18 protein-coding genes (2 of these 18 cut by a window edge) are annotated in these 57,671 nt (G+C 75.4%); 12 read left to right on the top strand and 6 right to left on the bottom strand.

Annotated features, from left to right (window positions below):
* The 5 genes from OO52_RS02395 to OO52_RS02415 form a co-directional block, all read right to left on the bottom strand.
* Nucleotides 1-213, bottom strand: the 5' end (the start) of a protein-coding gene (locus OO52_RS02395) for an NHLP bacteriocin export ABC transporter permease/ATPase subunit (RefSeq protein ID WP_030639496.1). Its footprint begins 2,613 nt before the window's first position; the window shows 213 of its 2,826 coding nt (coding positions 1-213); its start codon is at nt 211-213; the stop codon falls past the left edge of the window.
* 1 nt (nt 214) lies between these two features.
* The gene (locus OO52_RS02400) at nt 215-2,437 is read right to left on the bottom strand and encodes an NHLP family bacteriocin export ABC transporter peptidase/permease/ATPase subunit (RefSeq protein WP_030639494.1); all 2,223 of its coding nucleotides are present in this window, start codon (nt 2,435-2,437) and stop codon (nt 215-217) included.
* A complete protein-coding gene (locus OO52_RS02405) occupies nt 2,434-3,240 on the bottom strand; it encodes an HlyD family efflux transporter periplasmic adaptor subunit (RefSeq protein WP_030639492.1) in 807 nt (268 codons plus the stop codon). The genes OO52_RS02400 and OO52_RS02405 overlap by 4 nt, the downstream gene beginning before the upstream one ends.
* Before the next feature lie 102 nt (nt 3,241-3,342).
* Nucleotides 3,343-3,561: a hypothetical protein gene (locus OO52_RS02410; RefSeq protein WP_014676668.1), complete on the bottom strand. Its 219-nt coding sequence runs from the start codon at nt 3,559-3,561 to the stop codon at nt 3,343-3,345.
* A gap of 659 nt (nt 3,562-4,220) precedes the next feature.
* On the bottom strand, nt 4,221-4,634 hold the full coding sequence (locus OO52_RS02415) for a PaaI family thioesterase (protein WP_030639490.1): 414 nt from the start codon (nt 4,632-4,634) through the stop codon (nt 4,221-4,223).
* Between the two features lie 204 nt (nt 4,635-4,838).
* Between OO52_RS02415 and OO52_RS02420 the strand changes: the two genes are divergently transcribed.
* Nucleotides 4,839-6,254 (top strand): S1 family peptidase, encoded by a 1,416-nt coding sequence (locus OO52_RS02420; protein WP_030639488.1) that lies wholly within the window; start codon nt 4,839-4,841, stop codon nt 6,252-6,254.
* A 524-nt stretch (nt 6,255-6,778) separates the two neighbouring features.
* Here the strand turns inward: OO52_RS02420 and OO52_RS02425 are convergent.
* The gene (locus OO52_RS02425) at nt 6,779-8,920 is read right to left on the bottom strand and encodes a SpoIIE family protein phosphatase (protein ID WP_030639486.1); all 2,142 of its coding nucleotides are present in this window, start codon (nt 8,918-8,920) and stop codon (nt 6,779-6,781) included.
* A gap of 1,310 nt (nt 8,921-10,230) precedes the next feature.
* Between OO52_RS02425 and OO52_RS02430 the strand changes: the two genes are divergently transcribed.
* From OO52_RS02430 to rfbB, 11 genes are all read left to right on the top strand, one after another.
* A complete protein-coding gene (locus tag OO52_RS02430) occupies nt 10,231-11,439 on the top strand; it encodes a cytochrome P450 (protein WP_030639484.1) in 1,209 nt (402 codons plus the stop codon).
* A gap of 102 nt (nt 11,440-11,541) precedes the next feature.
* A complete protein-coding gene (locus tag OO52_RS02435; protein WP_030639482.1) occupies nt 11,542-12,894 on the top strand; it encodes a serine hydrolase domain-containing protein in 1,353 nt (450 codons plus the stop codon).
* Nucleotides 12,895-13,347: 453 nt separating this feature from the next.
* Entirely contained in the window at nt 13,348-32,436 is a 19,089-nt protein-coding gene (locus OO52_RS52430) for a non-ribosomal peptide synthetase (protein ID WP_063738766.1), read from the top strand.
* A 13-nt stretch (nt 32,437-32,449) separates the two neighbouring features.
* A complete protein-coding gene (locus tag OO52_RS02445) occupies nt 32,450-52,372 on the top strand; it encodes a non-ribosomal peptide synthase/polyketide synthase (protein WP_030639478.1) in 19,923 nt (6,640 codons plus the stop codon).
* A gap of 128 nt (nt 52,373-52,500) precedes the next feature.
* Nucleotides 52,501-52,704, top strand: a complete 204-nt coding sequence (locus tag OO52_RS02450) for an MbtH family protein (RefSeq protein WP_030639476.1) — start codon at nt 52,501-52,503, stop codon at nt 52,702-52,704.
* Between the two features lie 119 nt (nt 52,705-52,823).
* On the top strand, nt 52,824-53,396 hold the full coding sequence (locus OO52_RS02455; protein WP_030639474.1) for a GNAT family N-acetyltransferase: 573 nt from the start codon (nt 52,824-52,826) through the stop codon (nt 53,394-53,396).
* 166 nt (nt 53,397-53,562) lie between these two features.
* Nucleotides 53,563-56,013 carry a SpoIIE family protein phosphatase gene (locus OO52_RS02460; RefSeq protein WP_420711431.1) on the top strand — a complete coding sequence of 817 codons (2,451 nt, stop codon included), beginning with the start codon at nt 53,563-53,565 and terminating at the stop codon, nt 56,011-56,013.
* Nucleotides 56,014-56,092: 79 nt separating this feature from the next.
* Entirely contained in the window at nt 56,093-56,365 is a 273-nt protein-coding gene (locus tag OO52_RS02465; protein ID WP_030639470.1) for a hypothetical protein, read from the top strand.
* Nucleotides 56,366-56,927: 562 nt separating this feature from the next.
* On the top strand, nt 56,928-57,296 hold the full coding sequence (locus OO52_RS02470; RefSeq protein ID WP_030639468.1) for a DUF6479 family protein: 369 nt from the start codon (nt 56,928-56,930) through the stop codon (nt 57,294-57,296).
* Nucleotides 57,297-57,419: 123 nt separating this feature from the next.
* Nucleotides 57,420-57,605 carry a hypothetical protein gene (locus OO52_RS02475; RefSeq protein WP_037628355.1) on the top strand — a complete coding sequence of 62 codons (186 nt, stop codon included), beginning with the start codon at nt 57,420-57,422 and terminating at the stop codon, nt 57,603-57,605.
* Nucleotides 57,606-57,657: 52 nt separating this feature from the next.
* Nucleotides 57,658-57,671 carry the 5' portion of a dTDP-glucose 4,6-dehydratase gene (gene rfbB / locus OO52_RS02480; protein WP_030639466.1) on the top strand. The gene runs 958 nt beyond the window's last position, so 14 of the gene's 972 nt are visible here — the first part of the coding sequence; the start codon lies at nt 57,658-57,660; its stop codon lies off the right edge, out of view.

Consider the following 57,671-nt stretch of genomic DNA (forward strand, 5'->3'; position numbering starts at 1 on the left):
CGTGCCCGCCTCCAGCCGGCCCAGGTGGTGCCAGTGGCCCTGCTGGGCGGCGTCCACCGCGTACAGGTCCAGGGCGCCGGCTGCGACCAGCCACAGCACCTGCGGACCCTCCAGGTCCAGGCGGCTCAGACCGGCGCAGTCGAACCGCGTGCCGAGCGAGCCGAGCGCCCCGAGGACGAGGTCGCCGTCGAACCCCTCCTGGACAGTCGTCATCTCATCGCTCCCTGACCAGTGCCGCGTACGCGCCGCCGCGTGCCACCAGCTCCTCGTGCCGCCCGCGCTCCACGACCGTGCCGTGCTGGAGGACGACGATCTCGTCGCTGTCGCGGACCGTGCTCAGCCGGTGCGCGATCACCACGCAGGCGCAGCCGCGCTGCCGCAGGTTGTCCATCACGACCTGCTCGGTCTCCGCGTCCAGCGCGCTGGTCACCTCGTCCAGCACGAGGATGCTCGGCCGGCGCACCAGCGCCCGCGCGATCTCCAGGCGCTGGCGCTGCCCGCCGGAGAAGTTGCGGCCGTCCTGCTCGACCCTGCTGTGGATGCCGCCGGGCCGGCGCATCACCACGTCGTACAGCGCCGCGTCCTTCAGCGCCTCCACCACCGCATCGTCCGGGATCGACGGGTCCCACAGGGCCACGTTGTTGCGGACCGAGCCCTCGAAGAGGAAGACGTCCTGGTCGACGAAGGAGACGGAGGCGGCGAGCGCGCCGCGCGGGATGTCCTCCAGCCGGCGGCCGTCGATGCGGATCACCCCGTCCCACGGCGTGTACAGGCCCGAGATCAGCCGGGACACCGTGGACTTGCCGCTGCCCGAGCCGCCCACCAGCGCCACCTGCTGCCCGGGTCCGACGGTCAGGTCGAAGCCGGTCAGCAGCGGCTGGTCCAGCGGGCTGTAGCCGAAGGTGATGTTCTCCAGCTCGACGTGCCCGTGCAGCCGCCGCGTCGAGTCTCCGCCGCCGGGGCGGGCGTAGAGCGGGTCGGCCTGGAAGTTCTCCACGTCCTTCAGCCGGGCCACGTCGGCGGCGAAGTCCTGGATGCGGCCCGCCACGCCGTTGAGCCGGGTCAGCGGCGCGGTGAAGCGGGTCACCAGCGCCTGGAAGGCGACCAGCAGACCGACCGAGATGTGCCCCTCCACCGCGCGCATCCCGCCGATCCACAGGATGAGCGCGCTGTTGAAGGTGGCGAGCGTCGGCGCGACCACGCCGAGCCAGGCGCTCGGCACGCCGAGCCGCTGCTGCTCCTCCAGCGTGCTGGCGTGCTGCCCGGCCCACTTGCGGAAGTAGCCGTCCTCGCCGCCGGTCGCCTTCAGCGTCTCGATCAACTGAAGGCCGGTGTACGAGGTGTTGGTCAGCCGCGCGGTGTCCGCGCGCAGCTTCGCCGTCCGCGTCGCGCGCATCCGTACGACGAGCCGCATGGCCACGACGTTCAGCAGGGCCACGGCGATGCCGACGAAGGTCAGCTGCGGGTCGTAGGTGTAGAGCAGGACCGCGTACAGCACGACCACGATCGCGTCGACGCCGGCCGCCGCGAGGTCACGGGCCAGGGTCTCGGCGACCTGGTCGTTGGACTGCAGGCGCTGCACCAGGTCGGCGGGGGAGCGCTGGGCGAAGAACGTCACCGGCAGCCGCAGCAGATGGCGCAGGAAGCGGGCGCTGGAGAGGGTGGAGGAGATGATCCGGCCGTGCAGCAGGTTGGCCTGCTGGAGCCAGGTCAGTACCAGGGTGAGCAGCACGCAGGCGGCCATCGAGGCGAACAGCACGCCCAGCAGCGAGGTCTGCCCGCCGATGAGGAACATGTCGATGTAGGTGCGGCTGAGCGCGGGGACGGCCGCGCCGACCGCCACCAGCAGCAGACTGGCCAGGACCGCGGCGGGCAGGGTGCCCGCGGTGCCGCGCAGCCGGGCCGGCATCGCGCCGAGCACACCGGGCTTGCGCCCGCCCCTGGTGAAGCCCTCGCAGGGTTCCAGCACCAGCACCACACCGGTGAAGCTGCCGTCGAACTCCTCCATGGGCACGAAACGGCGGCCCTTGGCGGGGTCGTTGACGTACACCCCGCGCCGGCCGAAGCGGCGGCCCATGCCGTCGTAGACGACGTAGTGGTTGAACTCCCAGAAGAGGATGGCCGGTGCCCGCACCTCGGCGAGGGCGGCCAGGTCCATCTGCATGCCCTTGGCCGTCAGGCCGTAACTACGGGCGGCCTTCAGCAGGTTGGAGGCGCGGGAGCCGTCGCGGGAGACACCGCAGGCGATGCGCAGCTCTTCCAGCGGGACGTGCCGGCCGTAGTGGCCGAGGACCATGGCGAGGGAGGCGGCGCCGCACTCGACGGCCTCCATCTGCAGCACGGTGGGCGTACGGACCGTGCCGGTACGGGACTTGGGGACCGGCCGCTTCGCGGGGGCGGCGCGTCTGCGGCCGCGGTTCTCCTGGGCGGTTGTCACGGGAGCAGCCAATCGACGGGATGCTGGTCGGCGAGCCGGACGGAGCCGGTGGCGAGTGTCATGGAGTCGAGCCGGAACGGCGGTCCGTCCGTGCTGGACCAGCGGTAACCGCTCTTCGTCGACGAGGACTTGGCGAGTTCCACCAGCACGGCCACCGGGCGGCCCTTGCGGGTGAACTGCTCGCCGAGCTGGCTGTCGCCGAGGAACGCGGAGATGGACTGGGCCGACTGCGCGGTGCGGTCCACCGACTTCACCTCGCCACGCAGCACGCCGTAGCGCTGCGTGGGTACGGAGGACACGGTCAGGTCGACCGAGGCGTGCGCCGGGATGGCGGCGGCGTTCTCGGCCGGGACGTACACGGTCGCGTACAGCGGGTCGGAGGCGTGGGCGACCTTCTCGACCGCGGCGACGTCGGCGCCGGTCTGGATGATCTGGCCGATGGTGGCGGCGAGCGTGGTGACGCGTCCGGCGGCGACCGTCCGGACCACGGCCTCGCCCTTGTCCGTACGGACCTTCAGCACGGGCGCGTTCGCGGGCAGCCGCTCGCCCTGACGGGCCAGGACGGCCGTCACCTGTCCGGCCACCGGGCTCTGCAGCAGGTAACTGCCCTGTCCGTGGGTGAGGATGGCCGGGGCGCTCACCGTGGACGCGACCGAGCCGGTCACCGCCCAGACCGAGGCGGCGGCCATGACGACGACGGTGACGCCGAGGGCGAGCCAGCCCTGCGGGCGCGCGAGACGCACCGGGAGGTCCAGCTCCTCCGGTGACTGGAGCTTGGCGAGGGCCTGTTGGCGGAACTGCACGGAACTTCCCTCACCTGTGGGAGAGACGCGGGTGTTTCAGGGCACCGATGAGTCCCGGAGCCGTGGGACGGCTCCGGGACGTCGGTCACACCGAGGGTGCGATCAGAGACCGGCGACCAGGCCGTTGACCGGGGCGACGTTCAGGCCGGAGACGCCCTCGACGGTGCCGACGACCGTGTTGACCAGGCCGGTCACGCCCGGGGCCACCGCGTTGACGGTGCCCAGGGTGCTGTTGAGGGTGTTCACGGACAGACCGCCGGAGACGTTGTCCAGCTCGGCGTCCGAGATCTCGACGGTCTCAACCTGGGGGGTGGAGTTCATGGTGGAACTTCCCTTCATATGGATATCTCACAAGGGGGGAGCGGCCCCCTCTGGGGACAGACGGACGGCCGCGGCCGCGGGCGCCGGGCCTCCGTCTCCGGAGGTCCGCCGGACCCCGCGGTGCGATGGATCAAAGCACGCACGCGGGGCGCGCTTCCAATCAACCAGGGCTCTCACCTGGGCACTTGGCGCGTGAGGGGGTGCAACGGTGCAGGTCTGCGCACGGCATGTCGGCGACTCCTTCACATGCCGCGCGGCATCGTCGCGCCGGGTGCCTTGCCCCTCGGATCGCGAATCCGGCACTCCTCGCCAAAGGCGTGGCAGGGGGCGTGCGAATGTGCAGATCTCCGGGCGGCCGTGTCGCGCCTGGGTATTCGATGTGCAGATTCCCTGAAGGGTGGATTCCGCTTCGTGTCGACGACTGAACGTTACTGATCGGTGGCTGAGCGTGTCAGCGCGGAATCGTGTCAGCCGGCATCGCGTCAGCCGAGGATCGGGCCAGTCGGCAAGCGTCAGTCGAGGCTCGGGCCGGCCGACATGTCGTCAGTCCGGAACCAGCGTCGGTCGAGAACCAGCGTCGGTCGAGAACCGGTGTCGGGTCGAGAACCGGGCCGGTCGAGAACCGGGCCGGTCGAGAACCGGGCCGGTCGAGAACCGCGTCAGCCCAGAATCGCGTAGACCGTGCTCGCCCGGGCCGCGAGCGCACCCGAGGCGGCGTCGCTCAACGTGACGTCCGCGAACGCCATCCGGCGGCCCAACTTCGTGAGCACCGCCTCGATCAGGACATCCGCGCCGGTCACCGCCCGCTGGAACGAGGTCGACTGCTGCACCGTCGTCATCGGCACGAACCCGCCCCGGGCCGCCGAGACCGCGATCACCGTCGCCGTGTCGGCCGCCGCCATCAGCGCCTGCCCCGAGAGCCCGCCACCCTCCCGGGCCAGCCGGTCCGACCAGGGCAGACGCAGCACCGCCCGGTCCTCGCCCACCGTTTCGACGGTCAAGCCCAGATCCAGCACCCAGGGGGCGAAGTTGGCGGAGAGGATCTTGTCGGCTTCGGCGGTGGTCATCGTCATGAGGGGGATTGTTCCCGGCGACCCGCCGCGACACGCGGAGCATGGCCGATTCGCCGCGCCGGTACGGCCGTACGGAACCGGAATTGAACACACCACACGGCCGGTGCGTACGTACGGCCATCCAGGCGCCCCGGTACGAACCCGATACGCACTGCCCGTGAGCGGCAGACCCCGTGGAGGTCGAGAAGTTTGAGTCACAAGCGAATGCCCAAGCGCAAGGCCGCGATAGCGGTGGGCGGTGTCGCGGCGCTCGGGGCGGCGGCCCTCCTGCTGCCCAACGCCAACGCCTCCCAGGACCAGGACAGCGCGACCGCGGGCGGCACGGCGGACGCGAAGACCCTGAAGGCCACGGACGCCTCGGATCTCGCCGGCCGGCTCCAGAAGATCCTCGGAGACGCCTTCGCCGGGTCCTACTACGACAGCGGCAGGCAACAGCTCGTCGTCAACGTGGTCAGCGGCGACGACAACGTCGTCGTGCAGGCGAAGAAGGCCGGTGCGGTGGTCCGCCAGGTCGAGAACAGCACCGCCGAACTCAAGGCCGCCGCCCAGACGCTGAAGGTCAAGGCGACCATCCCCGGTACCTCGTGGGCCGTCGACCCGCGCACCGACAAGGTCCTGGTCACCGCCGACTCCACCGTGACCGGCGCCGACTGGAACCGGCTGCAGTCGGCCGTGCGCGGCCTCGGGTCCGGCATGGCGACCCTGAAGAAGTCCTCCGGCACCTTCAAGACCTTCGTCTCCGGCGGCGACGCCATCTTCTCCCAGGTGCAGGGCGGCAACGTCCGCTGCTCGCTCGGCTTCAACGTCACCGCCTCCGACGGCAGCCCCGCCTTCCTGACGGCCGGTCACTGCGGGGTCGCCGCCAAGGAGTGGTCCGACTCCGCGACGGGCCAGCCGATCGCCACCGTCGACCAGGCCACCTTCCCCGGCGAGGGCGACTTCTCCCTCGTCAAGTACAACGACCCGAACACCCAGGCGCCCAGCGAGGTCGACACCGGCAACGGCCAGACCGTCCAGATCAACCAGGCCGCCGACGCCACCGTCGGCGAGACCGTCTTCCGGATGGGCTCCACCACGGGGCTGCACGACGGCCAGGTCACCGGCCTCGACGCCACCGTCAACTTCCAGAGCGAGACCGACCCGAACGGCGTCGACACCGTCACCGGCCTCATTCAGACGAACGTCTGCGCCGAGCCGGGCGACAGCGGCGGTTCCCTGTTCACCCAGGACGGCAGCGCACTCGGCCTCACCTCCGGCGGCAGCGGCGACTGCACCACCGGCGGCGAGACCTTCTTCCAGCCGGTCACCACCGCCCTCCAGGCCACGGGCGCGACGCTCGGCGTCGGCGGCGCGGGCGACCAGTCCGGTGCGGGTGCGGGTGCCGGTGACGAGGCCGGTGCGGGTGCCGGTGCCGGTGACGAGGCCGGTGCCGGTGCCGGTGCTGGTGACCAGGCGGGCGCGGGTGACCAGGCGGGTGCCGGTGACCAAACGGGTGCCGGTGAGCAGGCCGGTGCGGGTGACCAGGCCGGGGCCGGCGGTGACCAGATCGGGGGCAGCGCCGATCCCTCCGGTGCCGGCGCGCCGGACGACGGGTCGTCGTCCCTCACCGGCTCCCACTGACCGGCAGGCACTGAGCGGCCCGGCGCCCGGTGAGGGGCCCGGCTCCGACCGACCGGCCCGGCTGGTGCCAAGCGGTCGGCTCGCGTCGACCGGCCCGGCTGGTGCAAGGGGGCGCTAAGCGGATCGGCTCGCACTGACCGGTCCAGCTTGTGCCGGGTGAACCGGCTCGCGCTAAGTGGACCGGCTCAAGCCGGGCGGCCCGGCTGGTGCCGAGCGGATCGGCTCGCACTGACCGGACCAGCTCGCGCCAAGTGGCCCGGCTCGCGCCAAGTGGCCCGGCTCGCGCCAAGTGGCCCGGCTCGCGCCAAGTGGCCCGGCTGGTGCAAGGGGACGGCTCGCGTAAGCGAATCGCCTCGCACTGACCGGACCGGCTCGCGCCAAGTGGACCGGCCCGCGCCGAGCGGACCCGCTAGCGCGGAGCCGGCCCGCACTTCCCACAGGGCTCCCCGACCGGCCTCCCCCTCGGTCCCGGCCGGCGGGGAGTGGTCCGGCCCTCCGGCGGGAGGGTCGGATCCGGCCGCGTGTCAGCCGCAGTCGCGTGCCCGCAGCAGCAGCACCGCCACGTCGTCCACCCGCTCCCGCGCCCTCGCGCTGTGCTGGACCACCTCGTCCGCCAGGCTCTCCAGCGGCTGGTCGCCGACCTCCGCGAGCAGTCCGCCGAGGTCGACCAGCGCGTCCTCGATGTCGATGCCCGGGGACTCCACCAGGCCGTCGGTGTACAGGACGAGCACCGAGCCGGGGGCCAGGGACACCTCGGTCGTCGGATACCTGGCCGAGGAGTCGATCCCGAGGAGCGGGCCCCCGGCCAGGTCCAGCACCCGCACCCGCCCGTCCGGCCGGCGCAGCAGCGGCGGCGGATGTCCCGCCCGGGCCATGACGGCCCGCCCGCGCGCCGGATCCAGCCGCAGATACAGACAACTGGCGAACAGCTCGGCACCGAGATCGATCAGCAGCCGGTTGGTGCTGCTCATCACCTCGTGCGGTGCCTGCCCCACCGTGGTGTACGCGCGGACCCCGGTGCGGATCTGTCCCATCAGACCGGCCGCGGTCACGTTGTGCCCCTGGACGTCCCCGATCACCGCCGCCGCCAGCGGCCGGGTCGGTACCAGGTCGTAGAAGTCGCCGCCGATCTCCATGCCGTGGGTGGCGGGCAGATAGCGGGCCGCCGCCTCGATGCCGGGCGGGGGCGCCAGCGAGTGCGGCAGCAGCGCCTGTTGCAGGCCGTGCGCCAGGCGGTGCTTGGCGTCGTAGAGCACGGCCCGCTCCAGGGCCTGCGCGATCAGCCCGCCGAGCGAGGCGAGCACCGCGCGCTCGTCGGCGGCGAAGACGTGCGGCTCCGTGTAGGCCAGCACACAGGTGCCGACCGGCCGCCCGGACGCGATCAGCGGCAGGTACGCCCAGGCCGCGAAGCCGTCCGGGGTGTGGTGCCGGCTCGGATACAGCCGTTCCAGCTGCTCCTGGGAGTCGAAGAAGGCGGGCACCCCGCTGTTCAGGACGTGCGTGCCCGGGGTCCGCTCGGACAGCGGCAGCCCGTCGAACCGCTCCACGACGCGCGGGTCCGGATAGCCCCGGTGTCCCAGCACGTGCAGCCGCCCGCCCTGCGCCCGCAGCAGCGCCAGCGCCTGGCTGCCGACGGCCGGGACCACCTCGTCCCACACCAGTTCCACCACGTCCCGCACCCCGACCGCCTCGGTCAGCGCGCCCGCCAGGCTCAGCAACTGGGAGATCGTCACGAGCCGGGACGGGCCCGGACCCGACTGCGGGGTTGCGCCCGCCATCTCCGCCACCGCCCGGGCCCGGGTGACGCGCACGCTCAGTCCGGTCGTGCTGGGATACATCCGGAACGACAGCCACTCGCCCGGCGGGCGCAGCGCCACGAACGACGTCACCTGCTGGCTCATCAGCGCCGCCCGGTAACGGTCCTCGTACATCGGGTCGTTCAGCCAGGGCACCGACACCCAGGGCACCGTGCCCAGCAACTCCCCGGCGGGCCGGCCGAGCAGCTCGGCGGCGGCCGCGTTCACGAAGCCGATACGGCCGTGCAGGTCCAGCGACATCAGTCCGTACGGCAGCCGGGACACCATCCGCGCCGCCTCGACCGAGCCCAGCGTCTCGGCCACGAACGACACCGGCGCGGCGAGCACGTCCGGCTCGTGCCCGAGCGGGCGGTCCTCCCGCGCGGCCCGCTCCAGCCGCAGCGCCAGTCGCGCGCAGGCCGCCGTCAGATGCTCGCGCTCCCGGTCCGACAGCTCCGGCGGACGGGTGCCCGGCCAGGTCACGAACACCGCGCCGTACACCGTGTGCTCCGTCGCCACGGGCGCGGCGGCCAGTGCGAACGGGTACGGCAGTACCACCGAGATCCTGGGATAGTGGTGGGCCATCTCCGCCTCGCCGCCCACCCACACGAGCCGCCTCTCGCGCGCCGCGTCCGCGACCGGGATCGGCGCGCTCAGCCCGACCCGCTCCCACGGCGCCGCGAAGGCCCGGGGCATGCCCGCCATGACCGCCATCTCCAGGACCGGCTCGTCGGGCCTGAGCAGATACACCGCGCCGGAGTGCGCCTGCACCTCCTCCAGCAGGGTGGCCAGCGCCAGCGACAGCACCGGCTGTACGGCCGGCGCCGCGCCGGCCGCCGGCGCCCGTCCTGGCTCCGGCCCGTCGGACACGCCGACCACCTCCTCGTACGGCCGCGCGTCGCATCCCGGCCACAAGACTCCCTCGCGGCGGCGCCCCGCGCACGGCGAACGCCCCGCAGGCTCCGTTCGCGCCCGCGCGTGCCGGATGGCTCCGAATACCCCGCCCGGCCGTCTCCATGCGCCGGCGCGGGAGGGGAGGGTCGGCTGCGGAGGAGAACGCCGACCTCCAGGGCTGGGCCGCCGTACCGGGCGGCGCCCGGCGGTGGGCGAGAAGCACAGGTGGTGTACGGCCTCCTCGTGTGCGCCCCCGCCGCGCCCGGATGGCCGATTCCACGCGCATCGGCCGCGGTTCTCGGCCCCGCGCGGCGCCGAAGCGGTCGAGTGCGGGGCGGGGTGGGCGTGACCGCCGGGCGTGTCGGTGATGGGCCGCTGGGGCGCGCCGGGCGTGTCGTCACCGTTCCCGGTGGCGCGTCCGGCGTCTTCCCTGGCCGAATCAACACCCCTGATCAGGGGCAGTCCGGCCATCGGGTCGAACAGCGGGGCGGCGGACCGGCCCGCGGCGGACGCGGCGCGGGCGACCTGCCGCTCGGCGTCCGCCGACAGGTTTTTCCCCGCGTGCTCGGTTTGCGGGGCAGACACCGGGGCACACGCGGGGGCGACGATCCGGCTCGTGCGCGCGCGGGCCCGGCGAGTGGCCGGGTTGTGACGCAAAAGCACCGGCACAGTACTCTCCGTTCAACTTCAGGGGGTTGCTTGCGGGTGACTCGCCGTGAAGACTGTGGCCGAGTTCCATCGAAACGAAGGTGTCTCGGGGTACGCATCATGCCAATCGTGGGGCGGCACGCTCTGCGACTGCGTATTCTCACACCTCACGAGACGGGAGGGCCCCGCGTGAGCCTTGCGCGGGAGCCATCGCCGAGGGGGATGGTTATGTCGGGTTGGCGCGCCGCACCGCCGGGCTCGCTACGGGACCGTGGCCGGCCGCGCCGCGGCCACGTCCTTCGTCGCATGTGTTGAGACCCCGCCGCCCGGGCGGGGGCCGCGCCGCACGGGTGAGACCTCACCGCATGCGATGAGGCTTCACCGCACGGGCTGAACCCCGGGGCGGAGACCTCCACGCATCCGCGGAGGGTCTCCGGCCCACCCGGACACCAGTCCTACGGCGGCCGACGTCGCCGCGCCCGAGGAGGACACGGGGGTCACGCGCTCTTCCCGTCCGGATGTCCCGGCAGCGGGGGCGCAGCCGTGCCCGGAACCCGCCCGGGCTCCCGGCCGGCTCCGGTCCACGGCCTTCCCGCGCACGACTCCTCCATGCCCGCACGCGCCAGCAAGGAGACAAGGTGATCAGCAAGCAACCGACGGGCGAACGGCTCCTCCTGGAGGAGTTACCCGACCGCTGGCGTGGCTTACGCGAGGCCGGGCCGGTCCGGCACGACGAGACACAGGGCGTCTGGCAGGTCCTGGACCACGAGACCGTCGCCACCGTGCTCGCCGACCCGGCGACGTACTCCTCCGACATGTCCTCCCTCGCGCCCACCCAGTCCGACTTCGAGACCTTCCGGCAGGGCAACTTCGTCGGCATGGACCCGCCGGAGCACCGCAAGCTCCGCACCCTGGTGAGCCAGGCGTTCACGCCCCGGGTGGTCCAGGGGCTCGGTCCTCGCATCGAGGCCGTCTGCGCCCGGCTGCTGGACGCCGTCGCCGACCGCGACCGGTTCGACCTGGTCGACGCAGTGGCCTATCCGCTGCCGATCATCGTGATCGCCGAACTGCTCGGCATCCCGGCGGAGGAACACCGTCTCTTCCAGGAGTGGGCGAGCGTGCTGTTCGGCGGCGACCAGCTCGGCGAGGCGCCCGACATGGCCGACCTGGAACGGGCACTGGAGGCCATCGCGCCCACGGTGCGCGAGATGAACGGCTACATGCTCGACCACATCCGCGCCCGCCGCGCCGACCCCGGTGACGACCTCACCAGCAGACTCATCGCCGCCGAGGTGGACGGCGTCCGCCTCGCCGACCAGGAGATGGTCGGCTTCGTGGCCCTGCTGCTGGTCGCCGGGCACATCACCACCACCGCGCTGCTGGGCAACGCCGTCGTCACCTTCGACCGGCACCCCGGCACGAACGCCGCGCTGCGCGCCGACCCCGCACGGATCCCGGCCGCCGTCGAGGAGGTGCTGCGCTGGCTGCCCCCGTTCCCGGAGCTGGGCCGGCGGGTCACCCGGCCGGTGGTCCTCGGTGGCCATGACATTCCGGCGGACACCCTGCTCATGGCACATCTGGGGGTCGCCAACCGGGATCCCGCGCGCTTCGAGGCGCCCGACGTCTTCGACGTGACCCGGCACCCCAACCCGCATCTGACCTTCGGGCACGGCATCCACTTCTGTTTCGGCGCGCCCCTGGCCCGGCTGGAGGCGCGGATCGCCCTGCGGATGTTGCATGAACGATTCCGCATGCTGGTGATCCCCTCCTACGAGGACATCGCCTACCAGAATCCGGCCGTGATCATCGGCGTACGACGGCTGCCCGTCGAGGTCCGCAGACCGTAGCCCGAGCGCGCGCAGCGCACCGGCCGGCCCCCGACACCGCTCAGACCCGGGCCGGACCGGCACACCCGCACATGAGACCCACCCAACGGGAGTCCCCTTCTCATGCCGTACACCATCCCCACCGCTCCGGCCGCCTCCCGGGCGCCGTCCCTGTTACGCCGGGAGATACAGGACCGTCTCGACGCCCTCGCCCGGACCCACCGGGTGCCCGGCGCCCAACTGGCCCTGGACACCGGCACGGACGTCATCGCCGTGCACACCGGTACGGCCGACGTCACGACCGGCAGTCCCTTCACCGAGGACACCGCGGTCCCGCTGGGATCGCTCACCAAGCCCTACACCGCCGCGCTGGTCATGCTCCTGGCCGACGACGGCGACCTGGACCTGGACGAACCCGTCGCCGCACACCTCCCCGAGCTGAGCGGAGTCCCCCAGGTGACGATCGGTCACCTGCTCAGCCACACCGGCGGGTTGCCCACCGGCCCGGACTCGGACACCGCGGCCACGACCACCGCCGTCCGCTACCTCGCCGCCGTGTGCACCGCCCGCGACGCGCTGTTCCCGCCGGGGACCGACTTCTCCTACTCCAACGCCGGTTACGTCGCCGCCGGACGGCTGGTGGAGACGGTCACCGGCATGTCGTGGCACGAGGCGGTCGGGGCGCTGCTCCTCGAACCCCTGGGTGTCACGCCCGCGTTCACCGGCGACCCTGCGCCCGGTCGTCCCGTGGCCGCAGGACACGCCGTCAACTCCGCGACCGGGCAGGCCCGTCCGGCCCGGCAGAACCTGGCAGAGCTGGAGGCGCCGGCCGGGGCGCTCCTCGCGAGCGCCCGGGACCTCGCCGCGTTCGGCAACGCGCTGATCGGCCGCGCGGACCTGCTGCCGCCCGCCGTCGCCAAGCAGATGCGCCGCCCCGAGACCGCCGCCCGGCCGGGCACACTGGCCGACGGCTGGGGCCCCGGGCTCGCCCTCTACGAGCGGGACGACCGCGTGTGGTGCGGGCACGACGGCAACGCCCAGGGCACGTCCTGCCATCTGCGGGCCGACCCGGAGAGCGGGGTGGTGGTCGCCTTCACGGGCAACGCCGGCGGTGCGACCGCGCTCTGGCGCGACCTCGCCGAGGAACTGGACCGGCTGACCGGCATACGGGTGCCCGCCGCCGTGCCGGCCGTGGACCGGGGGCGCCCCGTCGCCCTGCCCGAGTGCCTGGGCACCTACCGCAACGGCGCCACGACCTATCGCATCGCTCCCGCACCGGACGGCTCGCCGGCCCTGTCGGTAGACGGCGACCTGCCCCTGCCGCTGGTCTGCTACGCCGACCTCTCGTGCGACCTGCGCGATCCGGACACCGGGCGCCTCGAACCCGGGGGCCGCTTCCACCGCGATCCGGCCACCGGGAGCATCGACCGGGTCCAGATCTCCGGCCGCACGGCCCGCCGCACCGACCCCGACTGAACACGGGTGCCCGCGCGTCCGGGCCCGTGGCGCCGATTCCGCGGGACACCGCTCGTGCCTTGGCGGACTCGGCCCTCGGGCCGTGGTTCGGCGGTGCCGGTCCGGCGACTGCTCCGGTGCCCGGCCCGGGCTCGTCTCCCCACGGCTCGGGTGGCCCCGGGGACGATCCTGTCCGGGCCCCTCGGGCCTGGCGCCGGTCTTGCTTCCGGTCGGTACCGCTGGTGGCGGGGTGCTCCCGGCCCCGGCGGCCACGGTCACCGGCCGGGTCGTCCCCGCATCGGCCAGGTCACCTCGCCGTCGCCTGCCCGGACCGGTGGCCGTCACCGGGCACGTGGCCCTTCCGCTCGCCGGTCGCCCCGGTGCCGGGCACCCGGTCGGCCCCCGCATGCCGCACCGCACCTTCCGCGCACACCCGGCGCGCCGCATCGTCCCGCTCTCCAAAGGACTTCACCCATGACGGACCTGCACGACAAGCCCGCACCGGCGTCCTCCCTGCCGCCGCAGGCCGGCCCCGCCGCCGGCGCGTCGGAGAGCGCGGCGGCTCCGGCGTGCCCGACGCTCGGCGAGCTGTTCACCGCGTGGGTGGCCCGCACCCCGGACGCGCCGGCGCTCACCGACGGCCGGCGGACCTGGAGCTACCGCGAACTGGCCGCTCGCGCCGACCGGTTGGCCGTACACCTGACCCGGCGAGGAGCCGGACCCGACCGGGTCGTGGCCCTGGTCCTGCCGCGCTCCATGGAGCTGATCGCGGCGGAGCTGGCCGTCACCCGGGCAGGCGCCGCCTTCCTGCCCGTGGACCCGGCCTATCCCGCCGAGCGCCGCGCGCTGATGCTCGCCGACGCCGCGCCCGCCGTCACCCTCGACGATCCGCGCCGGGTCCGCGAGTTGCTGGACACCGGGAACAGCCCAGGAGACGCGGCCGGTACGCAGGCCCAGGTCGACGCCGACCACGCCGCCTACGTCATCTACACGTCCGGTTCCACCGGTACCCCCAAGGGCGTGACCGTCACCCACCGAGGCATCGGCGGCTTCACCGCGGCCGCCGCCGAACGGTACGCGGTGGGCCCCGGCGACCGTGTCCTCCAGTTCTCCTCGCCGAGCTTCGACGCCTCCGTACTGGAGCTGTGCGCCTCCGTCCTGTCCGGCGCCACCCTCGTCGTACCGCCGCACGGCCCCTGGCTCGGCGACGAACTCGCCGCGGTCCTGGACGAGCACCGCATCACCCACGCCCTCATCCCGCCCGCCGCGCTGGCCACCCTGCCGGACCCCGGACAGGGCACCGCCCGCCGGCTGCGCACGCTGATCGTGGGCGCCGAAGCCTGCCCCGCCGAACTGGTCGACCGCTGGGCACCCGGTCGCCGCATGATCAACTCCTATGGCCCGACCGAGGCGACTATTGTCGCCACCTGGACCGGACCGCTCACCGCCGGCCAGGGTACGCCGACGATCGGCGGCGCCCTGCCGCACACGCGGGTGTACGTCCTCGACGCCGGGCTGCGCCCCGTACCGGCCGGTGCGGACGGCGAGTTGTTCATCGGTGGCGACGCGGTGGCCCGTGGCTACCTGGGCCGTCCGGGCCTGACCGCGGTCCGGTTCGTCGCCGACCCCTTCGGGCCGCCCGGCGCCCGTCTTTACCGCACCGGGGACCGGGCGCGCTGGACCGCCGACGGGGAACTGGAATTCCTGGGCCGGCTGGACCGGCAGGTGAAGATCCGGGGCTTCCGCGTCGAACCGGGCGAGATCGAGGCGGCGTTGCGGCGCGCCGGCGCCGGGAGCGTCGGGGAGGCGGTGGTCGTGGTCCGGGAGGACGAGCCGGGCCATCAACGCCTGGTCGGCTACGTGACTCCGGCCGGACAGCCGACGTCCACCGCCTCCGCCACCTCGCCGGTTCCGGCCGACTCGGGGGCCGCCGCCACTTCGCCGGTTCCGGCTGGCCCGGAGGACCCTGCGACCTCGTCCATCCCGGTGGCCTTGGAGGCCCCCGCCACGTCGCCGGTTCCTGCTGACTCGCAGGCCCCTCCCACCTCACCGGTCCCCGCTGACTCGGAGGCGCCCACCACCTCGACCGTCCACGCCGACTCGGACGCGCCCGCCACCTCGCCCGTCCCGGCGGACTCGGACGCCGTCGTCACCGCGGGCGCGCCCACAGCCCCCGCCGTCTCCCTCTCCGGCCCCTCTGACCCCTCCGCCCACCCGCACCCCCTCGACCCGGCGGCTCTCCGTTCGGCCGTGGCCGCCGTACTGCCCGCCCACATGGTGCCGTCGGCCATCGTGGTCCTCGACCGGATGCCGCTCACCCCGCAGCACAAGATCGACCGGCGGGCCCTGCCCGCGCCGGAGCGGACCGTCACGGAGGGGCATGTCGCGCCGCGTACGGCGGGCGAGCGGGCCCTCGCCCGGATCTGGGCGGAGGTGCTGGGTGTCGACGCCGTCGGTGTGACGGACGACTTCCTCGACCTCGGCGGCGAATCGATCCTCGCCGCCCGCGCACTGGCCCGGATCCGGGACGAACTGGGTGTCCGGCTGACCGTCCGGGACGTCTTCACCGCGCGGACGATCGCCGCCCTGGCCCCCCTGCTGGGCGACCCGTCGGCCGCCGCACCACCGGAGCCGATACCGCCGGCGCCCCTCGACGGCACCCTGCCGCTGTCCAGCGCGCAGCGGCGGCTCTGGTACCTGGACGACCTCACCGAGGGCGGCACCGAGTACAACACCGGCGTGTCCCTGCGGCTGCGCGGCCCCCTGGACCCCGACGCGCTGCGCCGCTCCCTGCGCCGCCTCGCCGCCCGCCACGCCTCCCTGCGCACCACCTTCACCACGGCCGACGGGCAGGGCGCCCAGCGTGTCGCGCCGGAGCCCCACCTGCCCCTGCGCACGGCCGACCTCACCGACGTACCCGAAGCGCGCCGCTCGGACGCGGCGGAGGCGCTGCTCACCGAGGAACTGGGCCGTCCCTTCGACCTGGCGGCCGGTCCGCTCACCCGCGCGCTGCTCGTCCGGCTCGCCCCCGAGGACCACCTGCTGCTCCTGGCCCAGCACCACATCGTCACCGACGGCTGGTCGGTGGGCATCCTCACCCGCGAGCTCGCCGCCCTCCACCACGCGGAGACCACCGGCGAGCCCGACGGCCTGCCCCAACCGGCCGTGCAGTACCCGGACTTCGCCGTGTGGGAGCACCGGCGGCGGGCCACGGAGGCCGATGCCGCCGACCTGGCCTACTGGAGACGGCACCTGACGGGGATGCAGCAACTTGAGCTGCCCACCGACCGGCCGCGTCCCGCCGTGCGCACCACCTCCGGAGCGGCCCACCGGCACCCGCTGCCCGCTGAGTTGGTGACCCGGCTGCGGCAGTTGGCGGCAGGGCGGGGCACCACGGTGTTCACCCTCTTCGCGGGGGCCGCCGCGCTGCTGTTCTCCCGCTACTCGGGGCAGCGGGACGTCGCGTTCGGCACCGTCACCACCGGGCGCGGCCGGCGCGACCTGGAGGACGTGCCGGGCTTCTTCGCCAACACGGTGGTGCTGCGGGGCGAGGTCGACGAACGGGCCACCGTGGACCGGTTCGTGGAGAGCATGCGGGCGACCGTGCTGGACGCCTTCGCCCACGACGGGGTGCCGTTCGACCGGGTGGTCGAGGAGCTGGCCCCGCCCCGCGACCCGAGCCGCACCCCGCTGGTGCAGGCCCTCGTCGTGCAGCAGACCGCCCTGCCCGTGCCCCCGCTGTCCGGCGGGCTGCGCCTCGCCGAGCACCCGCTGCCCCGCCCGGCGGCCCGCTTCGACCTGGTCCTGGAGTTCTCCGCGGACCCCGACGGCGGCTGCGTGCTGACCGCCGAGTTCAACACGGACCTGTTCGACGCCGCCACCGTGGCCCGGCTGACCGCCCATCTGCACCGCCTGCTGGAGGGCATGGCGGACGGACCGGGTCGCACACTGGCCGAGCTGCCCATGCTCTCGGCCGAGGAGCAGCGCACCCTGGTGGACACCTGGAACCCGCCCGCCCGCCGGTCCCGGGACACCCGTCACAGCACGCTGCCCGACCTGTTCCGCGCCCAGGCGGCCCGCACCCCGGACCGTACCGCCGTGATCTGCGGCCCGGTCCGGCTGGACTACGCCGAGGTCGCCCGGCGCGCCAACCGGCTGGCCCGGCAGCTCCTCGCGCGCGGCGCGGGCCCGGAGTCCCTGGTGGCGCTGTGCCTGCCGCGCACCGCCGACCTCGTGCCCGTGCTGTGGGCGGTGCTCGCCTCGGGCGCGGGCTATCTCCCCGTCGACCCCGGCTATCCGGCCGAGCGCGTCCGCCTCATGCTCGCCGACGCCCGGCCCGCCCTCGTCCTCGCCACCCGGGAGACCGCCTCCGCCCTGCCCGCCGACTGCGCCCCCCTGCTCCTGGAGGACTGCGCCGACCCGGCCGTGCCCGACACGGACCTCGCCGACGCCGACCGTCCCCGGCCGCTGCTGCCGGACCACCCCGCGTACGTCATCTACACCTCCGGTTCGACCGGCCGCCCCAAGGGGGTCGTCGTCACCCACCGCACGGTCGCCGCGCTGGCCGCGTGGACGAAGGAGCGGTTCGGGGCCGCCGGCCTGGACCACGTGATCGCCTCCACCTCCCTCAACTTCGACGTCTCCGTGTTCGAGCTGCTGTGCCCGCTGACGGCCGGCGGCACCGTCGAGGTGGTCCCCGATCTGCCGGCCCTCGCCGACGGCACCGGCCCCCGGCGCGCCGGGCTGCTCAGCGCGGTGCCGTCGGTCGTCTCCCGCCTGATCGCGAGCGGTACGGCACCCGTCACCGCGGACACCGTCGTCCTGGCCGGGGAGGCCCTGCCCGCACAGACGCTGCACGACCTGCGCGCCGCCCTGCCCGAATGCCGTGTCGCCAACATCTACGGGCCCACCGAGGCCACCGTGTACGCCACCGCCTGGTTCGCCGGTGACCGGCTGCCGGAGCAGGCCCCGCCCATCGGCGGACCCGTGGCGCTCACGAGGGCCTATGTCCTCGACGGCTCCCTGCGGCCCCAACCGGTCGGCGTCACCGGCGAGTTGTACCTCGGCGGCGGTGGACTGGCCCGCGGCTACCTGCATCGGCCCGGACTGACCGCCGCCCGGTTCGTCGCCGATCCGTTCGGCGCGCCGGGGGAGCGCATGTACCGCACCGGCGACCTGGTGCGCCGTCGCGCCGACGGCGCTCTGGAGTACGTCGGCCGGATCGACCAGCAGGTCAAGGTGCGCGGCTTCCGGATCGAACTGGGCGAGGTGGAGGAGGCGCTGCGCCGCTGCGCGGGCGTCGCCGAGGCGGCGGCCACCGTCACCGCCGGCGCCGACGGCCACCGGCGCCTGGCCGGCTACGTCGTCCCGGCCACCGGGCAGCGGGTCGAACCGGAGGCCGTACGCCGGGAACTCGGCCGTACGCTGCCCGCCTCCATGGTGCCGTCGGCCGTCGTCGTGCTCGACGCCCTGCCGCTCAACCCGAACGGCAAGCTCGACCGCGCCCGGCTCCCCGACCCGGGCCCCGCCGTGCGCGCGGTACGGCATGTCGCGCCCCGCACGCCCACCGAACGCGCGCTCGCCGCGATCTGGGCCGAGGTGCTGCGCGTGGAACGCGTCGGCGTCGACGACAACTTCTTCGAACTCGGCGGCGACTCCATCCTCAGCATCCAGGTGGTGGCCCGCGCCCGGCAGGAGGGGCTGTCCCTGACCTCCCGGGACGTCTACCGGCACCAGACGGTCGCCGCCCTCGCCCGCTGCGCGGACGCCGCCCGAGGCCCCCGCGAGGCCACTCCGGCCCCGGAGCCGGCCACCGGCCCGGCCCCCCTGACACCCATCCAGCACTGGCTGTTCGGCACCGCCGCCGAACGCGCCGGCCACTACGCCCAGGCGCTGTCCGTCCACGTGCCGGACGACCTGGAACCGGCCGCGCTGGAAGAGGCGCTGAACGACCTGGTCGGCCACCACGACGCCCTGCGCTCCCGCTTCGTCACCGACGACACCGGCCCGGGCGCCCGCTGGCACATCGAGGACCGGACGCCTCGCATCCGCCTGGCCCATCACACCGGCCCGGACACGGACACCCCCCACTTCGGCCCCTTCGACCTCGCCCGGGGTCCGCTGCTGCGGGCCGTGCTGCACGACCATGGCAGCGGACGGCGCGTGCTGCACCTCGCCGTCCACCACCTGGTGGTCGACGGGGTGTCCTGGCGGGTGCTGCTGGAGGACCTGGACCGGGCCTACCGGGCCCGCCGGGCCGGCGACGACGGCGCGGCGGCGCTGCCCGCGAAGTCCTCGCCCCTGCGGGAGTGGGCCCGCCGGCTGGCCGCGCACGCGGCGGAGGGCGGCTTCGACGACGAACGGGAGTACTGGGCCCGGGCCGTCCCGGAGACCGGACCCGCGGTGCCGCCGGGAGGCACCGGCACCTACGCCTCACAGCGCGCCGTCACCGTGCGCCTGAGCCCCGAGGACACCTCCGCCCTGCTGCGCACCCTGCCCGACACCTACCGCACCCAGGCCAACGACGTCCTGCTCAGCGCCCTCGGCCGGGCGCTGTGCGCCTGGACCGGCCGGGACCGGGTGGTGGTCGACGTCGAGGGGCACGGCCGGGAGGAACTCTTCCCCGAACTGGACATCAGCCGCACGGTCGGCTGGTTCACCACCCGGTACCCCGTCGCCCTCGCCGTCCCCGAGGACGCCGGCTGGGACGCCGTGCTCAAGCGGGTCAAGGAGCAGTTGCGCGCCGTACCCCGGCACGGTCTGGGCCATGACGCGCTGCGCCACCTGGCGGACCCCGGTGCGGCGCCGCGCACCCCGGAGGCGCAGGTCAGCTTCAACTACCTGGGCCGGATGGAGCCGGCGGAGGACCCCGACGGGCTCTGCCGGGGCACCGTCCGGCCGCTGGAGCTGGACGCCGACCCGGCGGCCGCACGTCCGCACGCCCTGGAGGTCGTCGGCCAACTCGTCGGCGGCAGTCTGGAGTTCACCTGGTTCTACTCCGATCGGCTGCACCAGGAGGAGACGGTCGCGGACCTGGCGGACCGCTTCGCCGACGCGCTCGCCGACCTGGCCCGGCACGCCACCCGGCCCGGCGCCGCCGGGCGCACCCCGTCCGACTTCCCGCTCGCCCGGCTCGACCAGGCCGCCGTGGACCGGATCACCGGCGCCGATCCGGCGGCGGTCGCGGACGTGTACCCGCTCACGCCCACCCAGGCGGGCATGCTCTTCCACGGTCTCTCCCAGGACGACCGCGGTGTCTACTTCCAGCAGCTCACCTTCGTCCTGGACGGCGTGCCCGACCCACGGGCCCTCGCCGCCGCCTGGCAGCACGTCAGCGACCGCACCGAGGTGCTGCGGGCCCGGGTCGTGTGGCAGGACGTGCCCGAGCCGCTGCTGGTGGTGCTGCGCCACGCGGCCGTCCCGGTCACCCACCTGGACTGGCGCGACCTGACCGCCGACGAGCGCCGCGCCCGGCTGGACGACGTACTGGCCCGCGACCGCGCGGACGGCATCGACCTCGGCCGGGCCCCGCTCCAACGGCTGCTCCTCGCCCGCCTCTCCGACACCGAGGTGCGCGTGGTGTGGTCCTTCCACCACCTGCTCCTGGACGGCTGGAGCCTGTTCCAGGTGCTCACGGACGTCTTCGCCCACCACGCCGGCGGCGACCCCGGCACCCTCCCGGACCGCCCGCCCCACCGCGACTACGTGAGCTGGCTGCGCCGGCGCGACCCGGACGCCGCCGAACGACACTGGCGGCTGCGCCTGTCCGGTCTGACCGAGGCCACCCCGCTGCCGTACGACCGTGAGCCGCGCGAGGCCCACCGCGCCGAGTCCACGCACGCCGTCCGGGTGACGCTGCCCGCGGCCACCAGCCGGGCGCTGGAGGAGCTGGCCCGTGCCTCCGGCCTGACCCTGAACACCCTCGTGCAGGGCGCCTGGGCGCTGCTGCTGGCCCGGCAGGCGGGACGGGACGAGGTGGTGTTCGGCACCACCGTGTCCGGACGGCCGCCCGAGCTGCCCGGCGCCGAGGCCATGACCGGCCTGTTCATCACCACCCTGCCCACCCGAGTCACCGTCCCGGACCACGGCACCCTGCTCGACTGGCTGCGCGCGCTCCAGCACGACCAGAGCGAGGACCGGCGCTTCGACCACCTGGCCCTCACCCGGATGCGGACGTTCACCGAACTCCCCGAAAGGGTCGGCCTGTTCGACAGCATCGTCGTCTTCGAGAACTACCCGGTGGACGACGACCTCGCCGCCGCCCACGGACTGCGCCTGAGCGGCCTGGAGGGCATCGAGACCACCAACTACCCGCTGAGCCTCACCGCCTACCCGGGCACCGAGCTGGCCCTGCGCCTCGGGTACGACCCCGAGCTGTTCGACGGCGGCACGGCCGAGCGGATGGCCGAGTACCTCACCGTCCTGCTCGCCGGGATGCCCACCGGCTCCGCCCGCCCGCCCGCCCGGCTCCCGCTGCTCACCCCGGACCGCCGCGCACAGGTGCTGAGCGCCTGGAACGACACCGCCACCGGTCTCCCCGACACCACCGTCGCGGACCTCTTCGCCGGGCAGGTGCGCCGCACTCCCGACGCGGTGGCCGTGGAGGCCGGTGAAGAGCGCGTGACCTACCGCCAACTCGACCAGAGAGCCGGGCAGTTGGCGGCACGGCTGACAGGGCTCGGCGTACGGCCGGAGCGCCCGGTCGGGGTGCTCATGGACCGTTCCGTGGAACTGGTCGTCACACAGCTGGCGCTCGTCCGCACCGGCGGGGTGTACGTGCCGCTGGACGGCCGGGCACCCGTCGAGCGGCTGCGCCGCATGCTCACCGAGGCCGGGGCCGGACTGCTGCTCACCGACGCCGGGTGGGAGGGGACGGCCCGGGAGGTGCTGCCCGCCGACGGCGTCGTGCGCGTGGACGAGACCTCCGGCACGGACGGCCCCGCGGCCCCCGCCCACGCCGTGCACCCCGACAACGTCCAGTACCTGATGTTCACCTCGGGCTCCACGGGCACCCCCAAGGGCGTCGCCGTGCGTCAGCGGGACGTCGTCGCGCTCGCCCTGGACCGGGTCTTCGCCGGCCACGACCGGGTCCTCGTGCACTCGCCGCACGCCTTCGACGCCGCCACCTACGAGGTGTGGGTGCCGCTGCTGCGCGGGGGCACGGCCGTGCTCGCCCCGCCCGCCGACCTGGACGCCGCCCTGGTCCGCCGTGCCGTCACCGAGCAGGGCGTGACCTGCCTGTGGCTGACGGCGGGGCTGTTCCGCCTGCTGGCCCAGGAGGACCCCGGGTGCCTGCGCGGCGCCCGCGAGGTGTGGACGGGCGGCGAGGCCGTGCCGGGCGCGGTCGTGCGCCGGGTGCTGGACGCCTGCCCGGGCCTGACCGTCGTGGACGGCTACGGCCCCACCGAGACCACCACCTTCGCGACCCGCCGTGCCTTCCGCTCCGGCGACCCGCTGCCCGCCGTCCTGCCCATCGGACGGCCGCTGGACAACACCCGCGTGTACGTCCTGGACGCCGCCCTCCAGCCCCAACCACCGGGCATACCGGGTGAGTTGTACATCGCCGGCGCCGGCCTGGCCCGGGGCTACGCCGGCCGGCCCGGGGCGACCGCCGCCCGCTATGTCGCCGACCCCTTCGGCCCGCCCGGCACCCGGATGTACCGCACCGGCGACATCGTGCGCTGGAGCGCCGACGGCGAGCTGCACTTCGTCGGCCGCGCGGACGACCAGATCAAGATCCGAGGCTTCCGCGTCGAGCCCGCCGAGATCGAGGCCCGGCTCACCGCCCACCCCGGCGTCGCCGAGGCCGTCGTCTCCCTGTACGAGGACGCCGGACGCAAGCGGCTGGCCGCCCACCTCGTGCCGGCCGGGGGCGCCGCGCTGCCGCCGGCCGCCGAACTGCGCGCCCACCTCGCGGCCGGGCTGCCCGACTACATGCTGCCCGCCGCGTTCGTCACCGTTCCGGAGCTGCCGCTGACCGCCAACGGCAAGGTCGACCGGCGGCGGCTGCCCGCACCCGACTGGTCGGCCGGCGCCGAGCGGGCCCACCGCGCCCCGCGCACCGAGACCGAGCGCATCCTCGCCGGGATCTGGGCCGAGCTGCTCGGCCTCGAACAGGTAGGCGTCGAGGACAACTTCTTCATGCTGGGCGGCGACTCCATCCTCAGCATCCAAGTGGTCTCCCGGGCGCGGGCCGCCGGGCTCACCCTCACCCCGCGCGATCTCTTCCGGCACCCCACGGTGGCCGAACTGGCCGCTTCGGGCGGCGATGCCGCGCCCGCCGTCGCCGGTACCGAACCGGTCGCCGGACCGGCGGACCTCACCCCGATCCAGCACTGGTTCCTGGACCCGCGCCCCGCGCACCCCGACTTCTTCAACCAGTCCGTCGTCATCGAGACGGCCGGCCCGGTGGACGAGGACGCCCTGCGCCGCGCCCTCACCGCGCTGTGGACCCACCACGACGCCCTGCGCGCCCGGTTCGTCCTCGACGCCGACGCCTGGCGCCAGGACATCGCCGCCGACGACAGCCCGGTCCCCGAGCTGCTCCAGGTCCACGACGCCCGCGCCGAGGAGCTCGTCACGGCGGCGGCCCACGCCGGACTCCGCCTGGACACCGGCCCGTTGTTCACCGCCCGTCTCTTCACCGCCGACGCAGCCCGGCCCGCCCGGCTGCTGCTGATCGCCCACCACCTGGTGGTCGACGGCGTCTCCTGGCGGATCCTGCTGGAGGACCTGGAGAGCGCCTACCGGCAGGCCGCGTCCGGACAGCCCGTACGGCTGCCCGCCCGCACCACCTCCGTGCGGGAGTGGGCCCGCCGGCTGCGCGACCGCGCCGACGTCTTCGCCGACGGGCGCGCCCACTGGGAGGAGGCCGCCCGGGCCTGCGCCGACCCGCTCCCCGTGGACGGCGACGCCGGCACCACCACGACCGACACCCGCGAGGTGACCGTACGGCTGGACCGCGACCGCACCGACGGCCTGCTGCGCCGCGTCCCCGGCGTCTACCGCACCCGCGTCGACGACGTCCTGCTCACCGCGCTGAGCCGGGTCCTCGCCGACTGGACCGGACGCGACACCGTCGCCGTCGGCCTGGAGGGGCACGGCCGCGAGGACCAGCTCTTCGAGGACGTCGACCTGTCCCGCACGGTCGGCTGGTTCACCTCCCTCTTCCCGGTCGCCCTGACCGTCCCGGCCGGCGACTGGGGCACCGCCCTGAAGTCGGTGAAGGAGCAGCTGCGCGCCGTACCCGACCGGGGGCTCGGCCACGGCGTCCTGCGCCACCTGGTCCGCGACGCGCGGCTCACCGGCACGCCCGCGCCCGGCGTCAGCTTCAACTACCTGGGCCGCTTCGACTGGTCCGCCGAGGGCGGCACCCTGATCGGGGCCGTGCCCGGCGGCCTCGGCGGCGCGGAGGCGCCCGGCACCGAGCGGCCGCACCTGCTGGACGTCGTGGCCCGGGTCGAGGACGACCGGCTGGAGATCACCTGGCACTACAGCGCCGGACGGCACCGCGAGGAGACCGTCACCGCGCTCGCCGAGGGCATGCTGCGGGCCCTCACCGACATCGTCGCCCACTGCGCCCGCCCGGACGCGGGCGGCCGCACCCCGTCGGACTTCCCGCTGGCCCGCCTGGACCAGACCGCCGTGGACCGGATCGCCGGGGACGGCCGGGACGTCGCCGACGTCTACCCGCTGACGCCGATGCAGTCGGGCATGCTCTTCCACAGCCTGCTGGACCCCGCCGGCCGCACCTACGTCAACCAGGTGCAGCTCGTGCTGTCCGGCGTCACCGACCCGCACGCGCTCGCCGAGGCCTGGCAGCACACCGCCGACGCCAACCCGGTGCTGCGCACCCGTCTGGTGTGGCAGGAGACCCCGGAACCGCTCCAGGTCGTCCGGCACCGTGCCACCGTGCCCGTCACCCACCTCGACTGGTCCGGACGGTCCGCCGAGGACGAGGCGCGCGAGCTGGACCGGCTGCTCACCGAGGACCGGCGGGCCGGCATCGACCTGGGCACCGCGCCCCTGATGCGGCTGACGCTGATCCGGCTGGCACCGGACCGGGTCCGCCTGCTGTGGACGTTCCACCACGTCCTGCTCGACGGCTGGAGCGCGGCCCAGGTCTTCGACGAGGTGTGCGAGCGGTACGCGGCCCTCACCTCCGGCCGCCGTCCGCAGGTGCCCGAGCGCCGGCCCTTCGCCGACCACCTGCGCTGGCTGGCCGGGCGGGACACCGGCCGGGCCGAACGGTACTGGCGCGAAGCCCTCGCCGGATTCCCGGCCCCGACCGAGCTGCCCCGGGACCGGCGGCCCGCCGAGGCCCACCGCGCCTCCTCCTCCGGGTCGGTGCGGATGACCCTCGCCCCGGACGTCTCGGCGCGCCTGCGGGACACCGCGCAGCGGGCCGGCCTGACCCTCAACACGGTCCTCCAGGGCGCCTGGGCGCTGCTGCTGTCCCGCTACGGCGGGGGTGACGACGTGGTGTTCGGTACGACCGTCTCCGGGCGGCCCGCCGAACTGCCGGGCGTCACCTCGATGGTCGGCCTGTTCATCAACACCCTGCCCACCCGCGCCCGCGTCGACGGGCAACGCATGCTGCCGGACTGGCTGCGCGACCTCCAGGCCGCCCAGTCCGAGGCCCGCCGCCACGATTTCGTCCCCCTGGCCCAGGTGCAGTCGTGGAGCGAAGTGCCCGGCGGCACCAACCTGTTCGACTCCATCGTCGTCTTCGAGAACTACCCCTTCGACGAGGGCGCGCTGGCCCGGCACGGCCTGGCGATGGAGCAGGAGCGGGACCTGGAGCCGACCAACTACCCGCTCAGCGTGGTCGTCGCGCCCGGGGACACCCTGGCCGTGAACCTGGACTACGACCCGGCCGCGTTCGACGCCACGACGGTGGAAGCGCTCGGCGAGAGCCTGCGCACCCTGCTCACCGGCATGGCCACCGACCCGGAGCGCCGCCTGGCCGACCTGCCGCTGCTGGACCCGGCCGCCGGTCGGGCGCTGGTGGACCGGTTCGGCGGCCGGGTGGCCGAGGCACCGCGCGACACCCTGCCCGAGGCGTTCCGCCGGCAGGCCGTGCGCACCCCGGACGCCCCGGCCGTCCGCCACGGCGACACGTGCCTCACCTATCGCGAACTCGACGCGCGCTCCAGCCGGCTGGCCCGCCTGCTCATCGCCGCAGGCGCCGGGCCCGAGCGCTTCGTCGCCCTGTGCCTGCCCCGCACCGCCGACCTGGTCGTGGCGCTCCTCGCGGTGCTGAAGAGCGGCGCGGCCTATCTCCCGGTCGACCCTCAGTACCCGGCCGAGCGCGTCGCGTTCCTCTTCGAGGACGTACGCCCCGACGCCGTGATCACGGCCACGGAGACCGCCGGCCGGCTGCCGGAGGGACCGTTCACCCGGATCCTGCTGGACGCCGACCCGGGCGCCGACGTGCCGGACACCCCGGTCGGCGACGGCGAACGGCTCGGCCCGCTGCTGCCCGGCCACCCCGCCTACGTCATCCACACCTCCGGCTCGACCGGCCGCCCCAAGGGCGTCGTCGTCAGCCACGGGTCCGTGCTGGCCCTGGCCGACTGGGCGGCGGCCGAGTTCGCCGGCCGGGGCCTGCACCATGTGGTGGCGTCCACCTCGCTCAACTTCGACGTGTCGGTGTTCGAGATCTTCTCGCCGCTGCTGTCCGGCGGCTGCGTGGAGGTCGTCCGCGACCTGCTGGCCCTCGCCGAGCGCCCCGGCCCCTGGCGGGCCGGACTGCTCAGCGCGGTGCCGTCGGCCCTGGACCGGCTGCTCGCCGAGGACGCCGTGCACATCACGGCGGACACCGTCGTCCTCGCGGGGGAAGGCCTGCCCGCCCGGACCGTACGCCGGGTCCGCGACGCCGTCCCCGGAAGCCAGGTGCGCAACATCTACGGCCCCACCGAGGCCACCGTCTACGCCACCGCCTTCACCTGCGACCCGGCCGACCCCGACCGCGACCCGCCCATCGGCAGGCCGCTCGGTGGCGCCCGCGCCTACGTCCTGGACGAGCGGATGCGCCCGGTGCCCGTCGGCGCGCCCGGCGAACTGTTCCTGGCCGGAACCGGCGTGGCCCGCGGCTATCTGCGCCGGCCCGGACTGACCGCGAGCCGTTTCCTGCCCGACCCGTTCGGGCCGCCCGGCAGCCGCATGTACCGCACCGGCGACCTGGTCCGCTGGACGGCCGACGGCGACCTCGTCTACCTCGGCCGCGGCGACGACCAGGTGAAGGTGCGCGGCTTCCGCATCGAACTCGGCGAACTGGAGGCCGCGCTGGCCCGCCACCCGGCCGTGGCGGCGGCAGCGGCCCGTGTGGTGGAGGACGCCGGCCACCGCCGCCTGGTCGCGTACGCGGTGCCCCGGCCGGCCCCTTCCCGGGACCCCGGGGGCCAGGCCGGCGCCGGCGGCCGTGGAGTGCCCCGCGGAACGGGCGCGCCCGGGCCCGACGGTGAGACCGGCCCCGAGGCGCACACCGTTCCCGTAGCGAACAGCGCGCCCGGACCGGACAGCCACCCGGCAACCCTGCCGGACCCCGGCGAGCTGCGTGCCTTCCTCGCCCGCAGCCTCCCCGACCACCTGGTGCCCGCCCTCGTCGTCCCGCTGGAGCGGCTGCCGCTCGGCGCCACCGGGAAGCTCGACCGGCGGGCTCTGCCCGCGCCCGAGTGGGCCGCCACGGCCACCGGTGAGGCGGGCCGGCCGCCGCGTACCGAGGCGGAGCGGATCCTCGCGGGCATCTGGTCGGAGGTGCTCGGTGTGCCCGAAGTCGGCGCCGACGACAACTACTTCACGCTCGGCGGCGACTCGGTCCTCGGCATCCAGATCGTCTCGGCCGCCCGCCGGGCCGGTCTGGCCCTGACCCCCCGGCACCTGTTCACCCACCAGACCCTCGCCGAACTCGCTGCCGCCGCCGAACGGTTGCCGGACGCCGACGGCCCCGGCGCCGCGACGGCCGTCGCCGAGCAGGGCCCGGTCACCGGCGACGCCCCCCTCACCCCCGTACAGCACTGGCTCCTCGACAGCCTCTCCGGCGACCCCGCCCACTTCAGCCAGACGGTCGCCTTGGAACTGGCCACGGACCCGGACGAGGGTCTGCTGCGGGACGCCCTGGCCGCCGTACTGGAGCACCACGACGCGCTGCGGCTGCGCTTCGAGCCGGGCGGGGCCGGGCGGTGGCGGCAGTACGGCGTCGCGCCGGCGGAGGAGGCCCCGCACCTGGAGGTGCACCGGGGGGCCGCGCCGCACGACGTGGCCGCCGCCCTCGGCGCCGGGTTCGACCTGGCCGGCGGGCCGCTGCTGCGGGCCGCGCTGTGCCGGCCGCACGGCGGCGGTCGGCCCGTGCTGCTGCTGGCCGCCCACCACCTGGTCGTGGACGCCGTGTCCTGGCGGCTGATCATGGAGGACCTTGACCTCGCCCACCGCGCCCTGCGGGACGGCCGACGGCCCGCACTCGGTGCCAAGAGCACCTCCTTCCGGGACTGGGCCCGACAGCTCGCCGCGCACACCGAGGCGGGCGGCTTCGACGGTGAACTCGCCCACTGGCAGGGGCTCGACACGGGCACCGCGCTGCCCGCCGACCGGCCCGGCGGCGCGAACACCGTCGCCGACGAGGACAGCGTGACCGCATCTCTCGACGCCGAGGAGACGCGCCGGCTGCTCCAGGACGTGCCGGACGCCTACCGCACCCGCGTCAACGACGTCCTGCTGTGCGCGCTGGGCCGGGTCCTGGCCCGCTGGACCGGCCGGGACCGGGTGGCGGTGACCCTGGAGGGTCACGGCCGCGAGGAGATGTTCGAGGACGTCGACCTGGCCCGGACCGTCGGCTGGTTCACCGCGATGTACCCGGTCGCCCTGGACGTGCCCCGGGACGCCGGTACCGGCGCGGTGCTGAAGGCCGTCAAGGAGAACCTGCGGGCCGTACCGCACGGCGGACTCGGCTACGGCGCCCTGCGCTTCCTGCGCCCGACGGTCGGACCCGGGCTGCCCGCCCTGCCGCCGGTCTGTTTCAACTACCTGGGCCGGCAGGACGGCACGCCCGCCCCGGGCGGCCTGCTGCACGCGCCCCACGGCGGCCTCAGCGGCGGCATGGACCGCTCCGCGGACCGGCCGTACCTCCTCGACGTCCTCGGCCGAGTCGCCGACGACAGGCTGGAGTTCACCTGGTCCTACTCCCGCGAGGTGCACCGGCGGGAGACCGTCGCCCGGCTCGCGGCCGAACTGGCCGACGAACTCCGCGCGATCGTCCGGCACTGCGCCGAACCCGGCGCAGGCGGCCGCACCCCCTCCGACTTCCCGCTCGCGCCGCTGGACCAGACGGCCGTCGACCGGCTCGTCGGCGCCGGAGCAGACGTCACGGACGTGTACCCGCTCACGCCCACGCAGGCCGGCATGGTGATGCACGGCCTGGACGACGCCGAACACGGCCTGTACGTGGAGCAGATCACGTTCGTGGCGGACGGCGCCCGCGACCCGCGCGTGCTGGCCGCGGCCTGGCAGCACGTGGTCGACCACACCCCCGTGCTGCGCACCTCCGTCGCCCTGCACGGCGTCCCCGTGCCGCTCCAGGTCGTCCACCGGAGCGTGCCCCTGCCGGTCACCGAGCGCGACTGGAGCGGGCTGCCCGCGGACCGGCGGGACGCGGAGCTGGAGCGCCTGCTCGCCGACGAGCGCGCCCGGGGCGTCGCCCTGGACCGGGCCCCGCTGCTGCGGCTCGCCCTCGTCCGGCTCGGCCCCGACGCGGTGCGCGTGGTGTGGACCTTCCACCACGTCCTGCTGGACGGCTGGAGCGTCTTCCACGTCCTGTCCGACGTCATGAACGCGCACGCCGCCCTCAGCCGGGGCGAGCGGCCCCGGCTGCCCGAGCGCAGGCCGTTCGCGGACTACGCCGGCTGGCTGGCCGCCCGCGACACCGGACCGGCACAGGAGCACTGGCGCGGCGTCCTGGCCGGTTTCGGCACGCCGACCCCGCTGCCGTACGACCGCAGGCCCGCACCGGGCACCACGGCCCGCTCCGGCACCTGGCTGTCGCAGCGGCTGGACGCCGAACGCACGGGCGAGCTCCAGGAGTTCGCCCGCCGGCACCGGCTCACCCTCAACACGCTGGTGCAGGGCGCCTGGGCGCTGCTGCTGGCGCGGTGGAGCGGGGAGCGGGAGGTGTGCTTCGGCACGACCGTCTCCGGGCGGCCCGCCGACCTGCCGGGCGCCGACGGCATCACCGGCCTGTTCATCACCACGCTGCCCGCCAGGACCGTGGTCGACGGCACCGCCGCCTGCGCCGACTGGCTGCGCGCGGTGCAGGAGGCCCGGGCCGAGGACCGCCGCCACGACCACCTGCCCCTCAACGCCCTGCACGCCTTCAGCGAACTGCCGTCCGGCACGGCGCTGTTCGACAGTCTGGTGGTCTTCGAGAACTATCCGGTCGGCGACGCGACCGCCGGCGCGCACGGGCTCGCCCTGCGGGACCTGGACGCCCGGGAGGCCACCAACTACCCGCTCACCGTGGTCGTCTCGCCCGGCGACCGGCTGTCCGTCGAACTCGGCTACGACCCCCGGTACTTCGACGCGGCCACCGCCGGGTCCCTGGCCGGGCAGCTGCTGCACGCCCTGCACGCCCTGGCCGCCTCCGACGGCACCGCCCGCCTGGACGACATCGACGTACTGCCGCCCGAGCAGCGCGCCCGGCTGCTGCGCGGCCCGGCCCGCCCGGCCCTCGGCCCGGTACCCGCCGCCACCCTGCCCGCGCTCGTGGAAGCCGCCGTCGACCGGTGGCCCACCGCGCCCGCGCTCGACGCGCCCGGCACGCTCCTCACCTTCGCGGAGGCCGAGGAGCGGGCCAACCGGCTCGCCCACCGGCTCATCGCCCGGGGCGCCGGACCCGGCGACCTCGTCGCGCTGCTGCTGCCCCGCTCGGCGGACATGGTGCTGGCACAGCTCGCGGTGGCCAAGGCGGGCGCCGCGTTCCTGCCCGTCGATCCCGCCTACCCCGAGGAGCGGATCGCCCTGATGCTGCGCGACGCGGCGCCCGCCCTCACCCTCGACGCGAAGGAGATCGCGGACCTGCTTGCCGCCCCGCCGGACGACGTGCCCGGACACCGGCCCGGCGACGCCGACCGGACCCGCCCGCTCGACCCGGACGACCCGGCCTACGTCATCTACACCTCCGGTTCCACCGGCACCCCCAAGGGCGTCGTCGTCACCCACCGAGGTCTCGCCGCGTTCTCCGCCGCCGAGGCCGCCCACTACCAAGTGACCGCGGGGGACCGGGTCCTGGCCTTCGCCACGCCCAGCTTCGACGCGTCCGTGCTGGAGCTGTGCATGTCGCTGCCGCACGGCGCCCGGCTCGTCGTGCCCCCGCCGGGACCGCTGCTCGGCGCCCAGCTCGCCGACGTCCTGCGGGCCGGGCGGGTCACGCACACCCTGCTGCCCCCGGCCGCGCTCGCCACCCTGCCCGCCGACACGCCCGGCACCCTGCCCGACCTGAAGACGCTGATCGTCGGCGCCGACGCGTGCGGGGCCGAACTCGTCGCCCGCTGGGCCCCGCACCACCGCATGGTCAACTCCTACGGCCCCACCGAGGCCACCGTCGTCGCCACCTGGTCCGCACCCCTGGAGGCGGACGGCGCCGCACCGCCCATCGGCCGCCCGCTGCCCGCCACCCGCGCCTACGTCCTCGACGCCCGGCTGCGACCGGTCCCCGACGGTGTCGCCGGTGAACTCTGGCTCTCCGGCCCGGCGTTGGCCCGCGGCTACCTCGGCCGGCCCGGACTGACCGCCGCCCGGTTCCGCGCCGACCCGTTCGGGCCGCCCGGCACCCGCATGTACCGCACCGGCGACCTCGTGCGCCGCGACAGCGCGGGCGAACTGCACTATCTGGGCCGCACCGACCACCAGCTGAAGCTGCGCGGCCACCGCATCGAGGCGGGGGAGGTCGAGGCGACCCTGGTCCGCCATCCGGGCGTGCTGGACGCCGTGGTGACCGTGCGCGAGGACGAACCGGGCCTGCCACGGCTGGTCGCCCACCTGCTCACGGCCCCGGGCGCCGAACCGCCCACCGCCACCGCACTGCGGGAGCTGGCCGCCCGCTTCCTGCCCGGTCACATGGTCCCCTCGGCGTTCATGGTGCTGGACCGCTTCCCGCTCACCGAGAACGGCAAGACCGACCGGGCCGCCCTGCCCGCCCCGGCACCGGCCCCGGCCGAGGAGCGGGCGCGGCCCGAGTACGTCGCACCGCGCACGCCCACCGAGGAGGCGCTGGCGGCCCTCTGGGAGGAGACCCTGGAGACGACCGTGGGCGCCGAGGACGACTGGTTCCTGCTCGGCGGCGACTCCCTGCGCGCCCTGCTCGTCGCCTCCCGCGCCAACGACGCCTTCGGCGTCACGCTCACGCCCCGCGACGTCCTGGTCTCCCGCACCGTCGCCGCCCTGGCGGACCTCGTGGAGGAACAGGTGCTGAGCGAGCTGGAGGGCGCCGCGTACGGCGACGACCCCGGAAACCGCTCCCACGAAGCCGACGCCGAAGACGCCGCTGCCGGCGGCCACGACCACGAACGGTGAGGATCCGACGACCATGACGTCTTCGACCCCTTCGAACCCCTCCGGCTCCGCGCGGCCCTCCAGGCGGGACCGCGCCGAGGCGCTGCCCGAGGAGCTGCGGGAGGCGCTGCGGCGGCGGCTCGCCGGACGGTCCGCCGGCGCTGTCCCGGCCGCCCGGCAGGGCGTCCAGCGCGCCGACCGGGACCGCCCGCTGCCGCTGTCGTTCGCGCAGCAGCGGCTGTGGTTCCTGGACCGGCTGCGTCCCGGCGACGCCCGCTACAACAGCGCGGTCGCCGTCCGCCTCACCGGCGCCCTCGACCACACGGCGCTGGGCGGGGCACTCGCCGCCGTCGTCGCCCGGCACGAGGCCCTGCGCACCACCTTCGAGGAGACCGACGGCCGGCCGGTGCAGCGCGTCCGCCCGGCGGGCCCGGTGCCGCTGCCGGTCCGCGACACCGGCGACCTGGACGCGGACCTGCTCGCGGAGTACTCGCGCCCCTTCGACCTGCGGCACGGTCCGCTGCTGCGCGCCCTGCTGCTGCGCGAGTCTCAGGCCTCGCACGTCCTGCTGCTGACGGCCCATCACATCGTCACGGACGGCTGGTCGATGGGCGTGGTCCTGGACGAGCTGTGCACCGCGTACGACGCCCTCGCGCAGGGGGCACGCCCGGACCTGCCGCCGGTGGCCACGCAGTACCCGGACTTCGCGGTGTGGCAGCGCGAACAGCTCTCCGGGCCCCGCCTCGACCGCCATCTCGCCTACTGGAAGCGACAGTTGGCCGGAGCGGTGGCGCCGGAGCTGCCCCTGGACCGGCCCCGGCGCGGCGAGGAGGCGGGCGAGGGCGCCGTCCACACCTTCACCGTTCCCGCCGCCCTCACCGCGCGGCTGCGCGACCTCGCCAGAGAACGGCACAGCACCCTCCACACCGCCCTGGTCGCCGCCACCCAGGCCCTGCTGGCCCGCTGGTCCGGCCAGGACGACATCACCGTCGGCTCCCTCACCCCCGGCCGGTCCCGCACCGAGCTCGAACGGACCGTCGGGTTCTTCGTGAACACCGTCGTCCTGCGCACCCCGGTCGACGCCTCCGGCTCCTTCCGCGACCTGCTCGCGCAGACGGCCGGCACGGTCAACGACGCCTTCGCCCACGGCGACACGCCGTTCGAGCGGATCGTGGAAGCGGTGGGCGCTCCCCGCGAGGCAGGTCGCAACCCGCTGTTCGACGTGATGGTCCTGCTGCACCCCGACCCGCCCGCCGCGACCGCCCCGCGCGGCCTGTCCACCACCCCGGTCACCGTGCCCCGGCAGGCGGCCACCTTCGACCTGAGCGTCGAGTTCGTGCCGGACGGCGCGGGTCTGACCGGTCTGCTGGAGTACCGCACCGACCTGTTCGACCCGGCCACGGCCGAGCGGCTCGCCGGGCAGTTGCTGCGCCTGCTGGAGGGCGCCGCCGAGGCACCGGACCGCCCGCTGGGCAGCCTGCCCCTGCTGTCCGAGGACGAGATGCGGCGTGTCGTCCACGACTGGAGCACCGGCCCCCAGCACCCCGTGGACGACCTCACCCACCCGGAGGTCTTCGAGCGCCGCGCGGCCCGCACCCCCGACGCCCTCGCCCTCGTCGCGGGCGGCGAACGGCTGGACTACGCCACGCTCAACGCCCGCGCCAACCGGCTCGCCCACCACCTCATCGCGCTCGGCGCCGGCCCCGAGCGGCTGGTCGCGCTGCGGCTGCCGCGCACCGCCGACATGATCACCGCGATCCTCGCCGTCTGGAAGTCCGGCGCCGGCTACCTGCCGCTGGACCCGGCCCTGCCCGAGGAACGCGTCCGGTTCCTGCTGGACGACACCCGCCCGGCCCTGGTCCTGGACGAGGCCGCCCTGCGCGCCGTACCCGGGGGCCTCCCCGACACCGACCCCACCGACGCCGACCGGCGCGCCCCGCTGGACCCCGAGCACCTCGCGTACGTCATCCACACCTCGGGCTCCACCGGCCGCCCCAAGGGCGTCGCCGTGTCCCACCGCTCGGCGGCGCGCCTGCTGGCCGCGCACCGGGCCGGGTTCGTCGCGGAGGCGGGCGGCGGCCCGCTGCGGGTCGCGCTCACCGCGTCCTTCTCCTTCGACACCTCCCTCGAAGGCGTGCTGCTGATGGCCGACGGCCACCCGCTGCACCTGGTGGACGAGACGACCCGGATGGACCCGGCCGCCCTGGTCGCGTACGTGGTCGAGCACCGCGTCGACTTCCTCGACGTCACGCCCTCCTACCTGCGGCAGCTGCTGCCCGCCGGACTGCTCACCGACCCCCGGCACCGCCCCCGCGTCCTCATGCTCGGCGGCGAGGCGGTCGGGCCCGCGCTCTGGCGGGAGCTGGCCGCCCACCCCGACGTGACCGCCCACAACTTCTACGGCCCCACCGAGTGCACGGTCGACGCGCTGTCCTGCCGCATCGACGGCGGCGACCGCCCGCTGGTCGGCCGCCCCCTGCCCGGGGTGCGGGCCTATGTACTGGACGACCGGCTCCAGCCGGTGCCGCCCGGTGTCGGCGGCGAGCTGTACCTCGCGGGCGCCCAGCTCGCCCGGGGCTACACCGGCCGCCCCGGCCTGACCGCCGCCCGCTTCCTCGCCGACCCCTACGGACCGCCCGGCACCCGCATGTACCGCACCGGCGACCTGGCCCGCTGGACCCCCGACGGCCGCCTGGACTACCTCGGCCGCGCCGACGACCAGGTCAAGGTGCGCGGCCACCGGATCGAGCCCGGCGAGATCGAGGCCGCCCTGCTCGCGCTGCCCGGCCTCACCGCCGCCGCGGTCGTCGCCGTACCGGACGCGCACGGCCACACCCGGCTCGCCGCCTACGTCGTCCCGGCGCCCGGCACGCCCCGGCCCGACCCCGCCGACCTGCGCGCTGCTCTGCGCCGCGTCCTGCCCGACGCGCTGGTGCCCTCCTCCTTCACCCCGCTGGACGCACTGCCGCTGACCACCAGCGGCAAGCTGGACCGCCGCGCCCTGCCCGCACCCGGGACCACGGCGGGGGAGCGGGAGTTCGTGGCTCCCCGCACCCCGGCCGAGGAGACCCTGTCCGCCATCTGGGCCGAGGTGCTCGGCGTGGACCGGGTCGGCGTCACGGACAACTTCTTCGAGCTGGGCGGCGACTCGATCCTCAGCATCCAGGCCGTCTCCCGGGCCCGCGCGGCGGGCCTCAGGATCGGCTCGCAGGACGTCTTCCGGCACCAGACGGTCGCCGACCTGGCCGCCGCGTCCCGCCGCACCGCCGACCTGCCCGCACCCAGGCGCCCGCAGGAGGACGGGCCCGCCCCGCTCACCCCGGTCCAGGAGTGGTTCCTCGCCACGCACGGCCCGCTGCGGCACTTCAGCATGTCGATGCTGCTCGACCTGCCCCACGACCTCGACGAGCGGGCACTGGAACGGGCACTGGACGCCGTGGTGCATCGGCACCCGGCCCTGCGCGCCCGTTTCACCCGCGACGGGGACGTCTGGCGGCAGCACCCCGGCACCGGCCCGGCCGGCGGCCTGCTGACCCGGCACGGCCCCGGGACCCCGCCCGACGAGGCCGCCGACGAGGCCCGCGCCGCCCTGGACCCGGCCACCGGAACCCTGCTGCGCGCGGCCCTGCTCACCGGCGCGGAACGCCCCCGACTGTTCCTCACGGCCCACCACCTGGCCGTCGACAGCGTCTCCTGGCGGGTGCTGCTCACCGACCTGGAACAGGCCTACCGGCAGGCCGTGGCCGGTGAGGAGCCCCGGCCGGAGCCCGAGCACACCCCGTTCGCCGACTGGGCGCGCCGGCTGGCCCAGCGGGTGCGGGCCGGCGACCTGGACGACGACCTGCCCCACTGGACGGAGGAGACCGCGGTGCCGCGCACCCCGCTCCCCGTCGACCTCCCCGGCACCCCGCTCGCCGGATCCGTGCGCACCGTCCGCTCCCGGGTGGACCGCGCCACCACCGAGGCGCTGCTGCGGCGGGTGCCGGGCGTCTACCGCACCCAGGTCAACGACGTGCTGCTGAGCGCGCTGGCCCGGGTGCTGGCCGACTGGACGGGCCAGGACCGGGTGACCGTCGCCCTGGAGGGCCACGGCCGGGAGGAGGAACTGGACGAGGGCGTCGACCTGTCCCGCACGGTCGGCTGGTTCACCACCCAGTACCCGGTCACCCTGACCCCGGCCGGCCCGGCCGACTGGGGGGCCACGCTCAAGGCCGTCAAGGAGCGGCTGCGCGCCGTGCCCCGCCGTGGTCTGGGCTACCAGGCGCTGGGCCACCTCGGCTCGCCCCGGCCCGAGGCGAGAGCCCTCGGTGAACTCCCGCTGCCCCAGGTCTGCTTCACCTACCACGGCCAGTGGGAGGCGCCCGCCGGCGGGGACTTCGCGCCCGTCGCCGACGTGCCCGGCCGGGACACGGACCCCGGCGCGCCGCTGGACCACCTCCTGGACGTCTCCGCCGTGGTGGCCGACGGCGAGCTGGAGATCACCTGGCACTACAGCGACCAGGTGCACCGGGCCGGCACCGTACGGCGGCTGGCCGACGGCATGGCGGGGGCGCTCGCCGCCATCGCCGAGCACTGCGCCCGGCCCGGCGCGGGCGGCCGTACCCCCTCCGACTTCCCGCTGGCCCGCCTGGACCAGGCCGGTGTGGACCGCCTGGCCGGCGACGGCCGGGACGTGGAGGACCTGCTGCCGCTCACCCCGCTCCAGGAGGGCATGCTCTTCCACCGGCTGGTCGGCGGAGCGGACGACGTGTACGTCGACCAGGCCGCACTGCTGCTGGACGGGGTGACCGACCCCGACGCCCTCGCCCTGGCCTGGCAGCGCGTGACCGACCGCACCCCCGCCCTGCGCACCTCGGTGGCGTGGGAGGACGTGCCGGTGCCGCTCCAGGTCGTGCACCGCCACGTCACCGTGCCCGTCGAGCAGATGGACTGGCGGGACGTGGACGCGGGGGAGCGGGCCGAGCGGCTGGGCCGGCTGCGCGCCGACGACCTCGCGCGCGGCCTGGACCTCGGCACGGCACCCCTGATGCGGCTCACCCTCGTCCGGCTGCCCGAGACCCGGCTCCAGCTGCTGTGGACCTCCCACCATCTGATCCTGGACGGCTGGAGCCTGGCCCAGGTGCTCACCGACGTGTTCGCCGAATACTCGGCGCTCACCGCCGGCGCCGAGCCCCGTCCGCCGGTACGGCGGCCGTTCGCGGACTACGTGCGCTGGCTGGCCGGCCAGGACACCGAGGCCGCGCACGCGCACTGGCGGACCGTCCTCGCCGGGTTCGCCACCCCCACCCCGCTGCCCGTCGACCGCGTCCGCCGCCCGGGCCACGAGACCCGCTCCGCGGGCGTGCACACGGCCGGGCTCTCCGACGAGGTCTCCGCCCGGCTGGCGCGCACCGCCCGCGCCGCCGGACTCACCCTCGGCACCGTGGTGCAGGGGGCCTGGGCCCTGCTGCTGTCCCGCTACAGTGCCGAGCGGGACGTGCTGTTCGGGACCACCGTCTCCGGACGCCCCGACGACCTGCCCGGCGTCGAGTCGATGGTCGGCATGTTCATCAACACCCTGCCCACCCGCGTCCGCGTGGACGGCGGCCGGACCGCCGCCGCCTGGCTCCGGGAGCTGCAGGAGGCGCAGGCCGAGGCACGGCGGTACGCGGCGGTGTCCCTCGCCGAGCTGACCTCGCTGAGCGACGTGCCCGCCGGCAGCCCCCTGTTCGACAGCATGGTGGCGTTCGAGAACTACCCCTTCGACCAAGCCCGTTCGGCCGGCTCCGGGATACGCCTGGCGGACGTCTCCGCCCGCGACGCCACCAACTACGCCCTCGTCCTGCGCGCCTACCAGGGCGAGCGGTTCGGCTTCGACCTCGCCTACGACCCCGCGCTGTTCGACGCCCCGACCGTGCGCGCCCTCGCCGACCGGCTGTGCCTGCTGCTCACCGAACTCGCCGAGGACCCGGACCGGCCCGTGCGCGCGCTCGCCTGGACGACCGCCGAGGAGCGGCGGCGGATGCTGGCCGACTGGAACGGCACCGAGGAAGGCCGGCCCGCCGACACCCTGGACGCCCTCTTCACCGCCCAGGCCGTCCGCACCCCCCACGCCGAGGCCGTGACCTGCGGCGCCGACCGGCTCGACTACGCCACCCTGGACGAGCGCTCCGGACAGCTCGCCCACCGGCTCGCCGAACTCGGCGCCGGCCCCGAGACGTTCGTGGCGCTCGCGCTGCCCCGCTCCACCGACCTCGTCGTGGCCGTCCTCGCCGTCCTCAAGACCGGCGCCGCCTACCTGCCGATCGATCCCGCACTGCCCGCCGAACGCGTCCGCGACCTGCTCGCCGACGCCGCCCCGGTGACGCTGGTGACCACCACGGGAACCGTCGTCGAGACGCCCGTGCCGCTGCTGCCGCTGGACGACCCCGGCGTCCGGGCCGACCTGGCCCGCCGCCCGGCCGCCGGCCCGGCCCGCCGCGCGCTCCCCGAGAGCCCCGCCTACGCCATCTACACCTCCGGCTCCACCGGCCGCCCGAAGGGTGTCGTCGTCCCGCACGCCAATGTCGTCCGGCTGTTCACCCGCACCCGGCACTGGTTCGGCTTCGGCCCCGACGACGTGTGGACCCTGTTCCACTCCTACGCCTTCGACTTCTCGGTGTGGGAGCTGTGGGGCCCGCTGCTGCACGGCGGCCGGCTCGTCGTCGTCCCCGAGGACACCGCCCGCTCCCCGGAGGACTTCCTGCGCCTGCTCGCCGACGAACAGGTCACCGTCCTCAACCAGACCCCCTCCGCCTTCTACCCGCTCATCCGCGCCGACGCCGAACTGCCCGACGTCGGCGCCCGGCTGGCGCTGCGCACGGTGGTCTTCGGCGGTGAGGCGCTGGACGTGAGCCGGCTCGCCGACTGGTACGCCCGCCACCCGGACACCGCTCCCCGGCTGGTGAACATGTACGGCATCACCGAGACCACCGTGCACGTCACCCACGCCGCGCTGGACCGCCGGGCGGCCCGCGCCGGCACCGCGAGCCCCATCGGAACCGGCATCCCCGACCTGCGGCTCTACGTCCTCGACGACGCGCTCCGGCCGGTGCCGCCCGGCGCCGTCGGCGAGCTGTTCGTCGCCGGCGAGGGCCTGGCGCGCGGCTACCTGAACCGGCCCGGCCTCACCGCGACCCGCTTCCCCGCCGACCCGTTCGGCCGGCCCGGCACCCGCATGTACCGCACCGGTGACCGGGCCCGCTGGCGGGCCGACGGCACCCTGGAGTACCTGGGCCGCGCCGACCAGCAGGTGAAGATCCGCGGCTACCGCATCGAGCCCGGGGAGATCGAGGCCGCCCTGCACCGCTACCCGGGCGTGGGCGCGGCCACCGTCGGCGTGTACGAGGACACCGCCGGGACCCGCCGGCTGGTCGCCCACGTCGTCGGCACGGGCAGCGGCGACCGCGCCGTACCGCCGCCGCCCGCCGCCGAACTCCGCGCCCACCTGGCGGCGTTGCTGCCCGCGCACATGGTCCCGGCCGCGTACGTGCCGATGACCGCGCTGCCCCTCACCGTCAACGGCAAGCTCGACCGGCGCGCCCTGCCCGCGCCCGGCCCCGACGGCTTCGCCGCCGACACCACGCGGACCCCGCCGCGCACCCCGGCCGAACGGCTGGTCGCCGCCGCGTGGGCGGACGTCCTGGACACCGACGAGGTCGGCGCCGACGACGACTTCTTCGCCCTCGGCGGCGACTCCATCCTCGCCGTCCGCGTCACCTCCCGGCTGCGCGCCGCCTTCGGCACGGACGTCTCGCCCCGGCTGCTGTTCACCCACTCCACGCTGTCCGCCCTGGCGGCGGAGCTGGGCGAGCCCCGGGACGGGAGCACCGCCGACACCATCCCGGCCACCGGTGCGGACACCCCCGCGCCCCTGTCGTACGCCCAGCAACGCCTGTGGTTCCTCGATCGTTTCGAGCCGGGCAGCACCGAGTACACGACCCTGTCCGTGCTGCGGCTGCGCGGCCCGCTCGACACCGCCGCCCTGCGCAGCGCCTTGGACGGGCTGATCGCCCGGCACGAGGCCCTGCGCACCACGTTCACCGAACAGGACGGCCAGGCCCGGCAGTCGGTCCACCCGGCACGGCCCGTGGACCTGCCGGTGGACGACCTCGCGGACCTCGCCCCCGTGGGCGCCGGCGAGGAAAGCGCCCTCGACGCCGTCTTGGAGCGCGAGGCCGCCACCCCCTTCGACCTGGCCACCGGGCCGCTGTTCCGGGTCCGCCTGGTCCGGGGCGCCGCCGACGAGCACGTCCTCGTCCTGGCCCTGCACCACATCGTCACCGACGGCTGGTCCGCCGGTGTGCTGGCCCGGGACCTGGGCGAGCTGTACACGGCGGCCCTGGAGGACCGCCGTCCCGACCTGCCCGCCCTGCCGGTCCGGTACGCCGACTACGCCTCCTGGCAGCGCGCCCGCGCCGAGCGGGCCGAAGCCGAACTGGGCTTCTGGCGGCGGGCGCTGGACGGCGTGACGCCGCTGGAGCTGCCCACCGACCGGCCGCGCCCGGCCGTCCGCTCCCGTGACGGCGCCCTGGTGACCTTCACCCTGCCCGCCGCGCTGACCGAGCGGCTGCGCGAGCGGGGCCGGGAGGCCGACGCCACCCTCTACATGACACTCGTGACGGCCTGCCAGGTGCTGCTCGCCCGCTGGGCCGGCCAGGAGGACGTCACCGTCGGCACCGTCACCGCCGGCCGGGAACGACCCGAACTGCACGACGTCGTCGGCATGTTCGTGAACACGCTGGCGCTGCGCGCCCGGGTCCGCCCCGAACTGCCCTTCCGGGAGCTGCTGACCGAGGTGCGCGACACCGTCCTGGAGGCGTTCGCCCACCAGGAGGTGCCCTTCGAGCGCGTGGTGGACGCCCTCCAGCCCGAGCGGGACACCAGCCGTACCCCGCTGTTCCAGGTCATGGTCGCCCTGCACAACCTCGGCGGCGAGCCGCCCCGGCTGCCCGGCCTGACGGTGGAGCCGGTGACCCCGCCGGTCCGCAACGCCACCTTCGACCTCGCCTTCGACTTCACGGAGACCGACGGCGGGCTCACCGGCTACCTGGAGTACGACACCGGGCTCTTCGACACCGATACCGCCGAACGCCTGGCCGCCCGGCTGCGCGTCCTGCTGGAGGCCGCCGCCGAGGACCCGGAGCGGGCCGTGGGCCGCCTGCCGTTGATGACCGACGACGAACGCCGCCAGGTGCTGCGGTACGGGCGGGGCGCCCGGCTGCCCGAGCCGGACACCACCTTCCCCGCCCTGTTCGAGGCCCAGGCCACCCGCACCCCCCGCCACACCGCCCTGGTGGCCCGCGACACCACCCTGGACTTCGCCGCGCTGAACGAACGCGCCAACCGGCTGGCCCACCACCTCATCGCCCAGGGCGCCGGCCCCGAGGACGTGGTCGCCGTACGGCTCCCACGCACCTCCGACCTGGTGGTGGCGCTCCTCGCCGTCCTCAAGGCGGGCGCCACCCTGCTCTGCCTGGACCCCGAACTCCCGCAGGAGCGAGCGGACTTCCTCCTCACCGACGCCCGGCCGCACACCCTGCTGACCGGCCTCGGCGAGGTGCCCTGGGACCGGCTCCCCGCTCACGACCCGGCCGACACCGACCGCGTCCGGCCCCTGCTGCCCGGGCACACCGCCTACATCGTCTACACCTCCGGCTCCACCGGCCGCCCCAAGGGCGTCGCCGTCGAACACCGGCAGCTCGTCAACCTGTGCCACGACCACCGGTCCGGCCTGCTCGCCCCGCACACCGACGGCGGGCGGCGGCTGCGGGCCGCGCTCAGCGCCTCCTTCTCCTTCGACACCTCCTGGGAGGGGCCGCTGTTCCTCGCCCTCGGTCACGAGGTCCACCTCGTCGACGAGGACGTACGCCTGGACCCGCGGGCCTTCTGCGCCCAGGTCGCCGAACACCGCCTCGACCTGGTGAACGTCACCCCGTCCTTCCTGCGCGAACTGACCGCCGCGGGCCTGCTCGCCCCCGGCCGCCACCACCCGCGCCTGCTGCTGGTGGGCGGCGAGGCCGTCACCCCGGCCGACTGGCGCGAACTCGCCGAGGCCGAACGGCGGTCGGGCGTGACCGTGTACAACATGTACGGCCCCACCGAGTGCACCGTCGACGCCGTCTACGGCCGCTGCGCCGACCGGCCCGACCGCCCGGTCATCGGCCGCCCCGGCGGCAACCTGCGCGCCTACGTCCTCGACGGCGCCCTGCGCCCGGTGCCCCCCGGAGTGCCCGGCGAGCTGTACCTGGCCGGGGCGCAGGTGGCCCGCGGCTACCTGCGCCGGCCCGGCCTCACCGCCGCACGGTTCCTCGCCGACCCGTTCGGGACGCCGGGGGAGCGGATGTACCGCACCGGGGACCGGGTCCGCTGGCACCGGGACGGGCTGCTGGAGTTCCTGGGCCGGGTGGACGAACAGGTCAAGATCCGCGGGTTCCGTGTCGAGCCCGGCGAGGTGGAGGCCGCCCTCCTGGACCACCCGGACGTCGCCGACGCCGCGGTCGCCGCGCGCGAACACGCCGGCCGCCTCATGCTCGTCGGCTATGTGGTGCCGTCCACCGGACGTGTCCCCTCCGCCGACGCACTGCGGCTCGCCCTGCGCCGCACCCTGCCCGACCACATGGTGCCCGCCGCGTTCGTCCCGCTGGCCCGCATCCCCCGCACCACCAGCGGCAAGACCGACCGGCGCGCGCTGCCCGCCCCGCCCGCGCAGCCCGACAGCACCACCCCGTACGTCGCCCCCCGGCCCGGCGCGGAGGAGCGCCTGGCCGCGATCTGGGCGGACGTGCTCGGCGTCGAACGGGTCGGCGCCCACGACAACTTCTTCACGCTCGGCGGCGACTCCATCCTGAGCATCCAGATCGTCTCCCGCGCCCGGCAGGCCGGACTCGCCCTCACCACCAAGGACGTCTTCCGTCACCAGACCGTCGCCGAACTCGCCCTGCGCGCCCGGGAGTCGGCTCCCGTCCCCACCACCACCGACGAGACGGGCGAGGCGCCGCTGACCCCGATCCAGCACTGGTACCTGGACGGACGCGACCCCGGGCAGCGGCTCCGGTTCACCATGACCCAGCGCCTCGAACTCGCCGCCGGCACGGACGGGTCGGCGCTTCGGACCGCTGTCGACGCCCTCGTCCGCCACCACGCCGCCCTGCGCACCCGCTTCCGCCGCACGGCCGACGGCTGGCGCCAGGAGGTGCTGCCCGAGACCCCGGACGGCTTCTTCGCCCGGCACGATCTCGCCGGGCTGGACGACACGGCGCTGGAGAGCGAGGTCCAGCGGCTCACGGAGGACGCACAGGCTGCGCTCGACCCGGTCGAGGGCCGGGTCATCCGGGCCCTGTTCTTCGACCGAGGCCCCGGGCGGAACGGCCAACTGGTGATCACCGCGCACCACTTGGTGATCGACGGGGTGTCCTGGCGCATCCTGCTCGCCGACCTGGAGACCGCACACGGGGCGGCTGCGGCCGGCCGGTCCGTCGAGCTGCCCGCCAGGGGCACCTCGTACGGCGTCTGGGCCACCCGGCTCGACCGGCACACCCGCTCCGGCGCCCTGGACGCCGACCTGCCGTACTGGACGCGCACCTGTGAGGCCCCGGCCGAACTGCCCGCCGGACGGCCCGGCCCCCGCACCCACGGCACCGCCGCCACCCTCACCGTCACCCTGGACGCGGAGACGACCGACGCCGTGCTGCGGCAGGTCCCCGAGGTCTACCGCACCCAGGTCAACGACGTCCTGCTCAGCGCCCTCGGCCGCACCCTGGCCCGCTGGTGCGGGCGCGACACCGTCCTCCTCGGCGTGGAGGGACACGGCCGGGAGGACCTGTTCGCGGACGTCGACCTGGCGCGGACCGTCGGCTGGTTCACCGCCGAGTTCCCGCTCGCGCTGCGCGTCGACCCGGACGCCGGCTGGCACGAGACCCTCCGCTCGGTCAAGGAACAACTGCGCGCGGTACCGCTGCGCGGCCTGAGCCACGGCGCCCTGCGCCACCTCGTGCCCGGCAGCCCGCTCGCCGGCACCCCCACCCCGCAGGTCGGCTTCAACTACCACGGCCAGTGGGACGCGGACGGCACCGGCGGGCTGCTGCGCGGCTCCCTGCCCCCGGCCGGCCGGGACACCGACCCGGACGAACCCCGCCCCTACCTGCTGGACGTCACCGGCGTGGTCCAGCGGGGCCGCCTCGAACTCGGCTGGACCTACCCGGCGGAGGTCTACGACGAGGCGACCGTCCGCCGGCTCGCCGAGGAGACGCTCGGGGCCCTGCGGGACATCGCGGCGCACTGCGCCCGGCCCGGCGCGGGCGGCCGCACCCCCTCCGACTTCCCGCTCGCCGGACTCGGCCAGGACCGGCTGGACCGGCTCGTCGGCACCGGCCGGCAAGTCGAGGACGTCCTGCCGCTCACCCCGCTCCAGTCCGGCATGCTCTTCCACGGCCTGGTGGACACCGAGCACGCCTACTTCGACCGTACGGCCGTACGCCTGTCCGGCGTCGCCGACCCGCACGCGTTCGCCGCCGCCTGGCAGCAGGTCGCCGACCGCACCCCGGCGCTGCGCAGCAGCGTGCACTGGCAGGGGCTGCCCCACCCCGTCCAGGTGGTCCACCGGCACGCCGAGCTCCCCGTCACCCACCTCGACTGGCGGACGCTGACACCCGAGCGGCGCGCGGAGGCCACCGAGCGGCTGCTCGCCGAGGACCGCGCGGCGGGCATGGACCTCACCACCGCACCGCTGACCCGCCTCACCCTGGCCGCCCTGCCCGGCGACGAGGTGCTGCTGCTCTGGTCGACGCACCACATCGTCCTGGACGGCTGGAGCACCGGGCAGCTGCTCACCGAGGTGTGCGAACGCTACGCGGCCCTCACCGGCGGCCCCGACCCGGCACCCCCGGTACGGCGGCCCTTCGCGGACTTCCTGCACTGGCTGCGCGAGCAGGACGAGCAGGCGGCCGAGCGGTACTGGGCCGACGCCCTGGCCGGGTTCACCGCCCGCACCCCGCTGCCGTACGACCGCACGCCCGCCGAGGCCCACCGCGCCCGCTCGGCCGCCGCCGTGCGCCACGAGCTGGACGCGCCGGTCTCGCACAGGCTGCGGGAGACCGCCGCCCGCGCGGGGCTCACCGTCAACACCGTCGTGGAGGGCGCCTGGGCGCTGCTGCTGGCCCGCTCCAGCGGCCGGGACGACGTGGTGTTCGGCACCACGGTGTCCGGCCGCCCGGCCGAACTGCCCGGTGTCGAAGGCATGATCGGCATGTTCATCAACACCGTGCCGACCCGTGTCCGCGTCCCGGCCGGGCCGGTGCTGCCGTGGCTGCGCGGGCTCCAGGAACGGCAGAGCGACGCCCGCCGTTTCGACTTCCTCGCCCTGTCCCGCATCCAGACCGCGAGCGACGTACCGTCCGGGGAGCCGCTGTTCGACAGCATGGTGGTGTTCGAGAACTACCCCGTGGACGAGTCGGCCACGGCCCGCACGGGCGTCCGCGTCGAGGAAGTGCGCGCCGACGACGCCACCACCTTCCCCTGGTGCCTCCGCGCCCACCTGGCCGAACGGCTCGCCTTCGACCTGGCCTACGACCCCGCCCTGTTCGACCCCGCGACCGTCGAGCGCGCCGCGGACCGGCTGGCCGCCCTGCTCACCGCCCTCGCCGACGGGTTCGACACCGACCTGGCCGACCTGGACCTGCTCACCCCGGCCGACCGCGACCTGCTGGCCGCCTGGAACACCACCGCCCGCCGGGCAGCCCCGCGCAGTCCGGTGGACCTGTTCGCCGAGCAGGCCCGCCGCACCCCGGACGCGGTCGTGGTCCGCGACGGCCGGCACGAGCTGACGTACCGGGAACTGACCGACTGGGCAGGAGCGTTGGCGGCCCGGCTGGTTGCGGGCGGGCTGACGGCCGAGGACCGGGTGGCGCTGCTGATGGAGCGCTCCGCCGAACTCGTCGTCGCCCAGCTCGCCGTGCTCATGGCCGGCGGCGCCTACGTCCCCGTCGACACCCGGGCTCCCGAGGAGCGCCGCCGCACCCTGCTCGCCCAGGCGGGCGCCACCGTCCGGCTCACCCCGGCCGAGGTGACCGCCGCGCGCGCCGGAGCCTCCATCGGGGAGGGCCACACACCGGCCGCCGACCCCGACCGGCTGGCGTACGTGATGTTCACCTCGGGCTCCACCGGCCGGCCCAAGGCGGTCGCCGTACGCCACCGGGACGTGGCGGCGCTCGCGACCGACAGCCGGTTCGCCGACGGGGCGTGCGCACGGGTGCTGCTGCACTCGCCGGTGGCCTTCGACGCCGCCACCTTCGAGGTGTGGGCGCCGCTGGTGAACGGCGGCTGCGTGGTGGTGGCCCCAAGCGGCGGCGTGGACGCCGCGCTGGTGCGCCGACTGGCCGCCGACGGCGAGCTGACGGCCCTGTGGCTGACCGCCGGACTGTTCCGGCTGCTCGCGCAGGACGCCTCCGACTGCTTCCGGGGCCTCGCCCAGGTGTGGACCGGCGGCGACGTCGTCCCCGCCCCGGCCGTGCGCCGGGTGCTGGCCGCGTGCCCCGGCCTGACCGTCGTGGACGGCTACGGCCCCACCGAGACCACCACCTTCGCGACCTCCTGCGCCCTCACCGACCCGGAGGCCGTGCCCGGCACCGTCCCCATCGGCCACCCGCTGGACGACACGCGGGTGCACGTCCTCGACGCCCGGCTGCGGCCCGTACCGCCGGGCTGCCCCGGCGAACTGTACGTGGCCGGCGAGGGCGTCGCCCGCGGCTACCTGGGCCGCCCCGGCGACACCGCCGCCCGCTTCCTCGCCGACCCCTACGGCCCGCCCGGCGCCCGGATGTACCGCACCGGCGACCTGGCCCGGCGGCGGCCGGACGGCACCGTCGAGTTCCTGGGCCGCGCCGACGACCAGGTGAAGATCCGGGGCTTCCGGGTGGAGCCCGGCGAGGTCGAGGCCGCCCTCGCCGCCCACCCGGGCGTCGTGGACGCGGCCGTGGTGGCCCGCGAGGACCGGCCCGGCGCCAGACGGCTCGTGGCCTACGTCGTCGGACCGGCCGGACAGGACCCCGAGGAGCTGCGGGACTTCGCCGCCCGCACCCTGCCCGACTACCTCGTCCCCAGCGCCGTCGTGCCGCTCACCGCGCTCCCGCTCAGCCGCAACGGCAAGGTCGACCGGGCATCCCTGCCCGCGCCGGAAGCCCTGCCCGGGCGCACCCGGGTCGAGCCCCGCACCGAAGCCGAACACCGCACGGCGGCCGTCTTCGGCGAGGTGCTGGGCAGCGAACCGCCCGGTGTGGAGGACGACTTCTTCCAGCTCGGCGGCGACTCGATCCTCAGCATCCGGCTCGCCTCCCGGCTCGCCGAGACCTTCGACACCGACGTCACCCCGCGCGCGGTGTTCACCCACCCCACCCCGGCCGGACTGGCCCGGCTGCTCGGCACCCGGCAGGGCACAGGACGGTCGGCGATCGTCCCGGCCGCCCGGGACGGGGCCGCGCCGATGTCGTACGCCCAGCAACGCCTGTGGTTCCTGGACGAGTTCGCACCCGGCGGCGCCGAGTACGTGACGGCGCTCGCCCTCCGGCTGCGCGGCACCCTGGACACCGGCGCCCTCCGCGCGGCCCTCACCGCCCTGGTGGCCCGGCACGAGTCGCTGCGCACCACCTTCGACAGCGTCGACGGACACGGCGTCCAGCGGGTCCACCCGCCCCACGACGTGCCGCTGCCCGTGCGTGACGTGTCACAGGCCGCCGACCCGGAGGCCGCACTGCGCGGGCTGCTCGCCGAGGAACGCTCCCGCCCGTTCGACCTGCGGCAGGGGCCGCTGCTGCGTACCGGCCTGATCCGGCGGGCCGAGAACGACCACGTGTTGGCCCTCACCCTGCACCACATCGTCACCGACGGCTGGTCCACCTCCGTCCTGCTCGGCGACCTCGCCCACCTCTACCGCGCGGAACTCGGCGCGGTGGAAGGTGACCTGCCGTCGCTGCCGGTGCAGTACGCCGACTACGCCCGCTGGCAGCGTGGCGCCGGGGACACCGGAGCGGAGGAACATCTCGCGTACTGGAAGCGGCAGTTGTCCGACACCCAGCCGCTGGAGCTGCCCACCGACCGGCCCCGGCCGCCGGTGCGCACCAGCGCAGGCGCGACCACCCGGCTGGTGGTGCCCGCCCGGACCGCCCGGCGGCTGACCCGGCTCGCCCGGGACCACGGCACCACCCTGTTCACCGCGCTCGTCGCCGCCGCCCAGGCCTACCTCGCCCGGCTCTCCGGCGCCGAGGACATCGCCGTCGGCACCGTCACCTCCGGCCGCGACCGGCCCGAGACGCAAGGCCTCGTCGGGTTCTTCGTCAACACCCTCGTGCTGCGCTCCCGGGCCGACGCCGAGGAGCCCTTCACCGGGTTCCTCACCGCCGTACGGCAGACCGTCCTCGACGCCTTCGCCCACCAGGACGTGCCCTTCGAACGGGTCGTGGACGAGGTGGAACCGGTCCGCGACACCAGCCGCAGCCCCCTCTTCCAGGTCATGGTCGTCCTGCAGAACACCCCGGCCTCCGGGCTAGACCTGCCCGGCCTGGACGTCACCGACGTCGAACCGGAGTCCGAGCAGGCCGCGTTCGACCTCACCCTGGAGTTCGCCGAGACCGGCGACGGCGCCCTGCACGGCCTGCTCACCTACAACACCGACCTGTTCGACGCGGCCACCGCCGAACGGATGGCCGCACAGCTCGGCACCCTGCTGCACGCCGTCGCCGAGGACCCCCACCGGCCGCTCGGCGTCCTGCCGCTGACCTCCGACGACGAGCTGAAGATCCTGCTGGACCAGGGCCGCGGCACCTTCCGCCCGGTGCCCGAGACGACCCTGCCCGCCCTGTTCGAGCGGCAGGCGGCCCGTACGCCGGACGCGGTGGCGCTGGTCGACGGCGACCGGGAGCTGACCTACGCGGAGGTGGACCGGGCGGCCAACCGGCTGGCCCACCGGCTCGTCCGGGACGGCGTCGGACCGGAGCGCGTGGTCGCCCTGGCGCTGCCCCGCTCGGCGGCGACCGTCGTGGCCCAGCTCGCCGTCGCCAAGGCCGGCGGCGCCTTCCTGCCGGTGGACCCCGACTACCCGCCGCAGCGCCGGGAGTTCATGATCCGGGACGCGGGCGCCCACCCGGTCCTCGGCGACCCGGCCGAGGTGTGGGCCGCCGACGGGCCGGACACGGCACCGACGGACACCGACCGCACCGCGCCCCTCACCCCCGCCCACCCCGCCTACGTCATCTACACCTCCGGCTCCACCGGCACCCCCAAGGGCGTCGTCGTCACCCACCGAGGGCTCGCCTCCTTCGCCGCGGCGGCCGCCGAACAGTACGCGGCGGGCCCCGGCGACCGGGTGCTGCAGTTCGCCTCGCCCAGCTTCGACGCCTCCGTGCTGGAGCTGTGCGTCTCCCTGCTCGGCGGGGCCGCTCTGATCACCGGCGAGGAGGGGCCGCTGGTCGGCGAGCGGCTGGCGGAGGTGCTCGCCGAGCGGCGCGTCAGCCACACCCTGATCCCGCCGGCCGCGCTGGCCACCGTCCCGCCGGAGACCGCCTCCGCCCTGCCCCACCTGCGCACCCTCATCGTCGGCGCCGAGGCCTGCCCGGCCGACCTGGTCGACACCTGGGCCTCCGACCGCCGGATGATCAACTCGTACGGCCCCACCGAGGCCACCGTCGTCGCCACCTGGACCGGTCCGCTCACCCCCGGCACCGGCGCCCCGCCGATCGGCCGCCCCGCCGGCGGCACCCGCGTCCGCGTGCTCGACGCCGCCCTGCGTCCCGTGCCGCCCGGCGTGACCGGGGAGCTGTACCTCGCCGGGCCCGGACTCGCCCGCGGCTACCTGGGCCGGCCGGGACTCACCGCCCAGCGGTTCGTCGCCGACCCGTTCGGCGCGCCGGGGGAGCGGATGTACCGCACCGGGGACCTGGTCCGCTGGACCGCCGACGGCCGGCTCCGGTTCGCCGGACGCGCCGACGACCAGGTCAAGCTGCGCGGCTTCCGCATCGAGCCCGGCGAGATCGAGAGCGCGCTGCGGCGCAGCCCGCTGGTACGGGACGCGGTCGTGGTCGTACGCGCGGGGGAGACGCCGGACGCGCCGGCCCGGCTGGTCGCCTACGTGGTTCCGGCGGAAGGGGCTGCCACGGACCCGTCAGCCGCCGGTCCGTCCGTCGGTGAGGCACGCCTGCCCGTCGGCGAGCTGCGGCTGCACCTGGCCGGGCTGCTGCCCCCGCACATGGTGCCGTCCGTCTTCGTGCCGCTCGACCGGCTGCCGCTCACCCCGAACGGCAAGACGGACCGGCGGGCCCTGCCCGAACCCGGGCCCGCGCAGGCCGCGGACGGCCCGCGGACCGCGCCGCGCACCGACACCGAACGCCGGATCGCCCGCATCTGGGCCGACGTGCTGGGCATCGAGGAGGTCGGCGCCGACGACAACTTCTTCGCGCTCGGCGGCGACTCCATCCTGAGCATGCAGGTCGTCTCCCGGCTGCGCCGCGACGGCCTGCACGTGGCCACACGCGACCTGTTCACCCACCAGACCGTGGCCGAACTCGCCACCGTGGTCCGCGCCGCGCCCCGCCGGTCCGGGGACGGCCCGGTCACCGGCGAGGTGCCCCTCACCCCGATCCAGGAGTGGTTCCTGACCACCCCGCGCGCCGCCCACCACCACTTCAACCAGTCGGCACTGCTGGAACTCGACGGCACCCCCGACCCGCGGGCCCTGCGCGCCGCCCTGGACGCGCTGCTGGAGCACCACGACGCGCTGCGCATGCGGTTCACCCGGGACGCGGACGGCTGGCACCAGTTCAACCCGCCGCCGGCCGCCGGCCCCGGCGTCCTCGTCCGGCACGACCTGACCGGGCTGTCCGCCGAGGAGGCCGACGCGGCCATGGGGAAGGCCGCCGACGAACTGCACGCGAGCTTCGACCTGGCCCGGGGCCCGCAGCTGCGGGCGGCCCTGTTCACCGGGGAACCGGACCGGCCCGCGTTCCTCCTCCTCGTCGCCCACCACCTGGTCGTGGACGCCGTCTCCTGGCGCATCCTGCGCGACGACCTGGAGACCGCCTACGGGCAGGCCCTCCAGGGCGGACCGGTCACGCTGGGGGAGCGCGGCACCAGCTTCCGCGCGTGGTCGCGCGGACTCGCCGCGTACGTCGCCGAAGGCGGCCTCGACCACGAACTGCCGTACTGGGAACAGGCGGTGGACACCGAACCCGCGCCACCCACGCCCCCCGCCGCCGGACCGGCCGCCACGGTGAGCGTGGAACTCGGCGAGGAGGACACCACGGCCCTGCTGCGCTCGGCACCCACCGCCTACCGCACCCGCGTCAACGACGTGCTGCTCGCCGCCCTCACCCTGGCCCTGGCCCGCTGGACCGGCCGCGACCGGGTCCGCCTGGACCTGGAGGGCCACGGCCGCGAGGACCTGCTCGACGGCGTCGACCTGTCCCGCACCGTCGGCTGGTTCACCACCGTCCACCCGGTCGCCGTCCAGGTGCCCGACCCCGGTGACCTCGGCCCCGACCGCGACTGGCGGTCCCTGGTGAAGTCGGTGCGCCGCCAGTTGCGCGCCGTACCCGGCAACGGCATCGGCTTCGGCGCGCTGCGCACCTTCGGCCCGCCCGAGGTGCGCGAACGCCTCGGCGGCAGTGCGCACAGCCAGGTGGTGTTCAACTACCTCGGCCAGTGGGACGCCCGCCCCGAGACCGCGTCGGGCGGCCTGGTCCGCGCCGAACACGGCTCCTTCGGGCAGGACCACGACCCCCGGGACCCCGGCTCGCACCTGCTGGAGGTGGTGGGCGCGGTGCAGCACGGCCGGCTCGCCTTCACCTGGCACCACCGGCCCGGCGTCCACGACACGGCGACCGTGCGCCGGGTGGCCGAGGAGTTCGCCGAGGCCCTGCGCCACCTCGCCCGGCACGCCAGGGGAGGCCGGTGACGACCCTCGGGCCCCGCGCGGCCCCGCGCCGGCGCACCACCCGGTACGGGCCGCGCGCACCCCGCGCTCCGACCGCCCGCCCCCGCCTCGCCACAGCTCACCCGAACCGAACCCCCGAGGAGACCGACATGGACGAGAACACCCGCTACCAGGTGCTGCGCAACGACGAGGAGCAGTACTCCCTCTGGCCCGTCGACGTCGAGGTGCCCGCCGGCTGGCAGCCCGTCGGCAAGGAGGGCACCGAGGCCGAGTGCTCCGCGTACGTCGACGAGGTCTGGACCGACATGCGGCCCAAGAGCCTGCGCGAGCGCATGGAGAACGCCGGCGCCTGACGCCCCGCGCGTCCCCACGACCGACACGCCGGGCCGCCCGCACCGGGCCGGCCCGGCGCCTCCCCCCACTCCTCCTCCCCCACGCGCCACCACACCGCATCACTCCCGAGGAGTCCGCCATGACGCCCGCCATGACCCCCGTCCTGCGCACCGAACGCCTGGAGTTCCTGCCCTACCGGCCCGAACACGAGGACGCCTTCGTCGCCCTGCTGCGCGACGAGGAGGTGTGCCGCCGGATGGGCCAGGAACGCGTGCCCGAGCCGCAGATCCGGGAGCTGTTCCGCGCCATCCTCACCGACGTCTACCCCCAGCGCCGCTTCGACGTCTGGGGCCTGTGGCAGGCGGGCGTCCACGTCGGCCACGCGGAGGTGAAGCCGACCGGCAACGTCGACGGCCACGAACTCGTCACCGCGCTCGCCCCCGGGCACTGGGGTCGCGGACTGGGCGGCGAGGCGGTGCGCGGCCTCCTCCGGCATGCCGCCGACAACCTCGGACTCGCCGAGGCGTACGGCATGGTCGGCGCCGACAACACCGCCAGCCTGGCCATGTGCCGCCGCCTGGGCTTCCGCCACGTCCGGGACGTCGTGGCGGACGACGGCTCGGTGACCAAGCTGCTGGTCGTCTCCACCAGGGCGCCGGGGGAAGCGACGGGCGCCGGGGGCGCGGCGCCCTTCGTCGAGGATCCCGTGTGAGCCTCGGCACCGCCTGATCCGGCCCCCACCCTTCCGGCCGACCGCCGGGGGAGGGGCCGGCCGCGTGTGGCTGTCCGCCGCGACCGGCGCCCGTCCGGGAAGGGCGTCCGTTCGGCGCACCGTCACAGGGGCTGCGCAGGCGGCTCATACGCGCTGTAATGGCGACGTGGTGAGTGAGGGCGCTGCGATCAGCGGGACGAGAACGGCGCCGGAGCGTGCCGAAGCCGCCCTCGCGTCGCTGATGGCGTCACCGGCCACCCCCGACCGGCTCCGCCGGGTCCTCGAACAGGCGCTCGTGTTCGCCGGTGCGTCCTTCGCCGGGGTGTACACGCCCGGCCACGACGCCACGCAGCTATGCCTCGCCGAGTCGGCCGGTCTGCCCCGCACGCTGTACGGCCTCCGGGACTGCTACCCCACCGCCGGCGCCTCCCCGGTCGCCGAGGTGCACCGCACCGGACTCCCGCGCTGGCTCGGCCCCGCCGAGCTGGCCGCCGGCCCGGACTCCCGCCGTACCCCGTCCCCGGACTTCTCCGTGGCCGTCCTGCCGCTCGGACCGGCCGGCGGCGGCTGTCTGCTGGCCGTGGGCGAGCACCCGGGCGGCTTCGGCACCGACGACCGGACCAGCCTGGAGCTGGTCGCCCGCGCCGTGGCCGTACCCGCCCCGGCCGTCGCCGGTGACACCGGCGAGCTGCCGGAGGACGCCTTCAACCTGACCATGGACACCGGCCGGGTGGAGGTCGGCGAGGCGATCCTGCGGCTGTTCGGGATCGACCGGCAGAGCTTCGACGGCCGCGTGGAGACCCTGCTCGGCCGCGCGGTGCCCGAGGACCTGCCCGCGCTGATGTCGGTGGTCGAGGCCGACCACATGTCCATCGGCGACCGCGAGCTTGAGTTCCGCATCCTGCAGCCCACCGGCCCGCCCAAGTGGCTGCGGCTGAGTGGCCGGCTGCTGCCCGGCGGCGAGGGCCGCTCCGCCCGGCTGGTCGGCACCGTCGCCGACGCCTCCACCCTGCGCTCCGACGTCACCGACGTCGCCCGCGTGCAGCGCCTGGCCGCCGCCCTCGCCACCGCCGGCACCGTCAAGGACGTCGGCCAGGCCGTCGTGGCCGCCCTGCGCAAGCCGCTGCGGGCCGACCGGATCGCCCTGGCCGAACTGGAGAACGACCGGCTGGTCGTCACCGTCCTCGACCCGCCAGAGCCCGAGGCCTGGCCCGAGGTGTGGCGCACCGAGTGGCGCACCGAATGGCCCGACGCGCCGGTGCGCGCCATGCCCACCCTGGCCGCTGCGCTGCGCGAGGGCCGCGCCAAGATCTGGCCCGCCGGCTCGGCGCTGGAGCCCGCCCTCGCCGAGGTCGGGCCGGGCGGGCTCGCCGTCCTGCCGCTGCCCGCAGGCAGCCGGATGGCCGGCGCCTGCCTGGTCGGCTGGGACCGGCCGCACGACTTCGCCCCCGACGAACGCGCCCTGCTCACCGCCTGCGCCGGTCTGACCGGCCAGGCCCTGCTGCGCGCCCACGCCTTCGACGCCGAGCACGAACTCGTCGGCATGCTCCAGCGCACCCTGCTGCCCCGCCGGCTGCCCCGGCTGCCCGGCGCGGTCGCCGTCGCCCGCTACCTGCCCACCACGGCCGGTCTGGAGGTCGGCGGCGACTGGTACGACGTGATCCCGCTGGCCGACAACCACGTCGCCCTGGTGATCGGCGACGTCCAGGGCCACAACGCGGGCGCCGCCACCCTGATGGGCCAGATGCGCACCGCGCTGCGCGCCTACGCGGCCGAGGGCCACGCCCCGGACGTGGTCGTCGCCCACGCCAACCGGCTGCTGCTGGACATGGAGACGGACCTCTTCGCCACCTGCGCCTACGTCGACGTCGACGTGGAGCAGGGCACCGCCTGGTGCGTACGCGCCGGGCATGTGCAACCGGTGCTGCGCCACCCGGACGGCACCGCCGAGATCGTGCGGGCCGAGGGCGGCCCACCGCTCGGCGTCCTCGCCCAGGCCGAGTTCCCGATGACCCCGCTCCGGCTCCAGCCCGGCACCGTGATCGCGCTGACCACGGACGGCCTGGTGGAGTCCCCCTCCCTCGACCTCGACGCCGGCATGGACCGGCTGGCCCGCGAACTGTCCGCCGCCGACCCCGCCCACCTCGGCCTGGTCGCGGACGCCCTGCTCACCGGCGCCCACCGCGGAGACGACGTGGCGCTGCTGCTGATGCGCTACGACGGACTGGCCGTACGGCCGCTGCGGGAGAGCTGGACGGTGTGGCGGGTGCCGGAGGCGGTCCGGCACGCCCGCCGCTTCACCCGGCGCACCCTGCGGGCCTGGGGCCTGTCCCGGGACACGATCGACGTGGCCCTGCTGGTCGTCTCCGAACTCGTCACCAACGCCCTGGTGCACACCGGCGGCCAGGTCCGGCTCGACCTCAGCCTGGTCAACCACCGGCTGCGGCTCGCCGTCGCCGACACCTCCCCGCGCAGCCCCGTCAAGCCGACCAGCATCGGCTGGGAGGCCACCGGCGGCCGGGGCATCCTGCTGGTGGAGGCGGTGTCGGCGGCCTGGGGCACGGTCCCGGTCAGCGGCGGCAAACAGGTCTGGGCGGACCTCGTACCCGACCGCTGACCGCCACTCGGGTACGGGTGGCGGCGTCCCGGCAGGTCGTCGCGGGCCCGCGCACCGGACCTGCCTAGGGTCGGTTGGCGTGTCGCACACCTTCGAAGAACTGGTCGCGAAGCAGCGCGCGGCCGCCGCCGCCCACGCCCAGGTGCAGGAACTGCGGGACGCCTACGGCCCGCCGGCCGAGCGGCGGATGACCGGCGCCCAGTCGGGCACCTACGAGACCGCCCTGCGCGCCTGGCGGGACCTTGCCCGCGATGTGCAGACGGCGGTGAGCGAGTACGCCCGGCAGACCGGCCGGCCACGGGCCGAGGTCGAGGCGGAGGTGGAACGCGCGGCAGCGGAGGAGACGGACTGACCCCTGGCCGGACGGGTGGGGCGGGATGGGGCCGTCGGGGCGTCAGCCTGACCTGACCATGAGCCACGGCCGGGCCTGGCCGTGATCCTCGGCCGGACGTGACCATGATCCACGGGCCGACCTGGCCGTGATCCTCGGCCGGACGTGACCATGATCCACGGCCCGACCTGGCCGTGATCCTCGGCCGGACGTGACCGATGATCCACGGCCGACCTGGCGGTGATCCCCGGCCGGACTTGGCCGCGAGCCCCGGCCGGGCCTGACCGTGATCCAGGGCCGGACCTGACCGCCATCCAGGGCCGGACCTCACCCTGGTCCCCGGCCGGACCTGACCGTAATCCAAGGGCCGGGCTTGGCCGTGACCCCTGGCCGGGCCTGAACACGACCCCGGCGCCGGCCTTGGCCCTGACCACACCGGCCTTGGCCCTGACCACGACCCCGGCACCGGCCTTGGCCCTGACCCACGGCCGTGACCGGGGCGGGACTGGGGCCGGCGGGCCGCCTGCCTGCCGGTTCGTGGCGGGCCGCGCATCCGTCGCGCCGTGCCGGGTACCCGACGGTCATGAAAACTGCCATGTACGAAGCGGCCGCGGGTGCCCAGGTCTTCGGCTACGCCCTCATCCTGGTCGCCGGAGTGGCCCTGGTCGCGGGACTGATCTGGGCCTTCCGGCTGGGCTTCAAGGTGCGCGAGCGGGAGCCGGCGCCGCCGCGGCCCGACGAACAGCCGAAGATGCCGCCGTCGGGGCCGGTCCACGAGACCCGCGAGGTCCGCGAGCCCGACGAGGTCCCCCGGGCCACCGACGAGAGCGAGCGCCTCACCCCCCACCAGCTCGGCAACGTCGGCACCAAGCGCGCCGACGACCAGCGTCGCCCCCGCTGGTCGCCGGGGTCCAGTGGCTCCTTCGGCGGTGGCGGTGGCGGCCGTACCTGACCGGTGCGGGGCACGGCCGCGTTTGCGGACCGCTCGGCCCGGGGACCCGGTCACGCACACATCACGGCCCGGGCCCGGGCGGCCCGGCGAACGCGCCCGCGACGAGCGGGACACAGAAGGAAGATGAACGACGTGACCGCGCATGCCAGCGAGAAACCGGCCATACCCCACGCGGAGACGGGCTGGGCCCAGGCCCACCGTCGGCGGAACCGGGGAGTACGCACCTGCGTGCCCGCCGTCCTGGACCGCACCTCCGCGCAGCGGCAGGCCCTGGATCCCGAGGACAACATCGTGCGCGGCGAGGACTGAACGACCGGGCGAAGCCGGACGTCTCAAGGCGCCCGGCGGCATACTCCCGGTCATGAACCTGCTCGT

Origin of the sequence: Streptomyces flaveolus (genome assembly GCF_000716535.1) — a bacterium.
GTDB classification, from domain to species: domain Bacteria; phylum Actinomycetota; class Actinomycetes; order Streptomycetales; family Streptomycetaceae; genus Streptomyces; species Streptomyces flaveolus_A.

Bases quoted from the DNA above. Each gene is read 5' to 3' on its own strand.
- OO52_RS02420 (WP_030639488.1), top strand. From the start codon at position 4,839: ATGCCCAAGCGCAAGGCCGCGATAGCGGTGGGCGGTGTCGCGGCGCTC.
- OO52_RS02455 (WP_030639474.1), top strand. From the start codon at position 52,824: ATGACGCCCGCCATGACCCCCGTCCTGCGCACCGAACGCCTGGAGTTC.
- OO52_RS02450 (WP_030639476.1), top strand. From the start codon at position 52,501: ATGGACGAGAACACCCGCTACCAGGTGCTGCGCAACGACGAGGAGCAG.
- OO52_RS02435 (WP_030639482.1), top strand. From the start codon at position 11,542: ATGCCGTACACCATCCCCACCGCTCCGGCCGCCTCCCGGGCGCCGTCC.
- OO52_RS02470 (WP_030639468.1), top strand. From the start codon at position 56,928: ATGAAAACTGCCATGTACGAAGCGGCCGCGGGTGCCCAGGTCTTCGGC.
- OO52_RS02410 (WP_014676668.1), bottom strand. From the start codon at position 3,561: ATGAACTCCACCCCCCAGGTTGAGACCGTCGAGATCTCGGACGCCGAG.
- OO52_RS02475 (WP_037628355.1), top strand. From the start codon at position 57,420: ATGAACGACGTGACCGCGCATGCCAGCGAGAAACCGGCCATACCCCAC.
- OO52_RS02445 (WP_030639478.1), top strand. From the start codon at position 32,450: ATGACGTCTTCGACCCCTTCGAACCCCTCCGGCTCCGCGCGGCCCTCC.
- OO52_RS02415 (WP_030639490.1), bottom strand. From the start codon at position 4,634: ATGACGATGACCACCGCCGAAGCCGACAAGATCCTCTCCGCCAACTTC.
- OO52_RS52430 (WP_063738766.1), top strand. From the start codon at position 13,348: ATGACGGACCTGCACGACAAGCCCGCACCGGCGTCCTCCCTGCCGCCG.